This is a genomic window from Rhizobium sp. AAP116 (assembly GCF_001295785.1).
GTDB lineage: Bacteria > Pseudomonadota > Alphaproteobacteria > Rhizobiales > Rhizobiaceae > Allorhizobium.
This window is the reverse complement of record NZ_LJIB01000007.1, coordinates 1-57,671: the sequence shown is the minus strand read 5'-3', so window position 1 is coordinate 57,671 and position 57,671 is coordinate 1. Positions and strand designations below refer to the sequence as shown.

Sequence of the window (57,671 nt, the reverse complement as noted above, 5' to 3'; positions counted from 1 at the left end):
TCACCAAACCTGCTCAAACTGGCTAACGCGAGGACTTCGACTGGTGCCACAAAGTCCGCGTTTAGCCAGAAGAGCCCGACATCATTTCAGAGGCCTTGGCCCCAGATCTACAACGCAACGGTCAACGTCGGCGTAGTTGTCCGCAATTCGTCATCCGGACCCCTAGGCTCTAAAGATTGTTGAGGTGAAGCTGCAATAGTTCATCGTAGCAGGACTGGTTTGCGGCAAGAACCGGATGTCCGTTCAGGAACTCGGCACCGCTTCCAGGAAAGGCAAGGTTCCTGCCGCCGGCTTCGCGCACGAGGCAGAAACCGGCCATGCAATCCCACGCTCGCATATGCGGTTCGTAATACCCAACCAAGCGGCCGGCTGCGACATAGGCCAGCATCAGCGCCCCTGAACCATTGCGGATGAAATTTCCGCCCTTCGCCATGAGGCCGGCGATGATCGCACCGACTCGTTCGGGGGTGACGTAGTTGTTGCAGCCTATCCCCGTCATCGCATTCTGCAGATTGCGGCTGGGATCGAGGCGCAGGGACTTGTCATTCAGCGTCGCGCCGAAACCGAGCGCCGAGGCATAAAGCTCATCCGAGCATGGCACATGGATCACGCCAACAACTGGCTCCCCATCCCTTACGATCGCGACGGAAACACACCAGGTCGGCATGCCGTTTACAAAGGGGGCGGTGCCGTCGATCGGATCAACGACCCAGGTAAAGCCGGAGGTGCCCTCGTCATGGCCGAACTCCTCGCCTAAGAACCCGTCATTCGCATAGATTTCGGCAACCCGCTCCTTGAGGAAGGTCTCGACGTTGCGGTCGGCGATGGAAACCACGTCCTGTAGGTCGCGCTTCGTTTCGATCACCAGCGTGTCTCGACGATTGAAGTAGTCGAGCGCCATGGCTCCCGCTTCCACCGCCAGCGTCTTGGCCAGGGCGAAACGCGCTGCGAGTGCCGTATCATTTACTGTCATTCTGATCTTTCCTTGATCTTCTTGAAAATTCATCAGCCGTTGATGACGGCAATGCCACGGTTCTTGAACGCCAATGTGACGTCGCTCGTGGCGGCATGGGCATGATCAACGTCGTGATCGATGACGAAGAGCGTGCCAACATCGGTCTCGACCTCATATTCGACATGACCGCCGAGATAGGCAGAGTGCAGGACGCGGCCCCTCAGGCCCTCTGCGCCGGCAGAGCCGATCCGGATGGCACCGGGCCGCACGGCGAGTTTTGCAGGGCCTCGGCCCACCTTGGACTGCAGGCGATGCTCGAGATTGCTGACGCGCACCAGGACTTCGCGGCCATCGGATTGCACGACCTCGCAGGGCAGCACATTCGCCTCCCCCATGAAGTCGGCAATGAAGGGCGAGGCCGGCGCTTCGTAGAGTTCACGCGGCGCGCCCGACTGAGCGATCTCGCCGTCTTTCATCACGATGATCCGGTCGGAGACCGCAAGTGCCTCGTCCTGATCATGAGTGACATAGACTGCGGTAAAACCCAGGCGTTGCTGGAGATCGCGGATTTCGGTGCGGACGCGGCGGCGCAGACGTGCATCGAGATTGGAGAGCGGCTCGTCAAGAAGCAGCACCTGCGGCTCCAACACCAGGGCTCGCGCCACAGCGACGCGCTGCTGCTGGCCGCCCGACAATTCTGCCGGAAGGCGATGCCCCATGCCGGCGAGGCCGACGAGCTTGAGGCCTTCCTCGGCCTTCTCACGCGCCTCCTTCTTGGCCAAGCCGGACGACTGCAGTCCGTAGGCGACGTTTTCGAGCGATGTCATATGCGGAAAGAGCGCATAGGACTGAAAAACCATGGAAACGTCGCGTTCGTTCGCAGGCAGCATGGTCACATCCTTGCCACCGATCAGGATCTTTCCAGAAGTCGGATGCTCCAGACCCGCCAGCATGCGCAGCGTCGTCGTCTTGCCGCAGCCGGAGGGACCAAGCAGGGTCACCAGCGTTCCGGGTTCGATGGTGAGTGAAAGATCATGGATGGCGGTAAAGGCGCCGAAGGTCTTGCGAACATTTTGGAAGGTGACGGATCCGGCGTTGACGGTGATCATGCGGTTTTCTCCTGACCGAGAGGAACGGGACTGTTGTTGCCGAGGCCGGCGACACGATTTTCGCGGCGGAGCCTGCGTTCGCCGACAAGGAGCTGGAAGCCGGCGATGATCGTGATCATCACGACGATCAGCATCGAGGAATAGGCAATCGCCACGCCGTATTCGCCATTCTCGACAAGGCCGACGATGTAGGAGGTCGCCATGTTGTGCTCGGCGCTGACGAGGAAGATCACGGCGCTGATCGAGGTGATGGCGCGCACGAAGGAGTAGACGAGGGCGGCTGTGATCGCCGGTCGCAGGAGCGGCAGGATGATCTTGCGGACCGTGCGGAAACTGTTCGCCCGAAGCGTCAGCGAGGCTTCGTCCAGGCTCTTGTCGAGCTGGCTCATCGCCGCGATCCCGCCGCGCACGCCGACCGGCATGTTGCGGAAGACGAAGCAGGCGATCAGGATCAGCGCCGAGCCCGTCATTTCGAGCGGCGGCAGATTGAAGGCCATGATGTAGCTGACGCCGATAACCGTGCCGGGGATGGCAAAGCTCATCATCAGGGCGAACTCGAAGAGGTTCCGGCCGGCGAATTTCTGCCGGACAATGATGTAGGCGGTCAGAAGTCCGACGGCTGCGGTCAACGGCGCGGAGATCAGCGAGATCTCCATGGTCGTCCAGAAGGAGTTCCAGGCAACGCCCGTCCAGGCGATCGAGCCGTTCTGGATGCTGACGGAAAAGGCTCGGGCGTAATGTTCGAGGGTCAGCGTATTGTCGAGGCCCCAGGTGGTCACGAAGCCTCCGACGAGGATCATGCCGTAAACGACGACGGTGAAGATCATCCACGGAATGACAATGGCATGCACGCCGACCGAGATGCCACGCGGCAGGGCAATATGGGCGCCACTGTCTCCCTTGCCGGTGACGGTCGCGAAGTTCTTGCCGGACAGCCAGAGGCGCTGGGCGAGAAAGGCTGACAGCGTGAAGAAGAGGAGGACCAGCGCCAGGACAGCGGCACGCGACGGATCGTTCTGGGAACCGACCACGGCGAAGAAGATTTCGGTCGAGAGTACGCCATTGCTGCCGCCAAGCACCAGCGGATTGCCGAAGTCGGCCATGCTTTCAATGAAGCCGATCAGGAAGGCATTGGCGAGGCCGGGCTTCATAAGTGGCAAGGACACCCGCCAGAAGGTCCGCCAGCGGTCAGCCCGCAACGTTTGCGACGCCTCTTCCATCGAGGGGCTGACGCCCTCGACGACACCGATCAGGACGAGGAACGAGATGGGCGTGAACGACAACACCTGCGCAATCCAGATGCCAGTCAGGCCATAGAGCCAGCGGCCAGGCTCGATACCGAACAGGCTCGACAGCGTCTCGGTCACCACTCCGGCACGACCAAAAAGCAGCACCAGTGCGAGGCCGATGACGAAGGGCGGCGTGATGATCGGCAGGACCGTCAGCAGCCGCAATCCCTTCTTGAACGGGAAGCGGGTGCGCGTGGCGACGAGCGCGAAAGCGAGCCCCAGCAGGGTGGAGGCCGACGCCGTCATAATGGCGAGCGTGAAGGTGCGCCAGGCGACGCCGCAGCGGCCATCACCGACCAAGCAGCTCAGGCTCCAGATGCCCGGATCCTGCAGGTTGCGGATGAAGTCGTCGGGCTTGAAGGAGCCATCGAAATCCTGGACGGCGGCCACCAGCATGCTGCCGATCGGATAGAAGACGAAGACGAAGACGAGAAAGACTAGCAGTGAAATAGATCCGACGACAAAGGCGTCGCCCTTCATCACTCCGCGCTCGACGAGACCGAAGGCGAACATGAGGACGAAGACGATGGCCATGGTGACGGCACCGGCACCCATGGAGGGTTGCCCGTCGGACAGCGGTCCGAAAAGGGCTTCGCTGATCCCCCAGGTCCAGCCGGAGAAACCGACCGCAAGTCCTTGGAGGCACAGGTAGACTAGGCCTGCTGCACCTGCCGCCGCAAAGAACGCACCACGGCGCATCGGATCGACAATAAAACGTGCCGCGAAACCGAGACCGAAGAAGAGGACGACACCGAGAAGCCAAAGGCGACCATGGCCTAACAACTGCAGGACGCCTGGCGCAGCGCTCTCCGTGAAAGGAAAGTCGCCGAGCCAATCAAGGCCGAAGAAGCCGGATTCCAGCCTGTACCAGGGAAGCAAAATGAAGGACGCGGCTCCGAACGCCAGCAACAGGTCCAGTCTGCGGTTGCCATGTCTCATGGTCGACCTCATTCAAAGAAATTAAGAAGAGAGCAGAAGGGGGTCGGCAGCCTAAAGGCTGCCGACAGTACGACGCAAAGATCAGTTTGCGACAGCGCCGATCTCACGATCCCAGCGCTCGAGCAGTGCCTTACGGCGTTCAGGATCGCCATAGGTCTTGAAGTCGTAGTCGATGAGCTTGATGTCCTCGAAGCGTGGGGCTTCCTTGGGGATCTCGGCGCTCTTGTTCGATGGAAGCTGGAAGGATTTGGCGTCCTTCATGCGCGACTGCACGTCAGGCTTCAGCGACCAATCGTACCAGACCTTGGCATTCTCCATGTTGCGGGCGCCCTTGACGATCGACATGGAGCCAATCTCGTAACCGGTGCCTTCGCAAGGTGCGATCGACTTGACGGGGAAGCCCTCGGAAGTCTGGGCCACCGCATCATGCATGAAGACGATACCGAGGCCGGTCTCGCCACGGGCAGCCGCCTTGACCGGCGCGGAGCCGGATTTGGTGTATTGCGAGATGTTGGCGTTCAGCGCCTTCAGGTATTCGAAGGCCTTGTCTTCACCCATGATCTGCACGAGCGAGGCAAGCGCTGTGTAAGCCGTTCCAGACGAATTGGGATTGGCCACCTGGATCTCGCCCTTCAGCTCGGGAGCAAGGAGGTCGGCCCAGCAAGTCGGTTCCTTGTAGCCTTTCTGCTTGAAGATCTCGGTGTTGTAACCCCAGCCGAGCGCGCCGGCGTAGACGCCGACGGTCTTGAAGCCCGAGCTTTCGGCCTGGCTCTTAGCCCAGTCCTGCAACTGGTCCAACATCGGCGACTTGTACTCTTCCGTCAGCCCTTCGGAAGCGGCCTGGAGATGAGGGTCGCCGGTGCCGGCCCACCAGAGGTCGGTCTTGGGGTTGCGGGCTTCGGCTCGGATCTTGGCATAGGCCTCGCCAGAGGACATGCGCACCATGTTGACCTTGATGTCATGGGCCTTTTGGAAATCGCCCTGCATCTGTTCGCAGATGACCACGTCGGCAGCGCAAATGAGGTTGAGTTCACCGGCAGCCAGAGCCGAACCCGCACTCAAGCTGGTGCCGGCGAAGAGTAGAGTGGAGAGTATTGTCAGTCGCATGGGTATCCTCCTGTTGCTTGCGTCTGATGGAAGTCGAGAAAAATGGACAAGCCTTCGGCGGTGATGCCGAGACGGCACCTTTTCAGCGGCGGTCCAGTTGTAGAAAAATCAGTTGGTCGGATTGATCTCGCTATCGAAGCGGCTCAGCAGTCGACTTCGCTGTTCGGGTGATCCGAAGGTGGCAAAATCATAGTCCACCATCTTGATCATCGAGATATCGGGAGCGGCGGGCGGCAGCACGGCCCTGGCATTGGATGGCACCTGGTTCTGGCCCGCGGCAGCGCCGGTCGCCTGCCCTTCCGGGCTCAGCGCAAAATCAACGAAGCGCCGCGCCTCCTCCAGATGGCGGCTGCCCTTGACGATGCTGACCGCTCCGATTTCGTAGCCGGTGCCCTCGCAGGGCGCGACGATGACGAGTGGAGCACCCGCTTCCTTTTGCGTGACGGCATCGTGCATGAAGGAGATGCCGATCGTGATCTCTCCCCTGCCCGCAGCCTTGACCGGCTCTGCTCCGGCCTTTGTGTATTCGGTGATATTACGTCCGAGTTCGCGCATATAGCCAAACGCCTCGTCTTCGCCGAGCAACTGCACGAGCGTCACAAGCGTTGTGAAGGCGGTGCCTGACGAATGCGGGTTTCCTGACAGGATATGGCCGCGATAGATCGGCTTGGCGAGATCCTTCCAGCAATTGGGTGCTGGCAGACCGGCAGACGCAAGAAGCTCCGCGTTGTAGGCGAAGCCGAGCGCGCCAGCATAGAGGCCGACGGATGTGCCGCCGGACAGAGAGAAGAAATTTCGTGCCCAGGGCAGAAGGTCTGCCTCCTGTTGGGGACGATGAGGTTCAAGGAGGCCTTCATAGGCGGCCTGAAGGTGCGTGACCCCAGTTCCGCCCCACCACACATCGACCGTCGGCGCATCCTGCTCGGCCCTGACGTAATCGAGTATCTCCCCGGTGCTCATCCGCGGCATGTTAATGGCCAGGCCGCTCCTCGCCTCGTAGGTCTTTTCCATGACGGCGCACCAGACCTCGTCGACACCGCAGAGAATGTTCAGCGTGTCTCCTGCCTGGGAACCAGTCGCCGTGGCCAAGGTCACAAGTACACCGGCGCCTATGGCGGTCAATAACTTCACGTCGTCCTCCCTTGGAACCTCCCCGTTCCAATGACCGAAGCATGTCCATATCGGCCCGGGCTGGCAACCCGGAGAATGGTTACCGATCTTTCACCGCGACGTCGTCACCCGTTGCAGAGATTGCAAATATTACAATTGTGACGTTTGCCGATAACCACCAAGTCTTTGGCGTTTTCGCCAGGCCCGGTTATGATACCCTCGGGAGGACTGCAACGTGTTGAACCAGAAGGTGAAAATTCTGATCGTCGAGGACGATCCGGATATGGCGGAGCTCATCTGTGATCTGGTGGAGGCAGAAGGCTGGATACCATTGACGGCCCCCTCTGCCGAGGCGGCACAGGAGCGATTGCAGCATGAAACAGTTCAGCTGGTTCTGGTCGACCACAATCTGCCGGGCCTTTCGGGCCGAGCCTTCGCGCAGCGTTTGAGGGCACAGACCGATGTCGGTATCGTCATGGTGACAGCAGCGGGAAGTGCGACCGATCGGGTGCTGGGACTGGAAATGGCGGCGGATGACTATGTCGTCAAACCGTTCGAACCGAACGAACTCACCGCCCGCATAAAGGCCGTTCTCCGTCGTACCCATCCCCAATTGCGCCACGACAGGGAGCTTGAGCGCGAACAGCCGTCAACGGCGCTCAGGCTTGGCGAATGGGCCGTCGATCTCGGTCAACGCCGTGCCGTTTGCCTCGCCGATCCGACGAAGACGCTAACGGCAGCAGAGTTTGCCCTGCTTGAGATCCTCGCCGAGACGCCGAACACGCCCGTGAGCCGCGCGCACATTCTTGACCGGATGGGGGCAGACTCCGATCGTTTCGTTGATCGCAACGTCGATGTTCTGGTGCTGCGTCTCAGGCGTAAGATAGAGCAGAACCCGGACTTGCCATGCCATATCCAAACGCGACGCGGAAAGGGCTATGTTTTGCACACCGACGATGCTGGATCCCAGCCTTGATCAACCGCGCCTTCCTCTCGTCCATCGCCTTTCGATTGCCCTTCGCAATCGCCTTCATCTGCGTCTCGGTTCTCCTCCTGTCGACCGTCGCCATCTATGGTCTGCAGAGGGCGCGCAGTGAAATGTCGGCTTACAGCGTGCAGGCCTTCTCAAGTCTCGCTAAGGCCTCGCTCGTCTCAAGGCAGGTTTCCGACCTCGTTTCGAGCGCGCCTTTCCTGATGAATGCAACGTCCCCTTACCGTGTCTCGAGTGAAAGCCGCGCCGTGGTTGCCCAGGTAGGCACACTTCTTCAGACCATGGCACCGGATAGGCCGGGCGCTGGCATGCCAGGCACCGGCGCGCACCGGATCATCGAACTGCTTGAGAGCATCGAGGCCAAGACACTGGCGCTTGCGGCAAATGCAGATGCCGCACAGGTACACAAGGCCGAAGCGGCCGTCGCACTCGGAGAGATCGCGACGGCTCGCGCCATTCAGGATCAGGAGCTACGGCAACGTCTGAACGACATCGCACAATCAGCCTCCACGTCGGACAGTCTCTTCCAGCTTGGCGAACTTCAACGACGCTTCGTGGCCGAGACAACCGTCCGAATGGTGGTGCCAGGCCCTAATCTAAGGGTCTCGCCTGAGCAACTGGAACCCTATCGACGGATTTTTGAGGCACAGACCCGTTACCTCCTCGAGATGTTCACCATCCGCGCATCGGTCTCACGCCTGCACACCGTCTCGCGCGACCTCTCGCATGCGACCGAAACCCAGAGTGCGTTCGTCGCCAGCGCGCTGAACCAGAATCTCGAAGCCACATCAAGCGCATTGCGCCAACTGCTTGTCATGATCGTGCTTGCATCCTTCGCGGTCGTCATCCTTGCCATTCTGTCCATCCGCTCGGTAATGCGCGTTTCACACGGAATAGGTGACCTCTCGCGCGGCATGAACGCGCTGGCTCGCGGAGAGGAAAATGTCGGGCCGCCCGTTTATTCCGGGACTGAGACGGAACTGATCCGCTTGCTTGACGCCTTTCGCGCTTTCAAGGAGAGCGTCGATCGCGTGTCCCGTCTGAGACGCACGGCAGAAGCGGCTGCTCGGACTATCCGATCCACTTTCCGGACGATGAATGAAGGCATAGCCCTCTTCGATCCGACGGGACGACCGATCACCATGAACCGTCGCATCATCGAACTGATGCGCCAAACGGGATCCTCGCGAAAGATGTCGCTGCGCCGGTTCGTTGGAACGGTGCCTGAGATCGATCCCCTTCTTATGCCCACCGAAAACGAGAGCGGCTCGCTCGTTGAGCGTCAGATGCTGCGGCACCGGTTCATCGACGACCAGGTGGTGGAGATTTCTGCATCAAGGCAACCTGACGGCGGCGTGGTCCTGCTCGCCCGCGACGTGACGGCCATGGATCGCCAGGAGATCGAGGCGGCCCGCGCACAGCGCCTGGATGTGGTCATGCGCATGACTCATCAGGTAAGCCACGAGGTTGGCAACATGATCGGCATCATCACCGGAAGCCTTGGCCTACTGGAGCGCGAACCGGGCTTCACCGAACGGCAGAAGCGCCACCTCGGGCGCATACGAAAGGCCGCTGAACGAGGGCGCGCACTCGCCTCCAGCATGTTATCCGTCGGCAGCCAGCAGCAGATACGTCCTGCCTCGATAGACATCGCCACGATCCTTCAAGGGATGGCTGATGTTCTGGAAATGGCAATTGGCGCCCGCAATCGTCTGGAGCTGGAGCTCGCAGCAAATCTGCCAACCGTTAGCCTTGATCCTGCGCTGCTCGAGCAATCCATTCTGAATCTTTGCCTCAACGCGTCGGCCGCCATGCCGGATGGCGGAACAGTCCGTATTGAAGCGCGGGGCGAGGTAAACACGGTCACCATCGCAGTCATCGACGAAGGTGTCGGTATGTCGCCCGAAGTCCTCGACCAAGCGTTGGAACCCTACTTCACCACGAGGTCGAAAACCGGAGGGTCCGGCCTCGGGCTCGCCATGGTCTACGGGTTCGTCCGCCAGTCTGGTGGTGAAGTCAGGATCACCTCTCGTTTGGGGGAAGGCGCACGCGTGGAGCTTTGTTTCCTTCCGTCGAAGTCCGATGCAACGCCGTGGCAGGCTTAACACGAGCGGGTCCAAGCTACCCAATGAGGGCCCTTGGCCCTGACCATTCAACCGAGCATCACAGAAACCTGGATAACCAAAAGCGGAAATAATTGCCGCTCTTCCGGCATGTTGGCGTCGGCCCAAGCCAGAGCACAAAGATGGCTTCCACGGTCGCTCTTGGCGAAAAAGCGACGCGTTCTCAACTTGCGCAATCCTGGCTACTGTTCTTCAGGCCACTCCTCGTGCTTAAAACGGGTCTCGCAAAATCGGCTGGAGACCCTCTAGAACGCTAGCTCTGGCGCGCCCAAAACGGCAACAGCGCTAGTACTTCAAAAAGGCGTTCGCTCACGTTGGTCAAATGGGCCCGAACCTCTGTTCCTGAGAAAGGGATTCGTGGTTGAGAACCGTAGCTTCGGCTCGCCGGCTGAACACTGCGCCGACACCGATCAGAACAGGTTCGTCGACGCCGATTGTCCGCATGGCATCTGCTAGGCGTCCAAGAGAGCCTGCCCAGCGACGTTCTTGCGGGCGGCTGACTGAGGAGACAATGACGACAGGCGTTTCAGACGTCATGCCGTTGTCCCTCAGGCGTTGCTATATCTGGTCAGCCATGCGTCCCCCCATATAGAAGATCGAAGTCTGGTTCGGCCTGGCGAGTGAGCCCCAGTCGATAGTTCCAGGCAGTTCGTTGTGCCGGGAATGGCCGGTGACGAAACGGACCTGCTGGGCGTAATCACGGTGGGTGAGCGACGTCTTGAGCGACGCCGCCATGGCCGAGGCTGCGGTGATGCCCGGCACGACATCCACGGCAATTCCCTCGCTCTCCAGCCGTGCGATCTCTTCTCCTGCGCGACCGAAGATCATCGGATCACCCGATTTCAGCCGAACCACCCGTTTGCCTGATTTCGCGAAGCGCACCATCATGTCGTTGATGTCATCCTGACGGCAGCTCTCTCGACCGCCCCTCTTGCCGACGAGGAAACGTTTCGCCTCGCGTCTGGCCAGTTCCAGAACCTCCGGCGAGACGAGATCGTCGAACAGGATGACATCGGCTGCCTGCAGCGCCCGCATGGCTTTCAGCGTCAGAAGCTCAGGATCTCCTGGACCAGCGCCGACCAAGGTCACAAAACCGGCGCGCGGCTCAGTTGCGATCTGCTCCGCCGTGGCGAGCAGATCGTCGGCGATCCCTTCCCTTGGCGGTTCGTTGGTCGAAAGGCTCCGGGCAACGAAGCGTTCCCAGAAAAGACGCCTTGGCCCGCCCGGTGCCAGACGGCGATTGATTGCTTCTCTCAACGACTGAGCAAGGCTTGCCCATTGCTTCAAAGATGGAGGGAGCAGTGTCTCGATCCGCTGGCGGATGGCCTGGGCGAGGATGGGGGCAGCGCCATCGGTGGAGATCGAGACGATCACCGGCGAGCGATTTACGATCGAGCCGAACTGGAACTGGCAGAAGGCTGGCTTGTCGATCACGTTGACGGGCACGCCCGCCGCACGCGCCGCACAGAAGAAGGCACGCGCCTCGTCCTCGGTTTCGCAGTCGGCGAGCGCCAGCGAGGCCCCGGTGAAGATGCCGCAATGCCAGGGATGGGCATGGTGGATCAGGGATGTCCGCTCGATCAGCGCTGTCATCGTCTCGCCGAGATCATCGGTTTCGCAGTAGAGCTCGACGGCAGCGCCGCAGGCCTGCAATAGCTCTGCCTTCCAGGCAGCGCCATCCGATCCTCCCGCAATGACCGCCCGTTTGCCGGCAAGGTTCCAGAACACCGGAAGCTTGGCGAGCGCCGAAATGCGCTCCTGTCCGTCACTCGGCGGCAATGGGTTGCGTCGCATCGAGGATCCTCCTGATTTCGGGGCGGCACGAGCCGCAATTCGTTCCGGCATTCAAGGCAACGCCGATGGCTTCGACCGACCGGCAGCCGCTTCGTGCGGCCGCGTTGATCTGGTTGATGCCGACCGAAAAGCAGGAGCATACGATCGCCCCCTTGTCGGGTCGGCCGGCAGCCGGTCGACCGGCAATCAGCATGGAGCGCGCACTGCGATCCGGATGGCTTTCCGTGAGTTGATCGACCGCCCATTGCCGCGACACCGAAACAGGGTCCGAAGAGACGAACAGACCAGCCACAAGCCTCTCTCCCTCGAAGGCGAGCAGGCGGTGGTCACCGGCTCGCTGGTCTATGTAACCGGAGAACTCATGATCATCTTCAAGCTGCAGGCTGCGCCGCAGCCAGGTCTCCCAGCCCTCGGCGGGCGGGTCTCCGGCAAATTCCACGCGGTAGCCGCCTTCGGCTCTCGCGATCGCCCAGTAGGTGAATGGAAGGTCGAGTGGACGGCTCGCCGATACCAGGAAGCCATGGGCCTTCGCCGCGTGGCGGGTGACGGACGCGCGGGACATCTTCAACGCCGGTTGGCCGGAGGTCGGATCGACGCGGGAGGAGACGAGAGTGTCGACACGGGCGCTGGGTGCTGTCTCGCCCGTCCAATGCATGGGCACGAAGATCGCGCCGCGCATCTGCCGTTCGGTCAGCAGGGCTCGCAAGATGATCGATCTGCCGTTTGCGCCTTCGACACAGACGAGATCGGCATCACTGATGCCGGCGCTCGCGGCGTCCCCCGGATGGATCTCGCAGAAGGGTTCAGCAATATGCGCAGACAGCCGGGCGCTTTTCCCCGTCCGTGTCATCGTATGCCAGTGATCGCGGATCCGGCCCGTGTTGAGGGTGAAGGGATAGCGCTCATCCGCCTCTTCAAGCGCAGGCGTCGCAACAGGCACGAGGCGCGCCTTTCGGTCCGCAGTGAAGAAGCCACCATCCGCGAAAAAACGGGCAGCCTTCGATCCGTCTTGACGCATAGGCCATTGGAACGGTGCGAGGTCATCGTAGTCGAGGTCGACAATTCCGGCATGCGCACCGATGTCGAAATCCCGTTCGCCGTCGTTCTCGAAGGCGGAGAGCGCCGCATGCTCGGCATAGATATCGGCAGGACCGCGATAGTCGAAATCGGCACCGAAGCCCAAGCGTTTGCCGACCTCAGCCAACTGCCACCAGTCGGCGCGGGCCTCGCATGGAACAGACAGGAATGGCCTCTGCCGAGAGATCCGCCGTTCGGAATTCGTCACCGTACCGGATTTTTCGCCCCAGCCGCTGGCCGGAAGCAGGACATGGGCGAGACGGACCGTGTCGGTATCTTTCTGGATGTCCGAGACGACCACGAAGGGACAGGCCTCAAAGGCTGCCTTCACCGCATCGGCATCAGGCATTGAGACAACCGGATTGGTCGACATGATCCAGATCGCCTTGATCCGCCCATCGGCCACCGCCTCGAACATGTCGACAGCCTTGAGGCCGGGTCTCTCCGCGATTGCAGGCGATTTCCAGAAGCGTTGCACGCGCTCGCGGTGCTCTGGGTTCTCGATCGCCATATGGGCCGCGAGCATATTGGCGAGCCCGCCGACCTCGCGCCCGCCCATGGCATTGGGTTGGCCGGTCAGTGACAGCGGCCCCATTCCGGGTCGACCGATCCGGCCTGTCGCCAAGTGACAGTTGAGGATGGCGTTGACCTTATCGGTGCCGACGGAGGACTGGTTGACCCCCTGGCTGTAGCAGGTGACGACCTTCTCAGTCTGGGCGAAAAGGCGGAAGAATTGGCGCAGCAGCATACCGGAGACGCCGGTGGCATCGGAGAGATCCGCCATGCTTCCGCGCGAGGCGGCGAGCAGCGTTTCGCCAAACCCGGAGGTGTGCTTTCCGACATAGTTTTCGTCGATCGCGCCTGTTTCCGCCAGATAGGCGAGCAAACCGTTGAAAAGGGCGATGTCACCGTCCGCCCGGACCGCGAGATGCAGGTCGGCGATATCGCTGGTTGCGGTTCTGCGGGGATCGATCACGACCACCTTCATGGTAGGACGGGCAGCCTTGGCCGCCACCAGGCGCTGATAGAGGACGGGATGGCACCAGGCCATGTTGGAGCCGACCAGGACGACGAGGTCGGAGAGCTCCAGGTCCTCGTAACAGGCGGGCACCGTATCGGCGCCGAAGGCACGGCGATGGCCGGCAACCGAGGAGGCCATGCACAGGCGGGAATTGGTGTCGATATTGGCGGAGCCGATGAAGCCTTTCATCAGCTTGTTGGCGACGTAATAGTCTTCGGTCAGCAACTGCCCGGAGAGGTAGAAGGCGACGGAATCGGGGCCATGATCGGCGATCGTCCGCTGGAAGGTCGAGGCAACAAGATCGAGCGCTTCGTCCCAGCCGGTGGTTTGGCCATGGATTTCCGGATGAAGCGCGCGACCTTCGAGGTCGAGCGTTTCGGCGAGCGCCGCGCCCTTGGAGCAGAGACGACCGTAATTGGCGGGATGGTCCGGATCGCCCCGCACGCTGACCTTCCCCTCGTCGTCAACTGCGGCGATCACGCCGCAGCCGACACCGCAATAGGGGCAGGTCGTCTTGGTTTCACAGGACATGTCTGCGGCTCCGCGCGTTGATCTTCCCACTTACTCGGCTGCGGCCATCATGCTTTCGAGCATGATGGAGAGATGACCGTCGATATTGCGGACCGGAATGGTCTTGACCTCGCCTTCGTCGGCCCCGAGCGCCCGGCCGGTTTCCAGCGAGATGACCCAGTTGTGTAGTGGGCATGTCACTGCCTTGCCGTGGACAATGCCCTGCGTGAGCGGGCCGCCCTTGTGGGGGCAATGGTCCTCGATGGCGAAGACCTCGTTTTCGGCGGTGCGAAACACCCCGATCTTGCCTTGGGGGGTCTTCACGCAGCGTGCGCCACGCAGCGGGATGTCGTCGATCGTCCCGATTGCGATCCAGTTTCCGTTCATCGCCTCACTCCGCAGCCTGATTGTAGTTGATGGTCGCCATCGGCTTGAACTCATGCTTGTCCTTGCCGGAGACGCGCTCCGACCACGGATCGACCTGGGCGAATTTCTGGCTGAAGACGAAGCGGTCGTAGTAAGCGCGGCGCTTGTCGGCATCCTCCATGATCTGGCGGCGGATTTCGTCATGGCCGATGCGTTTTGCCCATTTGTAGATGCGCTCGAGATAGCGCCCCTGCTCGCGATACATCTGGGTGAGTGCAACGATGTGCTCCAGCGCCTCGTCCTCGGTCTTCACGAGGCCCAGAACATCGGTGCCCTTGATATCGAGGCCGGCGGCACCGGCGAAATGGATCTCGAAGCCACTGTCCACGCAGATCACGCCGATATCCTTGCAGGTCGCTTCGGCGCAATTGCGCGGACAGCCGGATACGGCGAGCTTCAGCTTGGCCGGTGTCCAGGAGCCCCACATGAATTTCTCAATGCGGATGCCAAGGCCGGTCGAATCCTGCGTGCCGAAGCGGCACCAGTCGGAGCCTACACAAGTCTTCACCGTTCTCAGACCTTTTGCGTAAGCCTGGCCTGACACAAAGCCTGCCTTGCCGAGATCTGCCCAGACAGCGGGCAGGTCTTCCTTTTCGATGCCGAGCAGGTCGATACGCTGGCCGCCAGTCACCTTGACCATGGGGATTTCGAACTTGTCGACGACATCGGCGATGGCACGAAGCTCGGCGGCATTGGTGACGCCGCCCCACATGCGCGGCACGACGGAATAGGTGCCGTCCTTCTGGATGTTGGCGTGGACACGCTCGTTGATGTAACGCGACTGATAGTCGTCGGCATATTCGTCCGGCCAATCCGAGACGAGGTAGTAATTGAGCGCCGGGCGGCACTTGGCGCAGCCGCAGGAGGTCTTCCACTCCAGCTCCTGCATGACGGCCGGAATGGTCTTCAGCCCCTTGGCCTTGATCAGACGGCGGACGTCGTCATGGCCAAGTTCGGTGCAGGAGCACATCGGCGTGACGGCGGCGGGGTTGTAGGCATCGCCCAAAGACAGAGCCATCAGCTGTTCGACGAGCCCGGTGCAGGAGCCGCAAGAGGCGGATGCCTTGGTATGGGCGCGCACGTCATCGAGCGAGGTCAGGCCCTTGGAGGAGATCGTCGTCGTGATCTTCCCCTTGCAGACGCCGTTGCAGCCGCAGATTTCTGCATCATCCGGCAAGGCTGCAACGGCCGCCATAGGGTCCAGCGGGGTGTCCGCCTGGTAGGACTGGCCGAAGATCAGGGTGTCGCGCATCTCAGAGATATCGGTTCCGCGCTTCATCAGGTCGAAGAACCAGGAGCCATCTCCCGTTTCGCCATAGAGCACGGCGCCAATGATCTTGTTGTCCTTCAGCACGAGGCGCTTGTAGATGCCGGCAGACGCATCGCGCAGAACGATCTCCTCTCGATCAGGCGCTTCTGCGAAGTCGCCGGCGGAGAAGAGATTGATGCCGGTGACCTTGAGCTTCGTGTTGACGACGGAGCCGTGATATTCGCTGGTCCCGCCGGTCAGCCGATCGGCGAGAACCCGGGCGGCCTCGTAGAGTGGCGCGACCAGGCCGTAGCAGGTGCCGCGGTGTTCGGCGCATTCGCCAAGTGCAAACACGTTCGGGTCCGAGGTCATCATGCCGTCGTCGACGACGATGCCCCGGTTGACGGCGATCCCGGCGTCCTTGGCAAGGCTCGATGCAGGGCGGATGCCAACGGCCATCACCACCATGTCGCCGGAAATGACGCGGCCATCTTCCAGCTCGATGCCCTCGACCTTTTCGGTGCCCAGGATCTGCTTGGTGTTGGCCTTGGTGATGATCTCGATGCCGCGTTCGGTGAGCGCCTTTTCCAAGAGATAGGCGGCGGCCGGGTCGAGCTGGCGCTCCATGATGGTCGGCATCAGGTGGATGACCGTGACATCCATGCCCTGACGCTTCAGGCCATAGGCTGCCTCGAGGCCAAGCAGGCCGGCGCCGATGACGATGGCCCTCCCCTTGCCTTGCGCGATCCTCAGCATGTTGTCGACATCGTCGAGATCACGATACGGCAACACGCCGGGCAGTTGATGACCTGATACCGGGATGATGAAGGGCAGCGAGCCTGTCGCAATGACCAGCTTGTCGTAGGGTACCGTGATGCCGTTGGCCGCGGTGACCGTCTTCGCATGGCGGTCGATCTCTGTGACCCTGGCGCCTTTGTGCAGCGTCACGCGATGGCCGGCGTACCAGTCGTCATTATGGATGACGATGTCTTCATAGGCCTTCTCGCCTGACAGTACCGGCGAGAGCATGATGCGGTCGTAGTTCACGCGCGGCTCGGCGTTGAAGATCGTGACGTCGAAATGGCCGGGTGCCCTCTCGAACAGTTCTTCCAGCATGCGGCCGGGGGCCATGCCATTGCCGATGATGACGAGTTTCTCAGCCATTGATGTTACTCCGCGGCTTCGACGAAGCGATGGCGTTCGTAGAGGAACTTCAACACGGCTTCGCGGGATTTGAGATAGGTGCGGTCGGCTGCGAGCGCGATGCGGTCGCGCACCCGCGGAATGGGGACTTCAAGCACTTCGCCGATCCGGGCCGCCGGGCCGTTGGTCATCATGACGATGCGGTCGGAGAGTAGCACCGCCTCGTCGACATCATGGGTGATCATGATCATCGTATTGCCGAGGCGGGAATGGATCTCCATCACCGCATCCTGGAGATGGGCGCGGGTCAGAGCATCGAGCGCGCCAAAGGGTTCGTCGAGCAGCAGGATCTTCGGCTCCATGGCCAGCGCCCGGGCAATGCCGACGCGCTGTTTCATGCCGCCGGAGATCTCAGCCGGACGCTTGTCCTTGGCATGCGCCATCTGCACGAGATCGAGATTGCGCATGACCCATTCATGCTTCTCCGCCCTTGTCTTCTTGCCTGCAAAGACCTTGGAAACGGCCAGATTGACGTTCTCATAGACGGTCAGCCAGGGCAGCAGCGAGTGGTTCTGGAAGACGACGGCGCGTTCAGGACCGGGTTCGTTGACCTCGACATTTTCGAGGAGGACAGCGCCTGCAGACACCCGCGTCAGCCCGGCGATCAGGTTCAGCAGCGTGGACTTGCCACAGCCGGAATGGCCGATGATCGAGACGAACTCACCCTTATCGATGGTGAGTGTGACGTCTTTCAGCACCTCCGTTCGGGTGCCCGAACGTTCGAAGCTTTTGTCGATATGGTCGATCTTGAGATAGGCGTTCATGGTCGCTCTCCTCAGTTCTTCGCGGTGCCGCGGGTGATGACGTTGCCGAGGAATGCGACGAGCTTGTCGAGGACAAAGCCGGTCACGCCGATATAGGCGAGTGCCACGATGATGTCGGAGAGACGCGAGGAATTCCACGCATCCCAAATGAAGAAGCCGATGCCGACACCGCCGGTCAGCATTTCCGCGGCAACAATCGCGAGCCAGGAGAGGCCGATGCCAATGCGAAGACCGGTGAAGATGTAAGGGGCGGCGGCCGGCACCATGATGCGGATGAAGAATTCCAGCGGGTTGAGGCGCAGCACGCGGGCAATGTTGCGATAGTCGTCGGGGATGTTGCGCACACCGACAGCGGTGTTGATGATGATGGGCCAGATCGAGGTGATGAAGATGACGAAGATCGCCGACGGATTTGAATTCTGGAAGGCCGCAAGCGAGAGCGGCAGCCAGGCAAGCGGCGGTACCGTGCGCAGGATCTGGAAAATCGGGTCGAGACCACGCATCGCCCAGACCGACTGACCGACAACGGCACCGAGAAAGACGCCGACGACAGCCGCGAGGCCAAAGCCGATCGCGACACGCTCGAGCGAGACGAGAACGCGCCAGGCAAGGCCGATATCCTGCGGCCCATAATCAAAGAACGGGGCGGCGATCAGATCATAGCTGTCGATCCACACCTGTGATGGTGGCGGCAGCGTGGCGCCCGGATTTGAGCAGGCGATCTGCCAGATGCCGAGTAGCGCGATCAGCACCACAAGCGGCGGCAGGACATTGCGACAGATGGCGGCGATTGCCTTCTGGAGGTCGATCTTGCGGGTCGGGCGTTGTGCGATCATGACGACCGTGCCTGTCCTGGTCGCTGAAATGGCCGTCGCCTCGGTGTCAATCTTGCGGGCGGTTGCGGTCATGGTGTGGTCCTCTTTCGAGTGGTTTTCGTTGTCATGAACCTGCCCCTCACCCTCTCCCCGCAGGCGGGGAGAGGGGACGGAACGGCTGCGGCTGAGTCCTTCTCTCCATTTAAGGGGAGAAGGTGCCGGCAGGCGGATGAGGGGCCGTGATCGGAACTAGGTCCTTACGCCCCAGCCTTGATCGTCAGGCTGTCGAGATAGGCCTTCGGATTTTCCGGATCGAAGACCTTGCCGTCGAAGAAGGTTTCCGGACCGCGCGAGGTCGATGCCGGGATGTCGGCGGCAGCAATGCCGAGATCAGCGGCCGCCGCACGCCAGATGTCTTCGCGGTTGACCTTATCGACCAGCGCCTTGATGTCGGTGTCGGGTGCGAACTTGCCCCAGCGGATGTTCTCCGTGAGGAACCAGGCGTCATGGCTCTTGAAGGGATAGGAAGCGTGGTCCTTCCAGAACTTCATCTCGAGCCCGGTGTTTTCGGCGAGACGGCCATTGCCGTAGTTGATGGTGCCCTTGAGGCGACCGGCGACATCCTTCGGAGGCACATTGAACCACTGGCGCTTGCCGAGGATCGCCGACATCTCTTCCTTGTTGTCCATGCTGTCGGCCCAGATCTGGGCTTCCATGACGGCCATCATCAGCGCCTTTGCGGCGTTTGGATTCTTTTCGATCCAGTCGGTGCGCAGGCCGAGCGCCTTTTCCGGATGCCCCTTCCAAAGCTCGCCGGTGGTGCAGGCGGTAAAGCCGATGCCCTGATTGACGAGCTGCTCGTTCCACGGCTCCCCGACACAGAAGGCGTCCATGTTGCCGACCTTCATGTTGGCCACCATCTGCGGCGGCGGAACAACGATGGTGGAGACGTCCTTGTCCGGGTCGATGCCTCCGGCTGCCAGCCAGTAGCGGAGCCAGAGGTCATGCGTGCCACCGGGGAAGGTCATCGCGACCTTGATCTCGTTGCCGGCTGCCTTCTTGGCGGCGAAGGCTTCCTTCAGCTTGGAAGCGTCGAGCTGCACGCCGGTCTCGGCATATTCCGTGGCGACCGAAATGCCCTGGCTGTCGAGATTGAGCCGGGCAATGATCGACATCGGCACCGGCACGTTGTTCTGTGTCACCTTGCCGGTCGATATCAGGTAGGGCATCGGGGTCAGGATATGCGCGCCGTCGATGCCGTTCGCTTCGCCGCCAAGCACGAGATTGTCGCGGGTGGCACCCCAGGAAGCCTGTTTGAGGACTTCCACTTCGGTGAGACCATATTTCGCAAACAGCCCCTTTTCCTGCGCGATGATCAGCGGTGCGGCATCAGTGAGCGCGATATAGCCGAGCTTCACACCGGTCACTTCAGGCCCGGCGGTTGCGGCGAAAGCGCCCGACGGAAATGCCAGGCGAGCCGCGCTTGCAAGTGCTGCCGCAGAACCGATCTTGAGAATCTGACGCCGGCTGATGCTCGTTGCTGTGGTCTTGGTCATAGCTGTTTGCCCCTCTTTGTCTGTTGACGGAGATCCGGAAAAACGAAAAAAACGCCGCGTGCTACCTTGCGAGGTCCTGGCGGGAGGAGCCGGACAGCAAGAAGCCTGCGACGTCATTGTCTGATGGTTATCTGCGCCGATAAGGCGCTCATCCGTCCCGCGATCGCCGTTGACCGTGGACATCAAGAGCGAAGCAAGGGCCGTGCCAGTTTCACCTGGCGACGGTTAAGCGTCGGAAAAACAAGCGCTGTTTCAAGGGCAGACACGACCGCCTCTCGACGGTCGCAAGATCAGCCTGCTCGTTCCAGAACCTGACTTTTCGTGCAAATGCCTCAGGTTTGTGCACCGCAGCGCATCAGCCATCGACCGTCCCCACGCCTGACGACGAGGCTGATCGGACCGGAAATCCCTCGACGTAAGCCTGCACCGCATCCGGATCAAAACGCTTGCCATCCATGAAACCCTCATAGCCGCCAGCGCCCTTCTCGCTCGCCTCGTCCGGCATGGCAGCATCCTGTCCCAGCGCTGTCAGATAGAGGTCCGGCCGAAAAGCGCTCCGCGCATGTGCCATGCCTTCATCGCTGAAGTCTGTCTGGCCCCAGCGAAGCATCTGGCTGTAGATCCACGATGCCTGATCTGGCCGCGGATGGTTGGCGGCCCCGCGATGGAAAAGGAAATAATCCGGGACGACCCGTTTCGTCCCCTGCGCATCAAGACTGAACTCGCCATTCAATACGCGGCGAATGATGCCAGTGGGCGCTGCGATGTATTCCGGCGCGCTCAGGATCCCGGCAAGCTCGTTGTGGTGACCTGGGTCATCGCACCAGCGCGCCGCCCGATCGAGCGCGACGATCAGACGGGAGACGGTATCGACATTTGCATCGGCCCAGTCGGGGCGCATGCCGAGCACCTTCTCAGGTGCCAGAGGCCAGATATCCTGCTTGGCAGCCACGATGCGCCCCGTGCCTCGTTCCGACGCAATCATGTTCCAGGGCGCCCCGACGCAGAAGCCATCGATTGCGCCGGCCGCGAGCGCATCCGACGTCAGCGGTGGCGGAACTACCACCAGCTTCACGTCCCGGTCCGGATCGATGCCGCCCGCCGCCAGCCAATAGCGGAACTCATAATTATGCGACGAAAAGGGATAGGTCATCCCGAGTGTTGGCACCGGTTCGCCCCGCGCGCGCATGTCGGCGAGCAAGGCCGCCAGTGCCTTTGCATTGGCCAGAGCATCCGCATCGTCTGCCAGCCCCGTCAAAGACTTCATCCGTTCGAAGATTCGGGCGGACAACGTGATGGCATTGCCACCGCGACCGAGGGAAAAGGGCGCGATGGTCGGCGAGGGATTGGATCCAAGCCCGAGCATGGATGCGACGGGCATCGGCGAGAGCATGTGGGCAATGTCGAACTGGCGGAAGGCAAGCCGATCGCGAACATTGGCCCAGGTGACGTCCCGGACCAGCTCGAGGTGCAGTCCTTCCCTTTCGGCAAAACCAAGCTCTGCCGCGGCGATCAGGATCGAGGCATCCATCAGCGGGATGTAGCCTGCCCTGAGCGTCCTCTGCTCCTTGCCACGCACAGTCACGGGGGCATGGATGGCCGTATCGCCGGATTGGGTTGAAACCATATCGCTCACCAGCATTCTCCGATCCACGCCGCGCTCACAGTAGCAGTCCTGCAGCCGTCACGACGCTCTGGGCGATGTCGGCCAGCTTCTTCTTTTCGTTCATGGCGGTCTGTCGAAGCAGAGCGAAAGCCTGCTCCTCGCTCAAGCCCCGCATTTTCATCAGGATGCCCTTGGCGCGCTCGATGACCTTGCGCTCCTCGAGCGCATTGCGCGCCTCGACCAGTTCGCGTTGAAGGCGGCTGAAGGCATTGAAGCGGCTCACCGCCATGTCGAGGATCGGCTTGATACGCTCTTTCTTCAGCCCATCAACCACATAGGCCGATACGCCGGCATCGACGGCGGCCTCAATGGCGGCAGTATCCGAGCGATCGACAAACATAGCAATCGGCCGCGAAATCATCCGGGTGAGCTGGAATATATGCTCCATCATGTCACGATTGGGGTTCTCGATGTCGATGATGATGACGTCAGGATCCATCGTCTCGATCAGCCGCGCCACGCCCTGCATCTCATGGATCACTCGGACATTCAGATGCCCAGCTTCGTTCAGCCCCTCTTCGATGATCGAGGCCCGAATGGCATTTTCGTCAATGACAAGGATCGTCAGGTCGGAGGAGGTCTTCGCCATAGTCAGACCACGGTTGCCAGAAGCAGCCACGAGATCCTCGTGATACTTAGACATCTCCCCGGATCCACTGCTTCGCCCAAAACGCACCGTGGCTTCCTTGCAAGTGCATGGCGTATTGTGTGTACGGACAATGAGATCTCCCGGTCATATCTTCCGGTAGCGATGCAATTCTCACGCCAGATTTCTCGCTCGATATGTGAAGATGAGATCGTAAACGCCGCGCTGTTCGGACGGTGAAGCAGTATTCCACATTGCTGTGCAATTCCTGAGCTCACCGATGGGATGAGGCGAGAAACACCATCCTGGCAATGCACTCGTATTTCCAGCTGACGCCTGAAGATATCGCTCCGATTTTCTCAAGCCCAGTCTACTCAAGGTCAGGCATTTGAGTCCGTTGCGCGCTCTGCAACGACAGAAACGGCCGACGTCTTGGCTTCGGGCTTTGTAGTGACGATCATTCCGTCGACGATTTCGATGATGCGGTCCGTCCGGCGCGCGAGCTCAAGATTGTGTGTCACGATCAGGAAGGTCGTCCGCTCCTGGCGGTTGACGTCCCGCATCATCGCAAACACCTCGTCGGCGGACTGGCTGTCGAGATTGCCGGTCGGCTCGTCAGCCAGAACCAGAGCCGGGTTCATGGCCAGCGCCCGGGCGATGGCGACCAGCTGTTGCTGCCCGCCGGACATGCGGTTGGCGGGACTGTTCTTGAACGGGGCTAGCCCCACCTTGTCGAGCAAGGTTCCCGCCTGCTCCCGCATTGCCTGACTGGGCCAGCCCTTGTCGAGCAGCATCGGCATCATCACGTTCTCGACCGCAGTAAAAGCCGAAATCAGATGGTGATACTGGAAGACGAAGCCGATGCTGTGTCCCCTGAGGCTCGTCTGTGCCGCATCGCTGAGGCCTGCCGTATCCTCGCCTTCGATCTGCATCCGACCGGTGGTCGGACGATCGAGCAGGCCGATGATGTTGAGAAGCGTGCTCTTGCCGGATCCGGAGGGACCGATCAGGGCGCAGAACTCCCCCTCCTGGAGGACGAGGTCTATGCCATGCAGCACCTCCGTCTCGATCTCCGTCCCGACGCCGAAAGACTTGGTGACCCCCTCGAGGCGCAGCACGGTCCTGTCCGTCGGTGCGGGCCTATCCACGGATCGCATCCACTGGATCGAGACGGGCGGCACTGAGCGCCGGAAGGACGGCGGTCACCAGACCGGTAAGGGTCGCAACCACAGCGGTGGCGACGAAGAGCGACGGCTGAAGCGCAATCGGAAAGAACTCGGTGCCGTCGGGGTTCCTGGCAAAAGTACGCCAGACGAGAACGAAGCCGGCTCCGAGCGCAGACCCGGCCAGCGATCCCAGCATGCCGATCACGGCGCCCTGGACGAGAAAGACCCGCATCACCTGCGCGCGCGACGCCCCCATGGCCCTGAGGATGCCGATTTCGCGGGATCGCTGAACAACCGACACCACCAGCACGCTGGATATGCCGAGCGCCACCGCGATCGCCACAAAGAACTGGATGACGTAATTGGCGATCGACTGGGTCTTGAGTGCGGTGAACAACTCCTCGAAGGTCTTGATCCAGCTCTCGGCATTGACGCCGAGAGCCGAGCGCAGATCAGTGGCCACCACTTCCGCCTGATAGGCGTCGATCAGATTGACACTGAGGCTGGTCACGCCCCCTGCCAGCCCAAGCAAGGATTGCGCCGATCGCAGGGACACGAAGACGCTGCGCTGATTGACCTCCTTGTTGCCGAGATCGAAGGTCCCGCCGATGATGAAAGTCTGATCGGAGCCGCTTGTGGTCTTTGTGCTGGTGGTGCGGATGCGCAGTTTCTCGCCGACCCCGATACCGAGATCACTTGCAAGTTCAATGCCGATGAGCACGCCATTGGGCGACAGTGTCGCCGAGCCGGAGATCATCTTTTCGGGCAGCGCGATGATCCGGTAAAAGGCGTCCGGCTCCATCCCGGTCACCGAGACCGCATCGGCGACCTCGCCACGCACGGCAAAGGCGGCACCGACGACCGCCGGTGACACGGTGACGATGTCAGGACGTGCCGTCAGCTGGGCGGCAATCGCCTGCCATTGGTCAATCGAGCGCAGCCTTTGCGCCGGTTTCTGCACGATCGCGAATGTCTCAAGAGCTGTCACAGTGCGCTGGGGCCGGGCCACCTCCTCGCTCGGCGAAATCACGATATGGGCCTGCGTGGAAAGGACCCGGCTGAAGATATTGGCCTGAACACCCGCGAGCAACGAAGACATGAAGACGATGACGGAAACACCCACCGCCGCCCCGACAATGGTCAGACGGGTCTGCATCCGCCCCTCGAGCAGGAAGCGGAAAGCGGCGATCAGTTCGAACGGCAACCAGGTTTTCATGGGGACACAGCAACGTCAGCGACGCGGACGCGCGCACCCGCCACGACGGTCGTGACCGTCGAGGGAATGACGAGGTCGCCGACAACAAGTCCATCGAGGATCTCCATGCTGGCGATACCCCGCAGGCCCAGAGTGACGGGCCGCTCGACGGCATGCCCGTCGAGGATCAGCAACACCTTGGGCGCAGCACTCGCGGCGTCGCGAACAGCCGCATTGGCGACCACCAGCGCATTCTCATGGCGGGCGACCTCGATGTCGACCGACACGGTCATGTCCTCCTTGAGGTAGCTGGGTGGCGCGTCGATGGAGAGCTTGACCTCGACGGAGCCCTTGTCGGCATCGACAGTCGGACTGATCGTTGCGACGGCGGCGCGAAAACTCTCCTCCGGATAGGCATCGGCCGAGGCAAGGGCCGGCTGGGCGATGCGGATCACGTCGAGATTGCGCTCGTCGATCTGCACGACAAGCTGCTTGGACCTGTCTGGCGCGAGCACAAGAAGCGGCGTCCCCGCCTGAACGATGGCGCCTTCTTCGACGGCTCTCTGGATGACGACGCCCGTGACGGGGGCGGTGATCAGTGTCAGGCCCAAGCCGGCCTGCGCGGCCCTGAGCACCGCCTCGGCCCGGACGACGGCACCCTTTGCCGCCGCATGGCCACTGCCGCCGACGGATAGGCTCTTCACCTGCAACTCGGCTGATCGGACCTCGGTCTTGGCAATATCGAAGGCGCGCTGAAGATCCTCAACGGTCTCGCCGGTCGCAATCGAACGCTCGGCCAGTTGCAAGGCACGGGCCAGTTGGGATTCGGCATTGCGCAGGGTCGCCTTGGTCTGGATCAAGGTCTGCTCGGCCAGTGGCAGCGTCAGTTCCTCCACCTGTCGGAGGCTCGTTCGCGCCTCTGACAAGGATGCCGCTGCCTGGTCGACGGCAGCCCTCGCCTGACGGTCATCGAGGGTGATGAGTGCATCGCCTTTGCGAACAGCGGCACCCTGCCTCACATGGACGTTGAGCACGGTTCCGATGATCTGGCTGCCGATATTGACACCCGATGGTGTCTCGACGCGGCCACTGGCAACGACCGTCTGGACGATCGTGCTGCGGGCAACAGAGATTGCCGCGACCTTCTCACCCAGAACAAAGGGAATGCCAAAGTAGACGCCGACTGTGGCGATGACCGTGGCGCAGATCGTCCCGGCGACAAGTTTAGGCCCAATCTTCATGACGCTCTCCGCCAAGAGCGACCGGACAGGACCCGACTGCGTGAACGTTTCATGCGGGCGGATGCGGAGGCGCACCTCGCATGGGTCACGTCTCTGGGGCCGCGAGGACACATGTGCTTCATGGTCGTTCACATATGCCCTGCGCGCTTGCGGCAACAGGATCGGAAGATACTCATGTTGCCGAGACGGACACGATGCGTTGGAGGCCAGAGCAGCAAGGCAATCTTGCTCACGGTCATCATGTGCTTCCGGCTCGCCATCCTGCCGACTTTTGCGACAATGGCATCCCTTGTCCGCGAGGGTCTGGCCGGAGAAAGACGTTGCGCCATTCCTGACCGCTGAGTGGCGACTGTTAACGGCGTTAGTCGACAGGGCTTCCGATACGGAGATACTCAGCACTGATGTCCTTAGTCAGCCCTGTGACATCGGTGACAATCCCATCACGTGTCATATCGATAATGTATTCAAGACCTTGTAGCCCTCTTGAGATCGTCGTGCTGGAGGTCGTGCCTTTCATTCCGCGCCAGGCGGTCAGAAACAATGCCGCATCCGCGTCATCGTAACGCGTCTTCTGTTCATAGCCGTCGTCCTCGGGCGTGAAGTAGAGCGAGATGACGTCCCAGTTGTAGTCAGCCTGGTCTGAGCGCTTCAATAGGTCCTCTGCCCGCGCGGCAATCGCCTTCATCACCGAAATGCGCACGCGCAGCTTTCCCTTGTCCGCAATCGTGTTGATCATTTCATTGAGCGACATGTCGTGTTCCTGATTTCGGGGCGGGCGCGACACCAGACGGAGAGAGACGTTGATCCGAAGATCAATCGTTCCCGAATGTCAGTTCGGGCGATGCGTAGAGGGGCTGACTGACGGTCGTCTCGCCTGCGCTCGGAAAGTAGAATTTCAGGAGCAGTATGCCCAGAACACCGCCAATCGCGAGGGTGAGAAGTGCCAGCATGACGAGGCGCAATTTGTTACAGATCCCGGATGGATGGAGGAGTATTGCCGGTGGTTGGCAACGGAAAGCGACCTTGATCGCTGCCAGTGCAGCATCACGGCTGCTGCCGGCCGGGGCCAGGGACGGATTCTACCTAGTTTGGCCGACCATAGGTATATTCCGGCCCTCACCGTTATGGCCCATTCCTCTTTATTCTGAGCACGGTCAATTCGTGGCGGGTCTTGTGGAGGAAAGCATGACCTTAATCCCAGACAAACTGATTGACGCAGCGTCCGATGCAAACCTTCTGGCAGCCTTCACCAAGACCTGTGAGCAGCACGGGTTTTCGTCAGATGGCGAAGATGGTTCCGATCTTGCGACAGTGCTCAGCCATGCGTTTGAACGGGGCATCACCAGTGAAGAGGCACTGATCGCATTGGTGGAGAACCTGATCAACGGGTGAAGGACGATAGTGTGCAGAGCCCTGCCCTGTCGGCTTTTACAATGCCGGAGACCGGATCAAGGTCTGGGGTTCCCAAGGCGCATTCTGGGGCGGATTGTGGGGATTGTTCTTTGGCGGGCTCATCCTGACCGTCCCCCTCTTCGGATATGTGTTCATATTGGGTTCGCTCGCAGCAACAGTGGCTTCAGCACTCGAAGGCGCGCTCGCGGTCGGCGGACTGATACCCGCGCTGAAGGCCGACAGTTTTCTCGTGATGGCCCATGGATCCGAAACAGAGCTTTCGCAAGCGAGGCATGTCCTCGACGCCGTCAAGCCGACGAAGCTCGACACGCATTCAGGTGCAGCCGAAACGGATCTGAAAGCCATCGCATAGCAGGTCAACGGAAAACGCGAACTTCGCGAGAACAGCCTGGGATGTTTCGATCAGGTGGCTCTCGCGAAGGTGTTTTCAAAATGGCCTGCCTGCTGCCTGCATGGCGGCATGGATCGCCTGATCGACATCCGCATCAAGGAAAGGCTTCTGCAATATGATGGCATTGGCCGGGACCTCTTCTCTGACCAGCCTATCGCCAGTCATGAAGATGTAGGACACCGGTCCTTCTTTCAGGATCCTGGCGACGGCAACGATGCCACTGCCCTGCTTCAGATGCCTGTCCACAATCAGAAGGTCTGGCTTTAGCCGCGTCGCCGCTTCGACAGCCGCGTCCTCCGTCACTTCGATGGCACAGACCTCGTATCCCATTTCCACGAGGAGTTCTGCGAAGAAGATGGAAATGAGAGGCTCGTCTTCCGCAAGCAGTATCCGAAGTTTCTCCATCTTTTCAAACAATCGCTTTTACCGGACACGCGTCCGACCCGGCGTTTATCAGGGACGGAAATGACAGGGGCGTGAGAAACCGCTCGAACAGCCAGAGTTGCCTTTCGGTGTCGCCCGTGATGCCTGCAAACAGACCAGCCGTCACCGGGTCGCCTATCGCGTTCAGGAAGGCGATCGCCTTCTGCATCGAATGGGCATAAGCGGCGATGCTCCTGGAGACCGCAAATGCATGCTCCTGCTCCCCCGCGATCAGGACGGGATAATCAGGCAGGAATGAGCGCGCGGCCACGAGCTTGACGGTGCCGAAAGCGATGTCACCAAGCGCCGCGCTTCGGTCGGCAAGTGCATCGCACTGTCCAGCCACCAGCACAGCGGTTGAACGCAAGATCACCCGCATTCCCTCGTAATTCGGGCCCTGCACGTTCCATTCCGCCTGCTTTATGTGGGAATGAAGATCGAGCGCTGCCGCAAGATGATTATTGATGGTGAACGTGGACTGGGCGCGAACATTCTCCGGCAAGCTGTTCTGGGTGGGGCGCATGGCATGAGTTCCTGGCATCATCGGTTGCGGTGCCGCAGGACGCAGCATCGGCAAATCAATCAGCGGGATCACAGCTCCCGGCTTTCTGACTGTTTTCGGAACCATAATTCATGCCAGCCTTTTAACAGAGGCTCGGAAAACACTCATTCAGGCAAGTCGGCCGGCGCCGCATTGACCCACCGGAGCAAAGGTGACCATGTCTTTGACATCGATCAGGTTGGAATGCTCCCCATAGGGGTATTATTGGTCTTTGCAACGGCTTCTTTCCAGGAGCACGAAGGGATCGATACCATGAAGGCTGCCGATACAGTCAGCGGCAACGGACCGCCGGCGCCCGCTCTTCCGGATGAGATGCAAACCGTGAGCGCTTCTCCAAAGCGGTTTCCTGTCGTCGCCATCGGTGCGTCCGCAGGCGGCCTGGACGCATTTCGCAAGCTTCTGGATGGTATTGCTGTACCAAGTGGGGCGGCTTTCATTTTCGTGCAGCATCTCGATCCGCACCACGAAAGTCTCCTCGTTGATCTCGTGACAGACAACACGCCCATGACCGTGGTGGAAGCGCACAACGAGATCGCCCTTGAGCGTGACCATGTCTATGTCATCGCGCCCGGCACCGTGCTGACGGTAAAGAACGGCATCTTGCAGGTGGCAACAATAAATCCGCCGCATGGCGCGCGGTTGCCGTTCGATACGCTGTTGATTTCACTTGCAGAGGACGCAGGTGCATCCGCGCTCTCGATCATTCTTTCAGGCTCCGGCACAGACGGGAGCATCGGGCTTGCCGCGATCAAACAACAAGGCGGCATGGTCTTCGTCCAGGAGCCCGAGGAAGCCGGCTATGACGGCATGCCCCGCAGTGCCGTGGCGACCAATCTCGCCGACAAGATCCTGACCCTGGAGAAAATGCCGGACGCGATCGCGGCATTCGGCCGAAATCTCGCAGAAGCACCAGTTCCCGCAATGGAGGCTCAGTCTCCGACAACATCAGCGACACTGCTCGACATCATCAAGGTTCTTCGCTCAAAAACGGCGCACGACTTCACGTCCTATAAACCTGGCACCCTGCAGCGCCGGGTCGAGCGACGAATGGGAATGAAGGGATTATCCCTTAACGACATGGATCAGTATCTTGCGCTGATTGAAGAGGATAAGGGCGAGCGTGACGATCTGGCCAAGGATCTGCTGATCAATGTCACCAGCTTCTTCCGTGATCGCGCGGTCTTTGAAACTCTCGAAAATGCCGTCATTCCCGACCTCGTGAAGGCGCATCCCTCCGATCAGCCCATGCGAATCTGGATCGCTGGCTGCAGCAGCGGCGAAGAAGCCTATTCGATCGCCATCCTCTTCCGCGAAGCAATGTCCGCCGGCAACTCTCCCCTCAAACTGCAGATCTTTGCCTCTGACGTCGATGAGGATGCAGTGGCCACCGCCAGAGAGGGGATTTACCCTGAAACGGTCAAGGCTGACATCGACGCCGAGAGGCTTTCACAGTTCTTCCTCAAGGAGGACAATGGCTACCGCGTGAACCCGGATATCCGGTCGATGATCGTTTTCACCGTTCAGGACGTGCTATCCGATCCGCCGTTTTCCCGCATCGATCTGGTCTCCTGCCGCAATCTCCTGATCTATCTGGACCCCAAAGGTCAGGCAAAGGCGATCTCTCACTTTCACTTTGCGCTGCGCGAGGGCGGCATCCTGCTTCTCGGTGCTACGGAAACAGCGGGCAGTGCTGAAGGTCGCTTCACACCGATCTCCAAGTCTGACCGGGTCTATCGCCATGTTGGCCGAAGCCGTCCGGGCGACATGATCTTTTCGCTCAATGGGTCTGCGGGCGTTCATGTGCCTCAGAGGTCAACTCCAAAGGCAAACAACGCCACCTCCCCGTCTCTCGCGGACATCTGCAACCGTAAGATACTCGAGATCTATGCGCCGGCCGTTGCCGTGGTCAACAGGAAGAACGAATGCCTTTTCACGATGGGGCGCATCGGAAACTATCTTGAAATCGCGCCCGGCTATCCCTCGACCGATCTGTTCGCCATGACACCAAAGACGCTGCACACCAAGCTGCGCTCGGCGATCCAGCGCTGTCAGCAACAGAAAACCGCGATCGTCGCGCGCGGGGGGGAGATAAATGACGGGAAAGGCAGCCCCAGGCGCGTCAGCGTTCGGGTGGAACCGATCGAGCATGAGGGTCAGAGCCTGTTTCTGCTCTGTTTTGTCGATGAACCCGAAGTCCAAACGAAAACCCAATCCGGCATTCCCGAGACGGCCGACCTTGGACGGGTGCGTGAACTTGAGGCTGAACTCGTCGCCACACGCATCGAACTGAATGGAGCGATCAGCAATCTCGAACTGTCGGGCCTGGAACAGAAGGCAATCAACGAGGAAGCCCTGTCGTTCAATGAGGAATTCCAGTCAACGAACGAGGAGCTGCTGACCTCGAAGGAGGAGCTGCAGTCTCTGAACGAAGAGCTGACAGCCTTGAACAGCCAGTTGCAGGAGACACTGGAAAAGCAGCGAACGACCTCGAATGACCTGCAGAACATTCTCTACAGCACCGCTGTCGCAACCCTCTTCCTGGACGTAGACCTGAACATCCGCTTCTTCACGCCCGCCACCAAGGTCGTGTTTCATGTCATCCCCGGTGACATTGGTCGCCCTCTGGCCGACCTGCGGTCGCTCGCCGTCGATACGATGCTGATTGCCGATGCCAAGTCCGTGCTTGGCGATCAGGAACCGCTTGAGCGCAAGATCGAAGCATCCGGCGGTCTCTGGTATCTGCGGCGCATCATGCCCTATCTCAATGAAGACAAGGCCGTTGAAGGCGTGGTCATCACCTTTGTCGACGTCACGGACCAGCGCAACACCTCCGAGGCGTTGAGACTGGCCAAGCGGCAAGCCGATATCGCCAATGTTGCGAAATCCCGGTTTCTCGCGGCGGCCAGCCACGATCTGCGCCAGCCCTTGCAAACCTTGAGCCTGCTGCAGGGCCTCCTGGTTCGTCGAAACAAGGATGAACGCTCGGGTGAATTGCTAGGCAGGTTCGAAAGCACACTTGGCTCCATGTCGGGCATGTTGAACGACCTTCTTGATATCAACCAGATCGAAACCGGTGTGGTGAAGGCGGCCCTTGTGGATTTCGGCGTGCAGGCGCTGTTCACCTCGCTGCGGAACGAGTTGACCCTGGTTGCCCAGTCCCAAGGCCTGGATTTCCGCGTGGTGGACAGCAGTATGTTTGTCCGCACGGACCCGCTTCTGCTGGAACAGATCCTGCGCAATCTGATCGCCAATGCCTTCAAATACACGCAGACGGGAAAAGTGCTGCTGGGATGCAGACGGCGCGGCACGATAGCCAGCATCGAGATATGGGATACCGGGATCGGCATCCCCGAAGCGGAACTGCAAGCGATCTTCGACGAATACCACCAGATCGACAATGATGCGCGCGAGCGCAGCAAGGGGCTCGGCCTCGGACTCTCGATCGTGCAACGGCTGAGCGATCTCCTCGGCCATCGGATCAGCGTGAAGTCACGGCCATCGAAGGGATCGGTCTTTGCAATCGCACTCGAACGCCTGGCCGGCCATCACAGCGCACCCATGGCAAACGCGCCGGTTGAGACACCCTCAATTGTCAGCAAGCCCCTGAAAACCGGCCGAATTCTTGTTGTCGAGGACGATGCCGAGATTCGAATGCTGCTTGAGCAACTGCTGAGCGATGAAGGCTATACTGTCACTTCAACGCCCGATGGCCCTTCAGCCTTGAACCAGCTGACGTCCGGCATCGCGACGCCGGACGTGATCCTCACGGACTACAATCTGCCGGGGGGCATGAACGGCATTGACGTCGTTGCCGAGATCAGGAAGAGCCGCAAGGCCAATGTCCCGGCCATTGTGCTGACGGGCGACATCTCAACGAAGACCCTGGCTCATATCTCGAGCGCCAATGTCATTCACCTCAACAAGCCGATCACGCTGCAGGCAGTGACCAGCTTGATCCGGCGACTGCTCGAATCGAGGCCGGCACCCGAACAGCCAGGCGTACACGCGACTGAAGATGTCATCGCGCGGGCAAGTGTGATCGACGAACCGCTTGTCTATATCGTTGATGACGACGAGGATCTGCGGAAATCCTTGTGCCAGATGATCGAGGCGCATGGCTTGGCCGCCGCAGCCTATGACAGCAGTGAAGCCTTCCTCGCGCATTCTCATCCCGAACAGCCGGGCTGTCTTCTTGTCGATGCCTATCTGCCCGGCATGACGGGCGTCGAGCTTCTGCAGACCATCAAGCGGTCCGGGCGAAAGCTGGGGGCAATCATGATCACCGGCAACAGCGACGTTCAGATGGCTGTCGATGCCATGAAGGCCGGCGCCTCGGAGTTTATCGAGAAGCCCATCATGCCAACGGCGCTGCTGGAGATTATCGACACCACGATCGCCCAGTCACGGGATCAAACGGAAACGCTTGCGCGGACCGCGTTGGCGGTCCAGCAGATCAACTCGCTGACGGCACGCCAGCGCCAGATCATGGAAATGGTGCTGGCTGGACATCCGAGCAAGAACATTGCGGCTGATCTCAACATCAGCCAGAGAACGGTCGAAAATCATCGCGCCTCGATCATGTCGAAGACAAAGTCAAAGTCATTGCCGGCCCTTGCGCGCCTGGCGCTGACAGCAGCCGAAGCTGGCCCGTGAACATCGTAGGGAAGCTGCGGGCAATACACATGCCCTGCCTGCATAGGCGACGCTAACGTCTGTCGAGCAGGAACGCCTCCCCTGTCGCTTCCGCGAGATATTCGCCATGGCCGACAAGCTTCAACCTTCGACCATCGGACAATTCCATGGTCCGAATGCCTCTGTTGTCGTTCGCGCTCGGCTCCAAGGCAATCGTCAGCTCTGCGAGGTCTTCCATCTCGTAGAGTGTGACGGGTTCACCCGCTGATGTCTTTGCTTCATGCATGCCAACAATCTTTTTCATCATTCTCTCCGGTCAAGCGCGGCCTAATCGTGTGATCAAAAATTCTAGCCGCCATCCAGACGCGCGAAAGCATCGGAAACTACCTAGGGAGTGCATGGTAGTTTCACATTTAACCCGGATCCTGCTTTTGAGGCGATACAGACCGCCACCCCCCCCTCAAGCCTGGGTAGTTTCCGACCCTAGTCGCGACCCAAAGACGCCGCGATATTGCGACGCAATCAGGCTCTGCCTGCAAAGGCCAGACGCACCGGTTCGCCAGAGCAATCGTAAGGAGATCGATCATGGACAGCACCGCTGGTAGGATCAAAGACATCGGTCCGAAGCCGCAATCCTTCGACATCGAGCGCGCATCGAAAGACAACAGCGATTATCGTTCGGTTGCCTGGAGTGGCCGCTATCTCCAGGTAACGCTGATGTCGATCCCCGTCGGCGGCGACATCGGTCTTGAAGCACATCCACAGACCGATCAGTTCATCCGCCTCGACGGAGGCAACGGTCGCGTGCAGATGGGAGATGCGAAAGACAAGCTCACGTTCGAAAAGGACGTCTCGGATGGCTGGTGTGTCCTCGTTCCCGCAGGGACCTGGCACAACATCACCAATACAGGGGCGACGCCGATGCAGGTCTATACGATCTACGCGCCGGCCCACCACAAGCCCGACAAGGTGCAGGCAACGGCGGCGACAGCAGAAGCAGACAAAGACGATGAACCGGCGCTATGGTCGGTGCAGCCAGATCACCGACCGGATCAACAGGGGTGATCTGATCGAAGCGGCACGCTGAGGCGGCCTTCCCTGACCAGCGTTCCATTGCGCAATTGCTGTTGGAAACATCAGGGAAGGCTGTCTTCGGCCGTCTCGCCGCCCTCGGTCTCCCATGACGATATTCCGGCACTTTGTTTCCTGCTGAATTTGAGGCGGATCCCAGCACCAGCTCCGCGTGCTTCTGGTATGAACGTAATGCCCAGCCTTCCCAGCGTGTCTTTCAGCGCATCCGGGAACCCAACAGGAAGATCAGCGGTCTTTCGTCGTCCTGTCGCGATGACGTGATCGCCCGGGCGTGAAGGAGGCGAACAATTGCAATCCCAATGCCCGATGATGCGCCAGTTGCGAATTAGGACATGGGTCACAGGACAATCGATGTGCGGTCAAATGCCACTCCTGCATGAACGGATCTGCTTGAAGATGATGGGGATCAGCGCGATCTCGGCCACCGTAAAGAAAGCAAGCGTGATTTCCCGGGTGATCAGATTGGATATGTGTGCCTCGCGTCCGGCTTCTTGTGCAGCGACCAGCACGCTGTCTACGCCCTGGCCGAGATGGGCATAACCGTTAGACATCGTTGAGTGACCAATCATAGACAAAGGAGCCGACAGAGGCTGTATCGATCCGTTGCGCAAGATCGGCACTGGCAAGGGATTTCCAGTGTGCCTTGAGCGCGCCCTTGCCGCCGAAGTCGTCGGCATACCAGGAATAGATTTTCGATGCAGTGATCTCGTCATCCGAGACTGTGACACCACGCGGATGGTTGACATAGTCGCGGGCGTTTTCAGCGAGTAAAGCGTCTACATTGCCACCAGTGTAAGCCCTCGCCGCCAGGTTCGGGCATGAGTATGACGCGCAGTTCAGGCCGTAATGGCTCATCGGGTCCTTGAACAGAGCCCGAACGATTTCGTGTTCGACATCATCCAGCGAAAGCTCGACCCCGCCGACGACCATGATCTTCCTCGACCAGGGACCTGTTTTGAACAGGCCACCCCCGCCGAGCTTGATGTCTCTTATCGAGGCGACGGGATAATGGTCGATAATCACCTCGAGGGTCTTGGCGTTGTAGAGATTGATCCAGAACGCATGGCCCTCGTTGCGTGATAGTCCCGCAGGGTTGATGCTGGACAGTTCCGAAATGTAGGATTTGAGAACCGCCGCCCCATCTCTCCCAAGCGACTTGTAGTCGACTCGGTTGTAGCGGCTCTTGTCGGGTTTGACATAGCGCTGAAGCAATTGATCGAAGGCAGTGTGGTCGAGGCTCGCTGCTCCGGCTGGAGCGAAGGCTGCGAGGCCTGAGGCGCTGGCAGGCCGTGCCCCCATAGCGATTACGCCGGCACCCGCCAGACCAAGCATGGCGCGACGAGATAGTCGGCTGTGTATCGGTTTCATGCTCTTGTCCTTCTCGTTGTGAATCTGATTTTGCTCAAGAAGCCCCCGAATTCAGAGTCACGATGACTTGAAGCTCGCGAATCTTGCTGGACTTTCAGAACGATTGTTCTGTTAATGCCTCGCCAACATCGACTGGAGGGGCTGTGGAAGATAACGAGTGTGATGACGCGATCTTGCTTCCGCGGCTGGTCGTAGGCGATCGGATGGCTTTTCAGCGACTGTTTCGGCTGCACAATGCCCCGATGATCCGTTTTGCGACTGGCATCGTCAGAAGCCGTCATGTGGCCGAAGAAGTCGTCCAGGATACCTGGGTCTCGGTCCTCGGACGGATCGATCTCTTCGAAGGACGAAGCTCTCTGGCAAGCTGGATCTACGCCATTCTCGTCAATAAAGCCCGAACCGTTGCGAAGCGTGAGGGCCGCATCGTCTTCTTCGACGATGCCGGTGATGGCAACGGCCTTGCAGATGCCTTTGACGGGCGCGGTCGCTGGCGCGACATTCCCGAGCTCTGGGATGAGTTGACGCCGGACAGACATGTTGAGGGCCGCAGCGTCCTTCAGCACGTCGAAGCGGCCATCGAGGCGCTCCCGCCGGCGCAGCGCGCGGTCCTGATCCTCCGCAGCCAGCAGGAACTCGAGGCCAAGGAGGTCTGCACTCTTCTCGGCATGAGCGAGGGCAACATGCGCGTGCTTCTCCACCGGGCTCGTGTGCACGTGCGAAACGTCCTCGATCGGCTCAACAAGGATCTCTGACATGGCGCTTGGCGTAGCGCACTCCAGTATCGGCGCAATGCAGGCCGAGACTAGGTCGGCATATCCTGCCCCAATGGCAATCCGATTGCGGTTCAACCGTTTTGGTCGCGACCAAAGACGATTGGACCGGGCGGAGTTTTGATCGGTCGATGCCACCCGGGCTCCTTGCGAAACTTCGGCCCACCAGGCCTGCTGCACGAAGGACTATCGAGCATTCAATCTGTTACACAGGAGGAAGCAAAAACGTCGCCAGAGGTTTCTCGCAGGCGTGTTCAGGTCGCCAAACAAGTTCGCCAGTTCCTTATGGAGCGGCGCTTAGGCTCGTCACAGCGGTGACCGCCGCTTGGGCGACAGGTTTGAGCTCATCGGCTGTCTGGCCAGAGCGCGCCTTGAGCGTCATCCCGCGGGCCACGGACGCAATCATTCCTGCTACAGCCCCAGGCGAGATCTTCGCGTTAGCGGGCCACGGGGCCAATTGAAGGCGTGCCTCTATTTGCTTTTCCATCGTCACGAAACGACGGTCGAGCTCTACCGTGAAGACCGGGTTGGTTCCCGCTGCTTCCGCCAGGACGCAGGAGATCAGGCAACCTGGTGTCTCACGATCCGATGAGGCAAGATAAATGACCTCATCGAAGAAGGCAGACAAATCCTCAGCAAGCGTGCCCTTCGGTCCCAGCGCAGCAATAACATGCGACACGCGCGTCTCGCCGTAGCGGCCGAGCGCAGACAGAAACAGGCCCTGTTTGTCCCCAAAGAGCTGATAGAGGCTGGCGCGAGGCATGTTCATCGCCCGACACAGCCTGTCGATCGAAGCCGCTTCGTATCCTTCTGCCCAGAAAGACCTCATCGCTGCTTCCAACGCAGTCTCCCGATCAAAGCCGCTGGGACGGCCCCGCTGACGGGTTGTTGGGGTGGTGGCTGCCATTGATCACCTAATTCTGGACTGATCGTTCTAAAATAACTGTTCATTCCTCGAAATTCAATTTAAAGAATGACTGTTCTGAAATTAAGGAGGCTTTATGACCCGCACCCCTCTTCTCAATATGCACCCCGAAACACTAGAAGCATCCACGGGCGAGGCGCATGCCTTGTTGGCGACGGCAAAGTCAAAACTCGGCTTCGTGCCCAATATGTATGGCTACATGGCGAAATTGCCGCCGGTCCTCGCCAACTACATGTCGAGCTATGACGCCTTTCGCAACCAGTCCGGCTTTACACCTGCTGAACAGGAAACTGTGTTTCTCACCATCAGCCGCGTTAATGGCTGCACCTACTGCATGGCCGCACACTCAATGATTGCCGACAAGAAGTCGGGCGTACCTGCAGCATCTCTTGCGGCGCTCAGATCCGGAAAAGAATTGCCGGATGCCGGACTTCAGGCTGTCGCAGCTTTCACCGAAGTCATGGTCATCTCGCGTGGCAATCCTGGAAAAGCGGCGGTCGATGCATTTATCCAGGCTGGCTACACCGAACAGCACATCCTGGGCATCGTATTGGCGATCGCTGCAAAAACGTTTTCCAACTACGTCAACCACCTGGCAGGAACTACGGTCGATCCGGTATTTGCGCCTTATTCGGTGGATTGATACGGCATGGCAAAGAACAATTGAGGTGCGCCCCGAATAGGGGCGCCCTCTAGAGACAGCCATTGAAAACGGGCGTTCGAGATCGGCACTGGATGAGATATTGTCTAGCCTGAAGCGAAGGCTTTCCCGCCATGTTGACGTCAGCCCAAAGCCAGAGCACAAAGATGGCATCCACGGTCGTTCTCGGCGGAAAAACAGAGGGAAATCAAAGGTAATTTTCCAAGCCTTTGAAATGAGGCGAGAATTTAGGTTCTTCAGGCAGGCCATTGTAGGTCGGTTTTCCGCTGAAAATCAGCGTCCGTTTATCACAGAAGAAAGGGACGCCTTCTCAAGAACTTAAGCAATTCTGGCTGCTGTTCTTCGGGCCAGCCGTCATGCTTAAAACGGATCTCGCAAAATCGGCTGGGGACCTTAGTCGGCGCCCGAATTGTAATAGACCTCACTGACTTGGTTCCCCCCCATCCGGTCCTGCCGGATAAGGTCGGCCGCTTTATCGGCGATCATCACCACCGGTGAGGCGGTATTGCCCGAGACGATGCTGGGCATGATGGAGGCATCGACGACGCGCAGGCCCCGAATGCCGGTCACTCTTAGCGAGGGGTCGACCACGGCATCAGGATCCGGACCCATTCTACAGGTTCCGACGGGGTGAAAAATGGTGGTGGCGATGTCGCCGGCCTTTTGCAGCAGGGCTTCGTCGTCCTGGAATTCACGACCGGGCAAGATCTCCTCGGGCTGGAAGGGGCGAAGGGCTGCAGCCGACATCACCTGTCTTGCCTGCCGGATGGCGGCGATCGCGACGGAACGGTCCTGGTCGGTCGAGAGGTAGTTCGGACGGATCTCCGGCTGCAGGGCCGGATCGGGCGAGGTGATGTGGCAGGTACCGGCGCTGGTCGGGCGCAACTGGCAGACCGAGACGGTGATCGCCGGAAACGGGTGCAGCGGATCGCCGAGCTTGTCGGTGGAGAGCGGCTGGATGTGATACTCGATGTCGGGCCGATCCTCTTCCGGGCTGGACCGGGTGAACATGCCGAACTGGCTGGGTGCCATCGACATGGGACCCGAGCGGTAAAGGGCATATTCGGCAGCGATCTTCATCTTGCCGCGCCAGGAATTGGCAAGCTGGTTCAGCGTCACCGTGTTCTTCACCTTGAAGACCGTGCGGATCTGCAGATGATCCTGCAGGTTCGCGCCGACGGCAGGTTTCGCCATGATCACATCGATGCCAAGCGACCAGAGGCGGGCGGGATCGCCGATGCCGGAGAGTTCAAGCAGCTTCGGCGAGTTGATCGCGCCGGCAGCGAGGATCACTTCGCCTGACGCCTTTGCGGAGAACGCGCCTCCCGGCGTGCGATACTGGACGCCGGTCACGCGTTTGCCCTCGAAGGTCAGGCGTTCGACCAGGGCATGCTGGACCAGACGCAGGTTGGGTCGCTTCAGGGCCGGTCTCAGAAAGCCTCGGGCCGTGTTCCAGCGGACACCCTTGTGCTGGTTGACATCGAAGAAGCCGGACCCTTCGTTGTCACCATCGTTGAAGTCGGCGCGCGGTTCGATGCCGAATTCACGAGCCCCTTCCTGGACGGCCTCGAGGATATCCCATTTCAGGCGCTGGCGGCTGACCTTCCAGGCGCCACCCTTTGCATGCATGTCTCCTGACGGCCCGTGATAGTCCTCGGACTTCAGGAAATAGGGCAGCACATCCGACCAGCCCCAGCCGGGATTCCCGAGGTCACGCCAGCCGTCGTAATCGGCCGCCTGGCCGCGCATATAGATCATGCCATTGACCGAAGTGCAGCCGCCGAGCACCTTGCCGCGCGGATAGGCAAGGCTGCGGCCGTTGAGACCGGGTTCGGATGCCGTGCGCATCATCCAGTCGGTGCGCGGATTGCCGATGCAGTAGAGATAGCCGACGGGGATCCGTACCCAGTGATAGCGGTCAGAGCCTCCGGCCTCCAGGAGCAGCACGCGGGTCTTCGGATCCTCCGTCAGGCGGGCGGCGAGCACGCAGCCCGCTGTCCCTGCCCCGACGATGACATAGTCATAGTCGCCATCGAGCCGTATCGTGTCCGGCATGGTCTGTCCTTTCGTTGGCGATCAGGATCGCCTCTGTTCGTCTGTGGTCTTTAGCCGGCCTAGGGCTTCAGGCGGAGTGCGCTCCAGAAGTCCCGCATCTGGTCGGTCAGGGCCGTGTAGAGCCCGTATCGCCTGCGAAAATGCTCCGTCCGTTCCGTATTCGGCTGGAAGTCTCTGGCAGAGCGGGTCATGGCGGCAACGGCCTCTTCGTAGGAGGCATAAAGGCCGATCGCGACCGTGGCACCGATTGCAGCCCCGAGAGCACCCGTCTCCTGGGCCTCTGCCACGGTGAGCGGGATCTCCAGGACATCGGCCATCATCTGCGGCCAATGGGGGCTGCGCGAGCCGCCGCCGGACATGACTGCGCGGTCGACGGCCAGACCGGCATTGCGCAGCACTTCGATATGCCGTCGATGTTCGAAGCAGACGCCTTCGAAGAGCGCCCGGATCATGTGGCCTTCACCATGCCACCCGGCCAGCCCATGGAAGCCGCCGCGAAACTCGGCGCCGAGGCGCGAGCCGAAGATGAAGGGATGGAAGAAGGGGTCGTCGGCGCGGGCCACGACCTTGCCGACCTCTTCGTTGCAGCGATCGAAGGCCTCGCCGCCATGGTCGCCGCGCATGCGATGCACATACCATTCGAGATTGGCGGCCGATGTCGCGCTGGATTCAATGTTGACGTATCGCCCCTGCCCGAAGGTCGTGACCATGAAGACGTCGGGGCTGATGACGGGCTCATCGGCAAAGACCTGGTTGATGCTCCAGGTCCCCGCGATGACGGAGGCTTCACCGGCATGGATGACGCCTGAACCCATGGCGCTTGAGACGACGTCGAAATAGCCACCGATCACAGGCGTGCCTTCCGCCAGACCCGTTGCCTTGGCGGCCGCTGCGGTGACCCGACCGACAATATCTGCGGACTGCACGCGTTCGGGGAAGAACGGCAGGGCATCCTCGAGATGGTAGAGGCCAAGCAAATCAGCGTCGAGTTCGCCCTCCGGCATGGCAAGGAGCCCCGCACCGCTGAGGTCGGAGATATCGTTGGCCAGGCGTTCTGTCAGGCGGAAGTTGATGTAGTCCTTGCAGAACAGGACAGCGCCGATCCTGGCATATGTCTCCGGCGCGTGGCGCTTGATCCAGGCGAGCAGGCTCGGGGTCTGCGATGGCCAGGGGCGCTGCAGACAGCGCGCCTGGAGTGCGTCTCCGTTCTCACGGTCGAGTTCTGCGGCGATATCGGCTGCCCGGCTGTCCAGCGACTGTATGCCTTTCAGCGGCTGATAGGACCGATCGAGCAGATAGAGGCCGTTGCCATGGCCGGCACATCCAAGGCCAAGGATCCGCGTGGGATCGACACCGGATGTGGAAATCACTTCGCGGATCGCCGCGCAGCCGTTTTCCCAGAGTTCTGAGAGATCACGCTCGACATGGCCGGGTTCGGGAAAGCTCGACTGGCCGTCGATGGCGCAGTGTGCGATCTGGTGGCCCTCCGTGTCGAAAAGCACGGCCTTGATGACCGTGTTTCCGACATCGACACCCAAAATGTAGTTCTTCTCAGCCACGGTTATAAATGTCCCATGCTTCTTCGCCGCTGGCGCGCTGATGGATGATCGCCATCAGTGCCTTCACGACCGCCTTCGGATTGTCATGCTGATAGATGTTGCGTCCATAGACCATCCCGTTTGCGCCTTGAGCAATCAGGGCCGCTGATTTGGCGAGCACGACGCGCAGATCTTCGCGACCGCCGCCACGGACCAGAACCGGGCAGCGCGCCGCTTCGATGACCTTGTGGAAGTCCTCGGGATCGCTGGTCGGATCGGCCTTGATGATGTCGGCGCCCATCTCGGAGGCCAGACGGACCAGCGTGACGATCTTCTCGGCGTCGCCGTCCACCTGATAGCCGCCCCTGATATCATTGGGCAGCATCACCAAGGGCTCGATCATCAGCGGCATGCCATAACGATGGCAATCGGCGCGGACGCGGGAGATGTTTTCGACGCATTGGCGAAAGAGTTCCGGCTCGTCCGGCAGCATGAACAGATTGACGACGACGCAGGCCGCATCCATTTCCAGCGCGCCGATGATCGGTTCGTCATGGTTCTGCAGTTGCGACCACATGCTGCGATGGCGGGTGGAATTGTAGGGATTGCCCATGTCGATGCGCATCACCAGAGCCGGCTTGTCACGTTCGGGTCTTGCCTGCAGCAGATCGGCCTGGCCATAGGCCATCTGGATGGCATCGGGACCTGCTTCGACGAGCTTGTCCACCACGCCTGCCATGTCCTCCAGGCCGATCAGAAAGCTCGGCTCGTTGCAGACACCGTGATCGATGGCGACGTCGAGGCAGCCGCCCTGACGGAACAGCCTGTTCATTCGTGCCTTCTTGGATATTCGCATCATGACGCCTTGTCCTTTTCCTTGCATCTGTCCTGAAGCATTGCGACCGAGACCCCGTAATAGGTCCCGAGTTCGTCGATGAGCTGCCGCCGCTCCGCCAACATCTGCTCACCCGACCAGGCAAGCTCGCGGGCCATGACGGTCAGCAGGGTGTCGAGAATTTCGAGATCGATCTGGCCGGTGATCGCAAGGCTCGTGCGGCGGAGCACGATGTCGGCCAGGTGGAGGACGTCTTCTCCCCGGATGAGCCAGAGGATTTCGGCCAGCGTCATAGCAGTTGTGGAGGACAAGGGAACGTCATCCGTGTGCCCGTCGCAGAAGGCCATGAGATCGAAGGCGCGCGATCCATAGGTGGATGCCAAGTGATCGGCGCGGGCCTTGCCGATCGGAAACTCGCGGGAGAGCAGAGCCGACAACCGCTCGCCATCCGCCGGGTAGTTCCGGCCGCCACCGATCGAGCGGTCGGCGGTCGTCGCGATGCGGGGACGGCCGAGGAAGGCGAGCACCTCGTCGGTCACCTGTTCACCAAAGGCGCGGAAGGTCGTCCACTTGCCGCCGACCATGCAGAGCTGTGGCGGGTCGCTCTCGACACGATGAATGACATGGCTGCGCGAGATCTTGCCCGTGAATTCCGCATCGCTGCGCGGCAGCGGACGGATGCCGCTGAAGCTGAAGACGATATCGGATGGAGAGATGGCGAGATCCGGAAAGACGGTGCGGATCGCAGCGAGAATATAGTCGCGTTCCTCAGGCTCGCAGCGCGTCCGGCCCGGCTTGTCGACCTTGATATCCGTCGATCCGGCCAGCACGCGGCCCATATAGGGAAAGAGGATGCAGACCCTGTTGTCGGTGTTCTCGAAAAAGATCATGTGGCCGTTCAGGGCCTGGTAGAGCGCGTCGTTCGCGAGGATGAGATGTGAGCCCTTGGTGCCGGTCACCGTTTTCTCGGCTGGTGTTGCACCGTCACTGAGCGCCGTAATCGTCTGGTCGATCCAAGCGCCTGTGGCGTTGACGATCATGCGGGGACGCACGACGATGAGTTCGTTCGAACCTTCTGCCGAGAGCTGGTAGCTGTCGCCGATCCGCAAGAGTTTCGCGTAGTTCAGCGCGATTGCCTGGGGCGCATCGCTTCGCGTGTCGAGGACGAGTTCGAGCGCCAGGCGTTCCGGCTGGCTGATCCAGGCGTCGTAATAGGTCGCGGAATAGCGAACCTGAGGCGTCAAGGCCGGCCAGAGGGCCCGGGTACTGCGGGCATTGCGGAACTGGTGACGCGGGAGAAGCCGGTTCTTGCGGGTGACAAAATCATAGAGCGAGAGGCCCGCCTTGATCGCGAGCGCGCCGCGGCTCGACGGTTTGCCGGCCGAGCCGAAGAAGGTCGCAGCCGCGTTGAAGAAGCCACTGAAGATCGAGTGGATCGGGATCGTCGTCGGCAGGGGGTGGACCATGTGGGGTGCGAGCCTGAGCAGTGCATCGCGCTCGGCCAAGGATTCCCGGACGAGATTGAATTCACCATTTTCGAGATAGCGCAGGCCGCCATGGATCATGCGCGAGGGGGCGGCACTACAGCCGGATGCGAAATCGTCCCGCTCGACCAGAAGCACGCGCAATCCCTGCAGCGCCAGATCGCGAAAGGCGGCGATGCCATTGATGCCGCCGCCGACCACGACGGCATCAAAATCGCCGTCCTGTCGAATTCGCCTGAGCGCGTCCTCGCGGAATGTGGACATGGAGGTACCGTTCGCTGGTTTTGACGCCAACGTCCCAATTCTCTGTTGTGGTCTGTGATGGTTACCGGTCGAGTTCGACCAGATGGTCTCTTATGCCGGCCGTGATGGTCGACACTTCATGTTCTGCCAGGCGCAAACGTGCGGCACCGGCATTCTCGATCGCCTGGGTGGGGTCGCGCGCACCGCACAGCGAGAAGGTGATGCCCGGCTGGGCGACCGTCCAGGCGATGACCACCTGGGCAACCGATGCCTCGTGCTGGTCAGCGATCGAGCGGATCACATGCATCAGTCGAGCGACCTTCTCCCGATTGCCGAGGCTGAAGCGCGGATTGCCATGCCGCTGGTCATCGTCGGCAAAGATGCGCTCGGGACCGATCTTGCCCGAGAGCAGGCCGAGCGCCAGCGACGAATAGCTGAGAATGGAAACCCCGTTGTCGAGACAGGTCGGAACGAAGCTCGTCTCGATATCGCGTTTCACCATGGAGTATTCCTCCTGGATCGCGTCGAGCGCACCGGTTGCGAGATAGGCGGCCAGATCTGCCTCTGAGACATTGCTCGCGCCGATCGAGCGGATCTTGCCCTCGTCCTTGAGACGAAGCAGTTCCCCGACCGTCTCGGCAATCGGCGTCGTTCCATCCTGCCAGTGGGTGACATAGTGGTCGATATAATCGGTGCCCAGGCGGCGCAGGCTTTGTTCGACTTCGTAGCGGATGGAGGACGGCCCCAGGTAGCGATGAACTGGCTTGCCAGCCTGCTCGAAGAAGTAGGTTCCCTCGCCGACATGCCAGACGAGACCGCATTTGGAAACGAGCACGACCTTGTCGCGCTGGCCTGCAATCGCCTTGCCGACGATCGTTTCAGCCAGTCCCATGCCATAGGCGGGTGCGGTATCAATGAGCGAGACGCCGGCATCCACAGAGGCCCTGATGGCGTCAATCGATTGTTTCTCGTCCGTGCCGCCCCACATCCAGCCGCCGATCGCCCAGGTGCCGAGCCCGACGGCTGATGCCTTGATGCCGCTTCGGCCGATGGGCCGGGTTACAATGCCTTTGTCCGTCACCGGATCATCCTTCCCCATGTGTATCGAGTGCCCGGGCGATTTCTTCGTCCACCACGAGCGAGGTCAAAAACCGCCCGGCAAGGGTCGCTGCCACCGGGCCCGCCTTTAGGCTGCCAGCCGCCACGCCAATGATGGTCGGGCAGTTGGCAAGGTCTGCGGGGTCGAGTGCCACGACCCGCGAATTGAGATCGATCTCGGCAAGCGAACCGTCGGCCTTGATCAGATGCGCCAGAAATTCTCCGGCAATGCCCGCGTCAACAAGCGCCTGGCCGCCACGTGCCGGATCCGGCAACAGGTCGTAATAGCCGGAGCCCGGCGCCTGGACCGAGCCGATGCCGACGAGGGCCACGGTTGCCTTGCGCGCGAGATCGAAGACCTCCCGGATCGAGGCGACATTCATCAGGAGGTCGCGCTGCTGCTCGTCCTCGGCAAACAGGGGGGCGTGGACGAGTTGCGCCGTGCCACCGAGCTTGTCGGCCAGTTGCGTCGCCAGATGATTGACGTCGGTATAATGCTTGCCCTGCACGCCGCCGGTGAGTGGCACGACCCTGATATCGAAACGGCGCTCGGCCTCGAGGTTTTCAACCACGGCACTCACCGCCTTGCCGCCGGTGATAGCAATGACGTCGCCATCGCGAAGCGTTTCGAGGAGATGGTTGGCCGCGACCCTTCCGACCATCTGCAGCGTCGTCTCGGGATTATCCGATACGGTGGGCGTGACCACCGACTGCTTCAGGCCGAAGCGCTGGGTGACGTCGTTTTCCATATCGACCAGCCGCTGATAGGGGCTGGAGATGCTGATCTTGACCATGCCTGCCTTGCGGCCAGCGGCAATCATACGGTTCACCTTCGTATGCGAGAGGTTGAGCTTCTCGGCGATCTCCGACTGCTTCACACCCTCGATGAAATGCAGGACGAGGACCGAATACATCTGGCGCTGCTGATCGAATTCATCCCTGTTGTCCACCATGACGCGTCGTCTCCTCGTTGCTTCCCGGCTGCTCAGCGGCGGCGCTTGACCAGGTAGTGGTCGAACAGCACGGCGGTGAGCAGAATGCTTCCCTTGATGATGTCCTGCCAGTAAACCGACACGTTGAGCAAGGAGAGCGAGCTGGAAACCACCGAAAGCAGGACCGCGCCAAGGATCGCACCGAAGATGGTGCCGGCACCGCCCGAGAGGCTGGCGCCACCGATGACGGCAGCGGCGATCACGTTCAGTTCCATGCCGACGCCGAAGCTGGGCTGGGCGGAGCCGAAGCGGGCCATGTAGATGACGCCGGCCACACCGCAGAGCGCAGAGCAGAGCGTGGTGGTGGCGAAGACGACGCGACCGACGCGGATACCCGAATAGGCGGCCGCCTTGGGATTGCTGCCGGTGTAGAAGACCTTGCGGAAGGCCGTTGTCCGGCGCAGCAGGAAGTCGAAGGACACCACGACGACCACGAAGATGATGATGACGAGCGGGATGCCGTAGACAGCACCCTGGCCGATGAACTTGAACTCCGGCGGCAGAGTAAAGAGCCCGAGCGGTCGACCACCCGTCGCCAGCAGGCAGATGCCGCGGGCAATCACCATGACGCCGAGCGAGACGATGAAATGGTGCAGGCCGACCACGGTGGTCAGAAAGCCCATGAACATGCCGATGCAGGTGGTGACAGCGATGGCAAAGGCGGCAGCGGCCCAGGGATCGATCCCGTTCAGGAAGAGCCAGCCGGCGACCACCATGGCCAGCGCCGTAACCGAGCCGACCGACAGGTCGATGCCGCCCGAGATCAAGAGGATCGTCATACCGACCACCACGATGCTCTCGACCGCGAAGGCCATGGACATGGCCCGGAGATTATCCACCGTCAGGAAGTAGGGTGAGATGAAGGACATCACCGTGAACAGCGTCAGGATGATGACGATCAGGCCTGTCTCGCGCGCCTTGATCGCAGGTGTCCACCACTGTGCGCGGCGCTCGGCGGCCGAGCCTGCGTGATGCTGTGTTTCGATCGTTACCATTTGTCCCACTCCCTCATGCTTTGCCCTGGGACGCGGTAACGTCCACGGGCGAAGTATCGCCCTGGGTCAACTGACTGCTGATCGATGCAAGCTGCATGATCCGTTCTTCGGTCATCTCGGCACCGGTGACCTCTCCGGTAATGCGCCCCTCGCGGACCACCAGCACACGGTCGCTCACCCCGATGAGCTCGGGGAGTTCCGAGGATATGACGACGACACCAACGCCCTCATTGGCGAGGTCCCTGATCTGGCGATGGATTTCCGCCTTGGCGCCGACATCGACACCACGGGTCGGTTCGTCGAGGAACACGACCTCAGGCTCGACCGACAGCATTCTGGCAAGCGCGACCTTCTGCTGGTTGCCGCCGCTCAGCGTGTTGACGGCGTCGCCCACCCCGTTGGAGCGCAGCTTCAGCCGCGTCCCGTAGTGCTCGGCGCGTGTCGTTTCCTGCCGGCGACTGATCAGGCCGAAGGGATTGGCCACACGCTTGAGATCAAGCGCCGAGACATTGCTGGCGATGGACATGTTGAGAAACAGGCCGTCGCCCTTGCGGTCCTCGGAGACATAGACCAGCCCCTCGCGAATGCTGTCGCGATAGTCGCGGAGAGAAAGTTTCCGGCCCTTCAGCACCACCTCGCCCTCGGCCTTGCCTTCCAGCCGGCAGATGGCGCGCACAATCTCGCTGCGCCCCGCCCCGATCAGGCCGGCCAGGCCGAGGATCTCGCCCTTGCGTAAGTCGAAGCTGACATTGGAGACCCTTCGCCCTTCGGTCAGATTGCGCACCGAGAGGATGACGTCGTCCGACTTCGCCTCCGGCGCCTGCTTGGGCGGATAGAGCTTGTCGAGCACGCGCCCGACCATGCTGTTGACGACATCCTCCGGCGTGATCGCCGCGATGTCCGCCGTCTTGATGTGGCAGCCGTCGCGCATGATGGTGATCCGGTCACAATGCTGGAAGATCTCCGCCATGCGGTGGGAAATGTAGATGATCGCGATACCGCGATCGGCGAGGCGACGCATGATCTTGAACAGCGTCTGCGCTTCGGTTTCGGTGAGGGCCGCCGTCGGTTCATCGAGGATCAGGATGCGGCAGTCGAGCGTCAGCGCCTTGGCGATCTCGACGATCTGCTGCTGCGAGATCGAGAGATCGCCCGCACGGCGTCTCGGATCGATATCGCCGATTTCCTTGAGGATCTCGCCGGCGCGGACGACCAGTGCGCGGTAATCCATCAAAAGGGTCCGGCTGCTGCCCGTTTCGGCCATGAACATGTTTTCGGCGACCGAGATCTCCGGGCAGAGCGCGATTTCCTGGTGGACGAAGCCGATGCCGAGCCGATTGGCGGCATTCGGCGAAGCGATGCGAACAGGAGCGCCGTCAAGACGGATCTCGCCGCGGTCGGGCTGCAGGATGCCGTCGATGATATGCATCAGCGTCGACTTTCCCGCACCGTTTTCGCCGGCCAGCGCATGGATTTCGCCCCGACGCAGTTCCAGTTCGGCGCCACGCAGGGCCTGGACCGGTCCGAACGACTTGTGCACATCCGTCATGCTGAGGACGACCTCCGCCATGACACCCCTCCCCTTCCATCACTTCGACTTCCCCGGCGCCGCGCGACGCGCCGCCGGGGTCATGCAGGTCGGCGCTCAGCGCCCCTTCATGTATTCGTTGAGGTCGAAGGATGCGGCGTTCGCCTTGGTGATGACGGCAAAGCCGTTGTCCATCGACGGAACCTGCATCGGGTTGAAGCCCGACACTTTGTAGTCGTTGAACGGGTCGATCAGTTCCGGATGGGCACCGAGGAAGGTGTTCATGAAGCCCATGAAGCCCTGGATGCCCTGGTTCGGATTGATCGACATGTGGATGTTGCCCTGCTTGATGTGCTCAAGCGTGGTGGGCGTGATGTCGGCGTGAAGGATCAGGACCTTCTTCTTGGCTTCGAGCACGGAGGCAACCGCGCCTTCTGCCGAACCGGCTTCGGGGATCCAGAGAGCGCCCAGGTTCGGATTGGCCTGGAGCATGGCGGAGACCGCCTGATAGGCCGCGTTGGAATCCTGGTTCGTCGCCTGGCGACCGACCAGCTTCATGTCCGGATGGGTCCGCTCCATGTAGTCGATGAGTGCGGTCACCCGAAGGTCGTGGTTGCTCTGGCCCGGATTTTCGAGAACAGCGTATTCGCCCTTGCCGCCGAGCGCCTTGACGATTTCTTCGGCTGCAAACTTCGCCTCGGCGACATTGTCGGAGGTGATGTAGGCGGTGCGCTTGGACTTCGGCGAGTCTGCCGCAAAGGTCGTGACCGAGATGCCGGAGTCGATGGCCCGGTTGATCGGCTCGATGAAGGGATCCGACTGCATCGGATGCAGCAGGATGCCCTTCGGCTTCTTCACCACTTCCTGCTCGAAAGAGGCGATCTGCTTGGTGATGTCGTATTCCGGCGTGCCGGTAAAGGCAGCTTCGCAGCCCAGCGCCTTGGCCGCCTGCTTGAAGCCTTCGAAGACCGGGACCCAATAGGGATGGCCGGAGACCATGACGTTCATGACATAGGTTTCGCCCGGCTCGCAGGCAAACTTTCCTTCGGCGTTGGCCGGCGCGACGGCCCCGGCAATGGCGGCGGCGGCAATCAGGCCGATGGCGGTGGCGGCCTTCAGAGACTTCAGCATTTTTCCCCTCCCAGAGATGGTGATCAACTGCAATAAAATTCGCCTTAAGCAATTTATTGCATGACGTGATCAATATCGCGGCGAAGGGCTTGCGTCAATCACGTCTGCATAATATTTTTGTTTCTGAAATTTATTTCACGCAGGGGGATCACATGAACCAACAGCGACGGTCGATTGGCGTGCATCTGCGGATGACCTGTGCACCTCTGGAGGCAGATAGCCTGCTGAGTGCCCTTCAGGATCTGCAGCGCTTGAGCCGCGAAGAACCCGGAAACCGAATGTTCGACATTCTGCAGTGCTGCGAGCATGCCGGTGGTTTTCTGGTCCTCGAAGAATTTGAAAACGAAGCGGCGCTTGCGACCCACAGGGCATCGGACCAATTCCGGCGATTCAAGGAGGCCACGGCATCGCTGACGCTGACGATCGAGCGTTATGCCCCGGTCTGATGCGGCACGTCACCGGGTGACTGCAGCATTAGCCTTCGAAAGCGTGAGAGTTTCAGGTCTTGAAACGACAATAGAATCACGGAAGCGCATGATGGGTCAGACGCGGATATAATTGCCGCTCTCCCGTCATGTTGACGTCAACCCAAAGCCGAGGCGCAAAGATGGCATCCACGGTCGCTCGCGGCAGGAAAACCATAGGAAAATCAAAGGCAATTTTTCCAAGCTTCAGAAATCATGGGAGAATCGAGGATCCCCAGCCAATTCCCCCCAAAAGCCCTGATTCCTAAGTTTTTCCGTCATCCCGGATCCCGTTTTGGCGTCGTCGGCGACCTGATGCCCAAAACTGATGCCCAAGCCGAAATCGGCACGCGCGACCTTTCGCTTAACCCTCCATGCCGGACCTGACCGAAGCCGATGCCGGTTTCTGTTGTTGTAGCGTGAACAGTGACCATGCCGAAATGAACAGCGCCGCAATGAGTGGCCCGATAACGAAACCGCTCAGGCCAAAGAGCGAGATTCCACCGACGGTCGAAATGAGGACGACATAGTCCGGCAGTCTCGCGCCCTGCCCGACCAAGGGAGGACGCAGAAGGTTGTCGATCAGACCGATAACGAGAGCGCCGACCGCGACCATGACGATCCCCTTGATCCAGGCACCAATGAGGAAAAGCCAGATAGCGGCCGGCAACCAGACGATCGCGGCGCCAATGGCCGGGAGCATCGAGAGAAACGTCATCACAACGCCCCAAAGGAGGGCCGCCTCTATGCCCAGGGCCCAGAAGGTTAGTCCGCCGATGACACCTTGGACTATCGCGATGATTCCATTGCCACGGACCGTGGCACGGACAACCGCCGCGAATTTGTCGACGAACTGCCGGGTGTAGTCGTCGCTGAGCGGAATCGAGTGGCGCAAGGTCTTTGCAAGGGATGCGCCATCCCGAAACAGGAAGAACAAAAGGTAGAGCATCAGCCCCATGCCTATGAAGAACTGCAGCGTGTTCTGACCAAAGCTCAGTACTCCGCCTGCAATTGACTGGCCTGCCTCCATCAGGCCGGACGAGAGCTGTGCCCACAACTCGGCAAAGCCATCAAGCTTCAGCGAAGTCAGCCAGGTGCCCACAAACTCCGGAAGCACCGCCTGCAAACGCAGAAGATGGGCGTTCAGGTCAATTTCATTGCTGCTGATGCGCTGGTAAAGGCTCGTCCCTTCTTGAATGAGGGATGCCAGGATGCCGAGAGCCGGCAGGATGACGAGGCAGATGCAAAGAAGCAGCGTCAGCAATGCCGCCACGGTTGCGCGACCACCCAGCCACCGCTCCAGCCGCTTATGGACCGGGAAGAAAAGGATCGCCAGGATGACGGCCCACAACACCGCTGTGTAATAGGGAATGAGAAGCCACACGAAGGCAATCGTTATGATGAAAAGCAGCACATAGAAGCTTGCTCGCTGAATGGTCATTTGGGCACCTTCCTTTGTCGGCCCGGTCTCGCGCCCATGGCGATGGTTCGAGGTCTTCGTCCATCGCGCCAGGTGCCTGATGGTCGTCAGTCGACTTCTTCCGTGACGACTTCGAAATGCGTCAGCGTTGCTGGCCCGAAGGCTGTCGAGAGCGCGACATCCGTGGCATCACGCCCCCTCGCCATCAGGATGCGCCCGATACGCGGGACATTGTGGCGCGCATCGACGGTCCACCAGCGACCGCCGAGATAGACTTCGCACCAGGCACTGAAATCCATGGGATGCGGATCCTTCGGCACGCCGATATCACCGAGATAACCGGTGCAATAGCGGGCTGGGATGTTGAGGCATCGGCAGAGCGTGATGGTGAGATGCGCGAAATCGCGGCAGACGCCTGTCCGGTCCATGAAACCGCCATGAGCAGTGCGGGTCGGGTCGGCCCTGTCATAATCGAAGACAAGATGGCCATGGACGAAGTCCAAGATGGCCTTCACCCGCGGCCAGCCCAAAGGCGTTTCGGAAAACTGCTTCCAGGCAAAATCGGCCAGACGGTCCGTGTCGCAGTAACGGCTCCCCAGCAGGAAAACCAGGACATCGTCGGGCAAGTCCTGAATTGGAAGCTGAACGGCCTGTTCGGGCAGGGCTTCCAACAGGCCGCTGTCGCTCACATCGAATTGGGCCGAGATCATCGTTCGGCCAGCAGGCGCCACGATCCGGCTGCAGGCATTGCCGTAAGCATCGAGATAATCGCGCTGGGAAATCGGGCGGCTGAAGGAGAGGTTTTGTTCGCTGCACAGATCCCGTTCCCGCGACGGGTGAATTTTGAGGACGAGCAGCATCGGAGTCTCGTTCTGACACGCGTATTCGATGTTAAACCCTGCACGGATCTTCATGCCATCGTCTTTCTGCAATCTCGCCAAGCCAGTCTACTCATGGCAACGGTTGACGCGCGGCGGCGTTCCGCTCCATCCCCGGATCCCGAAATGGAGACGCTTGTCAGCGTCACCCCGCCGCCATCCAGCAGAAAAAGCCTCAGGCTGCGGTGCTCGTGTTCGAGTGGAACGTTGCATGGGCAACGGTGACACTCATGCCCTTGTCGCTGGATGCAATCTCGACCCGCGCATCGAGCTGCTTGGCGAGCGCCTCGATGATCAAAGATCCGAGACCAGATCCGGGCTCAATCGGCTTTTCCGTCACGCTGCGACCGACATGACGCGCTGGCGGGCGTCTTCGAGATGGCGACGGCTTTCTTCGGACGTCACGGCGCAGGCCTTGAGCATCAGAATGCTGGCGATGATCTGCAGACTGTTGGCCACCCTGTGCTGCATTTCCTGAAAGAGAACGTGCTGTTGGACGAGCAATTCTTCCGTGCGCTCCAGCAGTGCCTGCTTCTCAGCTTCCGCCCGCCTTGCCTCAGTGATGTCGCGAAACGCGAGCAGCATGTTCGGGGCGGATGATCCGCCATAATCGACGGTTCGCGCCGACATCAGGAGCGTGCGGCGTCCGATCTTGGCGACATCCCTGTCGAACTCGAAGGCCTCCAAGAAGGTAGCGTTCGCTGCAACCAGCCGCATGTGACTATCGAGCACAACGAGGGGTTCCGGTATGCTTTCAACGATAGCCATCGCGAGCCTTTTCGCGTCACTCGGATCCCCGAATTGCTGCATCGGCTATCCCCTCCATGGCAAGGCTGACTATCGCAATTGACTTCTGGCCCGGCCACCAAGAAATACTACGCCTCGTTGTTCCCTTTGGCCATAACAATCGACATGTATTGTTTGTCATGGGCTTGACGACCTTCGCACAGAAGTTCGCCGCCGATTTCAGCCGTCTTGATGCCGATCAACTCCCGCCTGTGGCCTGATGATATGGTGCATCTCATGATCCTGTCGGAGGATCCCGTGAGCAGGACGTGCGATGCTTGCATACAGGATCTCGGCACGACGGATTGATCACAGGGAGAGCGTGGCGCTTACCTCCGCCGCAGAGGTCAGGTGAACCGGCAAACGCTCGTATAGTCGATCAATCGCCCTGCCGATGTCAGCTTCAGCGCACTGGCAAAGGTTCCGGCTGCATGGGTGGCACCGAGACCAACATCGGTCAGATTGAACGCTGCGCGGAAACAGGAGCCGGAAACAGAGACGAAGTAGGTCTGGCCAAAGCTTGAAAGCGCCATCAACAGCGCACCGAACAGCAGCTGCTGCCAGTTGGCGCTGGCAAAATCGCAATAGCTGCGAACCATCGGCACTTTCGAAACCGATATGCGCTCAAGGCAAGACCTGGACGTTGACGAAACGTGATCGAAACGGATGAGCGGTGCTTGTGTAGCGCAGCATTTTCTGACGCGCTACCGGCAATCGAGGTTTGGTGGCGACGGTTGAGATTCTGGGCCATGGCTGCTGTTGCATGGCGTCCATGCGAGATAATCGTCCCACGCTCTGCTGATCCAGCTAGACCGGAGCCCGATACGCGCGGCTTTCGTCAACCAGCCGAACCATCTCAATCAGCTCGTGTTCGAGACGGCACTTGAACGCCTCGACGATATCGAGATCCTCGATCGTTTTCATGGTTTTCTTCCGGGCAAGAGGGCGGGCAGTTTGCCCGCCCGTCCTGATCTCAGCGGAAGATGACGACCGGCACCTTGCAGGAGCGGATCATCTCCGTCGTCGTCGAGCCGATGAAGAGGGAGCGCAACCGAGAATGGCTGTAGGCCCCCATGGCAAGGAGGTTGAAGCCTTCCTTTTCCACCATCTCCGAGATCACCTTGTCGGGCGCGCCCTGCACGAGTGCGACTTCCGGGGCGTAGCCCGCGGCCTTCAGGATCACAGCAGCATCATCGAGCTTCTTGCGGTTCTCGCTCGTGTCCGCACCAGCCATCACCACCGTGCAGCCGAGACCGTCAAGGATCGGGCTGCGGGACACCTGATCGACCGTCTTCATCGCCATCGTGCCGCCGTCATGGGCGATCAGCAGCTTGGCGACCGGCTTGAAGGCGCGCGAGGCGATGACGATCGCCTTTTGTGTCGAGCGCACGACACGTTCCAGGTTGGATCCGAGGTGGCCCTTGGCAAAGTCGGCACCCTCCCCACGCTTGCCGATAACGATGATGTCGGCATTGGCCTCGAATTCCAGCACGGTCTCGACCAGATCACCGTTGCGCAGCTTCGTCTCGACATTGGCAACGCCAGCATCGTTGAGCCGGGCCTTTGCCTCGTCGAGCAACAGACGTCCACGTTTGTGGGCAACCTTGGCCTGCTGCGCATCAAGTTCTGCCAGTTCTTCAAGAAGCGCCGTGCGGGCACCCAGCCCGATATTGCCGCTGAGGTTGACTGGCTCGGAGGCGAGATCCCGCCTGCCGATGACGTGGAGGAGTTCGACGGTCACGTCGGTTTTGCCTGCGATCCAGGCAATGTGGTCGCATACGCTCTGGGCATAGGGCGAGCCGTCGATCAATCCGAGTATTCTTGTCATTTTTGATCCTCCCTCAATGGCCCATCAGACGTTCCATGGCGCCGGGCTTGTCATGGATGGCGAGCTTGTCGACGATGGTCTCGCTTGCCTGATTGAGGCCAATGATTTCGACATCCGCGCCTTCACGACGGAACTTGAGCACGATCATGTCGAGGGCCGCGACGCTGGAGATATCCCAGATATGGGCATGGCTGACGTCGATGGTGACCTTGTCGAGGGCTTCCTTGAAGTCGAAGGCCTTATTGAAGTCCTCGACGGAGGCAAAGAACACCTGCCCTTCGACCGTATAGGTGCGATGCATGCCGTCAGCCGACACAGCCGAAGTAACGCGGAAAATCTGCGAGATCTTCCAGGCGAAGAAGACGGCCGAAAGCAGCACACCGATCAACACGCCGATGGCGAGGTTGTGGGTGTAGACGACGCCGATGACGGTCGCGATCATCACGATCGACGACGACCGCGGGTGATCCCTCAAATTCTTGATCGAGGACCAGGAGAAGGTGCCGATCGAGACCATGATCATGATGGCGACGAGTGCTGCCATCGGGATCTGGCTCACGAGATCACCCAGCACAAGAAGCAGGAAAAGCAGGAAGACGCCGGCGCAGAAGGTCGATAGACGTCCGCGACCGCCGGACTTCACGTTGATGATCGACTGGCCGATCATCGCGCAACCGGCCATGCCGCCGATGAAGCCTGTTGCCGTGTTGGCGATGCCCTGGCCGATGCATTCGCGGTTCTTGTCGCTCGGCGTGTCGGTCAGATCATCGACGATCTGAGCCGTCATCAGCGATTCCAGAAGCCCCACGGCTGCCACAGCGATGGAATATGGCAGGATGATCATCAGCGTTTCGAGATTGAAGGGGATCTGCGGGATCAGGAAGATCGGCAGGGTCGACGGCAGCTCGCCCATATCGCCAACGGTGCGGATGTCGAAGCCGAACCAGAGCGAGAGCGCTGTGAGAACCACGATGCAGACGAGCGGCGACGGCACAGCCTTGGTGACATAGGGGAAGAGATAGATGATCCCGAGACCGGCGGCGACCATGATATAGGTGAGCATCGGCACGTCGATCAGTTCCGGCAGTTGCGCCATGAAGATCAAAATGGCGAGCGCGTTAACGAAGCCGGTCATGACGGACTTCGAGACGAAGCGCATGACGTAACCGAGTTTCAAAACACCCGCGACGATCTGGATCAGCCCCGCCAGGACGGTCGCCGCCAAGAGATACTGGAGGCCATGGTCGCGCACCAGCGTGACCATGAGGACTGCGGTGGCGGCAGTGGCGGCCGAGATCATGCCAGGACGACCGCCGACAAAGGCGATAAGGACAGCGATCGAGAAGGAGGCATAGAGGCCAATCTTCGGATCAACGCCAGCGATGATCGAAAAGGCGATGGCTTCGGGGATGAGGGCGAGTGCCACCACGAGCCCGGCCAGAACATCTGCCCGGATGTTGCCGAACCATTCGGCTTTGAGGGTTCCTATATAATCGCGATTCAATTGTGTGTTCTCCATGCCGGCGACGCTTGGGAGTCCGTCAGCGCGGCGGGTCAATTGTGAATGGATGCGTGACGTCGCGCGCACAGAATGTGAGCATGATGAGCACGGCGAGCGCCGTGGTGATCGACGTCGGTTCTATGGCGCAATCAGGCCGTCATGGTCATTGGGTATGTCCAATCGGGATACTCGCTGCAGCGATATCGATAGAGATATGGGCAGGAGTCAGCTGGTTGCCGGGGGATAGGCGCCCGGAGAAGCCACCCGCTTTGCGGGTCCGGTTGATGGTGGCAATATTGCGGCAAACAGGCCTAAGGGCAAGTGAAAAATCCCTCGCCCAGGCTGATGTCGCAGCGAACGGGTCGAAGGTAGGGCCTTGGCCTTAGTTTCGCTCGATGGCTACAGGGAAGCTCCAGTAGCAGTAGGTCTGCATCTAGCAGCGAGGGATCACGATTTGAATGACCGAAGGGAAGGCGCTTAGCGAAAATGAGTTCCGGAATGGGACCACCTAAAACTGAACTCGCCAATGACAAAACCAAAGGTTGACAACCTTCTGAAACACTCATAGAAGGAGTGATCGATATTTTGCTGCTGAGCTTTGGTTATCGCGCGTTTGGCACCGCGCCCTGAACGAACCCTCCCTTTAAAGCATCGCTATCACCATCCGCTGCGCAATCGCGCGGGGGTCTCTCCTATTGCTACGAAAGGGTTCATCATGACCACTGGCACAGTAAAATGGTTCAATTCCACCAAGGGCTTCGGCTTC

Annotated in this window: 47 protein-coding genes, 3 pseudogenes and 1 other annotated feature; of the genes and pseudogenes, 10 read left to right on the top strand and 40 right to left on the bottom strand. The window is 60.3% G+C overall.

Annotated features, from left to right (window positions below; translation table 11 throughout):
* Positions 1-169: 169 nt before the first annotated feature.
* From IP85_RS05650 to IP85_RS05630, 5 genes are all read right to left on the bottom strand, one after another.
* Positions 170-973: an inositol monophosphatase gene (locus IP85_RS05650; protein ID WP_054148706.1), complete on the bottom strand. Its 804-nt coding sequence runs from the start codon at positions 971-973 to the stop codon at positions 170-172.
* 32 nt (positions 974-1,005) lie between these two features.
* Positions 1,006-2,064 carry an ABC transporter ATP-binding protein gene (locus tag IP85_RS05645; protein WP_054148705.1) on the bottom strand — a complete coding sequence of 353 codons (1,059 nt, stop codon included), beginning with the start codon at positions 2,062-2,064 and terminating at the stop codon, positions 1,006-1,008.
* Positions 2,061-4,292, bottom strand: coding sequence for an iron ABC transporter permease (locus tag IP85_RS05640; RefSeq protein ID WP_054148704.1), 2,232 nt, complete (start codon positions 4,290-4,292; stop codon positions 2,061-2,063). Before IP85_RS05640 ends, IP85_RS05645 begins: the two co-directional genes overlap by 4 nt.
* 81 nt (positions 4,293-4,373) lie before the next feature.
* Positions 4,374-5,399 carry an ABC transporter substrate-binding protein gene (locus IP85_RS05635; RefSeq protein WP_054148703.1) on the bottom strand — a complete coding sequence of 342 codons (1,026 nt, stop codon included), beginning with the start codon at positions 5,397-5,399 and terminating at the stop codon, positions 4,374-4,376.
* Positions 5,400-5,507: 108 nt separating this feature from the next.
* Complete coding sequence (locus IP85_RS05630) at positions 5,508-6,494, bottom strand: ABC transporter substrate-binding protein (protein WP_197277991.1); 987 nt, start codon at positions 6,492-6,494, stop codon at positions 5,508-5,510.
* Positions 6,495-6,744: 250 nt separating this feature from the next.
* On the opposite strand from IP85_RS05630, the gene IP85_RS05625 reads away from it, so the two are divergent.
* Complete coding sequence (locus IP85_RS05625) at positions 6,745-7,485, top strand: response regulator transcription factor (RefSeq protein ID WP_054148701.1); 741 nt, start codon at positions 6,745-6,747, stop codon at positions 7,483-7,485.
* Positions 7,482-9,605, top strand: coding sequence for an ATP-binding protein (locus IP85_RS05620; protein WP_054148700.1), 2,124 nt, complete (start codon positions 7,482-7,484; stop codon positions 9,603-9,605). Before IP85_RS05625 ends, IP85_RS05620 begins: the two co-directional genes overlap by 4 nt.
* Before the next feature lie 336 nt (positions 9,606-9,941).
* Here the strand turns inward: IP85_RS05620 and cysG are convergent.
* From cysG to IP85_RS05550, 13 genes and pseudogenes are all read right to left on the bottom strand, one after another.
* A pseudogene (gene cysG / locus IP85_RS05615) lies at positions 9,942-11,417 on the bottom strand (siroheme synthase CysG).
* Positions 11,389-14,046: a nitrate reductase gene (locus tag IP85_RS05610; RefSeq protein ID WP_054148699.1), complete on the bottom strand. Its 2,658-nt coding sequence runs from the start codon at positions 14,044-14,046 to the stop codon at positions 11,389-11,391. Before IP85_RS05610 ends, cysG begins: the two are co-directional and overlap by 29 nt.
* Before the next feature lie 30 nt (positions 14,047-14,076).
* A complete protein-coding gene (gene nirD, locus IP85_RS05605) occupies positions 14,077-14,412 on the bottom strand; it encodes a nitrite reductase small subunit NirD (protein ID WP_054148698.1) in 336 nt (111 codons plus the stop codon).
* 4 nt (positions 14,413-14,416) lie between these two features.
* Positions 14,417-16,864 (bottom strand): nitrite reductase large subunit NirB, encoded by a 2,448-nt coding sequence (gene nirB / locus IP85_RS05600; RefSeq protein ID WP_054148697.1) that lies wholly within the window; start codon positions 16,862-16,864, stop codon positions 14,417-14,419.
* Positions 16,865-16,869: 5 nt separating this feature from the next.
* Positions 16,870-17,667, bottom strand: a complete 798-nt coding sequence (locus IP85_RS05595) for an ABC transporter ATP-binding protein (protein WP_054148696.1) — start codon at positions 17,665-17,667, stop codon at positions 16,870-16,872.
* A gap of 11 nt (positions 17,668-17,678) precedes the next feature.
* Positions 17,679-18,575 (bottom strand): nitrate ABC transporter permease, encoded by an 897-nt coding sequence (ntrB, locus tag IP85_RS05590; protein ID WP_054148695.1) that lies wholly within the window; start codon positions 18,573-18,575, stop codon positions 17,679-17,681.
* A 164-nt stretch (positions 18,576-18,739) separates the two neighbouring features.
* Positions 18,740-20,038, bottom strand: a complete 1,299-nt coding sequence (locus tag IP85_RS05585) for a CmpA/NrtA family ABC transporter substrate-binding protein (RefSeq protein WP_054148694.1) — start codon at positions 20,036-20,038, stop codon at positions 18,740-18,742.
* A 355-nt stretch (positions 20,039-20,393) separates the two neighbouring features.
* Positions 20,394-21,665, bottom strand: a complete 1,272-nt coding sequence (locus IP85_RS05580) for a CmpA/NrtA family ABC transporter substrate-binding protein (RefSeq protein WP_054148967.1) — start codon at positions 21,663-21,665, stop codon at positions 20,394-20,396.
* Positions 21,666-21,699: 34 nt separating this feature from the next.
* On the bottom strand, positions 21,700-22,293 hold the full coding sequence (locus tag IP85_RS05575; protein ID WP_054148693.1) for an ANTAR domain-containing response regulator: 594 nt from the start codon (positions 22,291-22,293) through the stop codon (positions 21,700-21,702).
* A gap of 452 nt (positions 22,294-22,745) precedes the next feature.
* Positions 22,746-23,438: pseudogene (locus tag IP85_RS05570) on the bottom strand (ABC transporter ATP-binding protein); the annotation flags it as partial.
* Positions 23,431-24,672, bottom strand: a complete 1,242-nt coding sequence (locus IP85_RS05565; protein WP_054148692.1) for an FtsX-like permease family protein — start codon at positions 24,670-24,672, stop codon at positions 23,431-23,433. The pseudogene IP85_RS05570 and the gene IP85_RS05565, both read right to left, overlap by 8 nt.
* Positions 24,669-25,892: an efflux RND transporter periplasmic adaptor subunit gene (locus tag IP85_RS05560; RefSeq protein WP_054148691.1), complete on the bottom strand. Its 1,224-nt coding sequence runs from the start codon at positions 25,890-25,892 to the stop codon at positions 24,669-24,671. The genes IP85_RS05565 and IP85_RS05560 overlap by 4 nt, the downstream gene beginning before the upstream one ends.
* Before the next feature lie 361 nt (positions 25,893-26,253).
* A complete protein-coding gene (locus IP85_RS05550) occupies positions 26,254-26,643 on the bottom strand; it encodes a hypothetical protein (protein ID WP_054148689.1) in 390 nt (129 codons plus the stop codon).
* 197 nt (positions 26,644-26,840) lie between these two features.
* Here IP85_RS05550 and IP85_RS05545 point away from each other — a divergent pair, with 197 nt between their 5' ends.
* On the top strand, positions 26,841-27,284 hold the full coding sequence (locus IP85_RS05545; RefSeq protein ID WP_054148688.1) for a hypothetical protein: 444 nt from the start codon (positions 26,841-26,843) through the stop codon (positions 27,282-27,284).
* Positions 27,285-27,441: 157 nt separating this feature from the next.
* On the top strand, positions 27,442-27,657 hold the full coding sequence (locus tag IP85_RS05540; protein WP_156322752.1) for a hypothetical protein: 216 nt from the start codon (positions 27,442-27,444) through the stop codon (positions 27,655-27,657).
* Between the two features lie 75 nt (positions 27,658-27,732).
* Here IP85_RS05540 and IP85_RS05535 read toward each other — a convergent pair whose 3' ends face one another.
* The gene (locus IP85_RS05535) at positions 27,733-28,101 is read right to left on the bottom strand and encodes a response regulator (protein ID WP_054148686.1); all 369 of its coding nucleotides are present in this window, start codon (positions 28,099-28,101) and stop codon (positions 27,733-27,735) included.
* Between the two features lie 4 nt (positions 28,102-28,105).
* Positions 28,106-28,714: a ferritin-like domain-containing protein gene (locus IP85_RS05530; protein ID WP_197277989.1), complete on the bottom strand. Its 609-nt coding sequence runs from the start codon at positions 28,712-28,714 to the stop codon at positions 28,106-28,108.
* 288 nt (positions 28,715-29,002) lie between these two features.
* Between IP85_RS05530 and IP85_RS05525 the strand changes: the two genes are divergently transcribed.
* Positions 29,003-33,334, top strand: coding sequence for a CheR family methyltransferase (locus IP85_RS05525; protein ID WP_245280805.1), 4,332 nt, complete (start codon positions 29,003-29,005; stop codon positions 33,332-33,334).
* A 52-nt stretch (positions 33,335-33,386) separates the two neighbouring features.
* Here IP85_RS05525 and IP85_RS05520 read toward each other — a convergent pair whose 3' ends face one another.
* Positions 33,387-33,617 (bottom strand): hypothetical protein, encoded by a 231-nt coding sequence (locus IP85_RS05520; protein WP_054148684.1) that lies wholly within the window; start codon positions 33,615-33,617, stop codon positions 33,387-33,389.
* A 281-nt stretch (positions 33,618-33,898) separates the two neighbouring features.
* Here IP85_RS05520 and IP85_RS05515 point away from each other — a divergent pair, with 281 nt between their 5' ends.
* Complete coding sequence (locus IP85_RS05515) at positions 33,899-34,378, top strand: cupin domain-containing protein (RefSeq protein WP_054148683.1); 480 nt, start codon at positions 33,899-33,901, stop codon at positions 34,376-34,378.
* A gap of 386 nt (positions 34,379-34,764) precedes the next feature.
* Here the strand turns inward: IP85_RS05515 and IP85_RS05510 are convergent, their stop codons facing one another.
* Both IP85_RS05510 and IP85_RS05505 read right to left on the bottom strand, forming a co-directional pair.
* A complete protein-coding gene (locus IP85_RS05510) occupies positions 34,765-34,956 on the bottom strand; it encodes a hypothetical protein (protein ID WP_054148682.1) in 192 nt (63 codons plus the stop codon).
* The gene (locus tag IP85_RS05505) at positions 34,949-35,773 is read right to left on the bottom strand and encodes a DUF547 domain-containing protein (protein WP_082347597.1); all 825 of its coding nucleotides are present in this window, start codon (positions 35,771-35,773) and stop codon (positions 34,949-34,951) included. Before IP85_RS05505 ends, IP85_RS05510 begins: the two co-directional genes overlap by 8 nt.
* Positions 35,774-35,976: 203 nt before the next feature.
* Between IP85_RS05505 and IP85_RS05500 the strand changes: the two genes are divergently transcribed.
* On the top strand, positions 35,977-36,525 hold the full coding sequence (locus IP85_RS05500; protein WP_082347611.1) for an RNA polymerase sigma factor: 549 nt from the start codon (positions 35,977-35,979) through the stop codon (positions 36,523-36,525).
* Positions 36,526-36,826: 301 nt separating this feature from the next.
* Here IP85_RS05500 and IP85_RS05495 read toward each other — a convergent pair whose 3' ends face one another.
* Complete coding sequence (locus tag IP85_RS05495) at positions 36,827-37,384, bottom strand: TetR/AcrR family transcriptional regulator (RefSeq protein ID WP_197277988.1); 558 nt, start codon at positions 37,382-37,384, stop codon at positions 36,827-36,829.
* Positions 37,385-37,544: 160 nt separating this feature from the next.
* Between IP85_RS05495 and IP85_RS05490 the strand changes: the two genes are divergently transcribed.
* On the top strand, positions 37,545-38,111 hold the full coding sequence (locus IP85_RS05490) for a carboxymuconolactone decarboxylase family protein (RefSeq protein ID WP_054148678.1): 567 nt from the start codon (positions 37,545-37,547) through the stop codon (positions 38,109-38,111).
* Positions 38,112-38,522: 411 nt separating this feature from the next.
* Here IP85_RS05490 and IP85_RS05485 read toward each other — a convergent pair whose 3' ends face one another.
* From IP85_RS05485 to IP85_RS05445, 9 genes are all read right to left on the bottom strand, one after another.
* A complete protein-coding gene (locus tag IP85_RS05485; RefSeq protein WP_054148677.1) occupies positions 38,523-40,184 on the bottom strand; it encodes a GMC family oxidoreductase N-terminal domain-containing protein in 1,662 nt (553 codons plus the stop codon).
* A gap of 59 nt (positions 40,185-40,243) precedes the next feature.
* On the bottom strand, positions 40,244-41,743 hold the full coding sequence (locus tag IP85_RS05480; protein ID WP_054148676.1) for an FGGY-family carbohydrate kinase: 1,500 nt from the start codon (positions 41,741-41,743) through the stop codon (positions 40,244-40,246).
* On the bottom strand, positions 41,736-42,578 hold the full coding sequence (locus IP85_RS05475) for a class I fructose-bisphosphate aldolase (protein ID WP_054148965.1): 843 nt from the start codon (positions 42,576-42,578) through the stop codon (positions 41,736-41,738). The genes IP85_RS05480 and IP85_RS05475 overlap by 8 nt, the downstream gene beginning before the upstream one ends.
* Complete coding sequence (locus IP85_RS05470; RefSeq protein WP_054148675.1) at positions 42,578-44,305, bottom strand: glycerol-3-phosphate dehydrogenase/oxidase; 1,728 nt, start codon at positions 44,303-44,305, stop codon at positions 42,578-42,580. The genes IP85_RS05475 and IP85_RS05470 overlap by 1 nt, the downstream gene beginning before the upstream one ends.
* Before the next feature lie 61 nt (positions 44,306-44,366).
* Positions 44,367-45,365 (bottom strand): aldo/keto reductase, encoded by a 999-nt coding sequence (locus IP85_RS05465; RefSeq protein WP_054148964.1) that lies wholly within the window; start codon positions 45,363-45,365, stop codon positions 44,367-44,369.
* Positions 45,366-45,369: 4 nt separating this feature from the next.
* Entirely contained in the window at positions 45,370-46,335 is a 966-nt protein-coding gene (locus IP85_RS05460; RefSeq protein WP_054148674.1) for a sugar-binding transcriptional regulator, read from the bottom strand.
* Between the two features lie 32 nt (positions 46,336-46,367).
* Positions 46,368-47,369 (bottom strand): ABC transporter permease, encoded by a 1,002-nt coding sequence (locus IP85_RS05455; RefSeq protein WP_054148673.1) that lies wholly within the window; start codon positions 47,367-47,369, stop codon positions 46,368-46,370.
* Between the two features lie 13 nt (positions 47,370-47,382).
* A complete protein-coding gene (locus IP85_RS05450; RefSeq protein WP_054148672.1) occupies positions 47,383-48,939 on the bottom strand; it encodes a sugar ABC transporter ATP-binding protein in 1,557 nt (518 codons plus the stop codon).
* 75 nt (positions 48,940-49,014) lie between these two features.
* On the bottom strand, positions 49,015-50,028 hold the full coding sequence (locus IP85_RS05445; protein ID WP_054148671.1) for a substrate-binding domain-containing protein: 1,014 nt from the start codon (positions 50,026-50,028) through the stop codon (positions 49,015-49,017).
* A gap of 65 nt (positions 50,029-50,093) precedes the next feature.
* Here IP85_RS05445 and IP85_RS05440 point away from each other — a divergent pair, with 65 nt between their 5' ends.
* Positions 50,094-50,474 (top strand): antibiotic biosynthesis monooxygenase, encoded by a 381-nt coding sequence (locus IP85_RS05440; protein ID WP_156322750.1) that lies wholly within the window; start codon positions 50,094-50,096, stop codon positions 50,472-50,474.
* Between the two features lie 382 nt (positions 50,475-50,856).
* Here IP85_RS05440 and IP85_RS05435 read toward each other — a convergent pair whose 3' ends face one another.
* The 7 genes from IP85_RS05435 to IP85_RS05405 all read right to left on the bottom strand — a co-directional run bounded on the left by IP85_RS05435 (position 50,857) and on the right by IP85_RS05405 (position 56,923).
* Positions 50,857-51,933 (bottom strand): AI-2E family transporter, encoded by a 1,077-nt coding sequence (locus tag IP85_RS05435; protein WP_054148669.1) that lies wholly within the window; start codon positions 51,931-51,933, stop codon positions 50,857-50,859.
* A gap of 86 nt (positions 51,934-52,019) precedes the next feature.
* Positions 52,020-52,826, bottom strand: coding sequence for a transglutaminase family protein (locus tag IP85_RS05430; protein ID WP_054148668.1), 807 nt, complete (start codon positions 52,824-52,826; stop codon positions 52,020-52,022).
* A 139-nt stretch (positions 52,827-52,965) separates the two neighbouring features.
* Positions 52,966-53,130 carry a hypothetical protein gene (locus IP85_RS22510; RefSeq protein WP_245280804.1) on the bottom strand — a complete coding sequence of 55 codons (165 nt, stop codon included), beginning with the start codon at positions 53,128-53,130 and terminating at the stop codon, positions 52,966-52,968.
* Positions 53,127-53,558, bottom strand: a complete 432-nt coding sequence (locus tag IP85_RS05425; protein WP_245280803.1) for a histidine kinase dimerization/phosphoacceptor domain -containing protein — start codon at positions 53,556-53,558, stop codon at positions 53,127-53,129. Before IP85_RS05425 ends, IP85_RS22510 begins: the two co-directional genes overlap by 4 nt.
* Positions 53,559-53,923: 365 nt before the next feature.
* Positions 53,924-54,175 carry a hypothetical protein gene (locus IP85_RS05415; RefSeq protein WP_054148665.1) on the bottom strand — a complete coding sequence of 84 codons (252 nt, stop codon included), beginning with the start codon at positions 54,173-54,175 and terminating at the stop codon, positions 53,924-53,926.
* Positions 54,176-54,549: 374 nt separating this feature from the next.
* Positions 54,550-55,404 (bottom strand): universal stress protein, encoded by an 855-nt coding sequence (locus tag IP85_RS05410; protein ID WP_054148664.1) that lies wholly within the window; start codon positions 55,402-55,404, stop codon positions 54,550-54,552.
* A gap of 13 nt (positions 55,405-55,417) precedes the next feature.
* Positions 55,418-56,923 (bottom strand): SulP family inorganic anion transporter, encoded by a 1,506-nt coding sequence (locus tag IP85_RS05405; protein WP_054148663.1) that lies wholly within the window; start codon positions 56,921-56,923, stop codon positions 55,418-55,420.
* Positions 56,924-57,135: 212 nt separating this feature from the next.
* Positions 57,136-57,187, bottom strand: a sequence feature (sul1 is cis-regulatory element that is thought to sense ions involved in sulfur or methionine metabolism; They are found in Alphaproteobacteria).
* Positions 57,188-57,599: 412 nt separating this feature from the next.
* Between IP85_RS05405 and IP85_RS22505 the strand changes: the two are divergent.
* Positions 57,600-57,671, top strand: a pseudogene (locus IP85_RS22505) (cold shock domain-containing protein); the annotation flags it as partial.

Bases quoted from the DNA above. Each gene is read 5' to 3' on its own strand.
- IP85_RS05650 (WP_054148706.1), bottom strand. From the start codon at position 973: ATGACAGTAAATGATACGGCACTCGCAGCGCGTTTCGCCCTGGCCAAG.
- IP85_RS05645 (WP_054148705.1), bottom strand. From the start codon at position 2,064: ATGATCACCGTCAACGCCGGATCCGTCACCTTCCAAAATGTTCGCAAG.
- IP85_RS05640 (WP_054148704.1), bottom strand. From the start codon at position 4,292: ATGAGACATGGCAACCGCAGACTGGACCTGTTGCTGGCGTTCGGAGCC.
- IP85_RS05635 (WP_054148703.1), bottom strand. From the start codon at position 5,399: ATGCGACTGACAATACTCTCCACTCTACTCTTCGCCGGCACCAGCTTG.
- IP85_RS05610 (WP_054148699.1), bottom strand. From the start codon at position 14,046: ATGTCCTGTGAAACCAAGACGACCTGCCCCTATTGCGGTGTCGGCTGC.
- nirD (WP_054148698.1), bottom strand. From the start codon at position 14,412: ATGAACGGAAACTGGATCGCAATCGGGACGATCGACGACATCCCGCTG.
- nirB (WP_054148697.1), bottom strand. From the start codon at position 16,864: ATGGCTGAGAAACTCGTCATCATCGGCAATGGCATGGCCCCCGGCCGC.
- IP85_RS05595 (WP_054148696.1), bottom strand. From the start codon at position 17,667: ATGAACGCCTATCTCAAGATCGACCATATCGACAAAAGCTTCGAACGT.
- ntrB (WP_054148695.1), bottom strand. From the start codon at position 18,575: ATGACCGCAACCGCCCGCAAGATTGACACCGAGGCGACGGCCATTTCA.
- IP85_RS05585 (WP_054148694.1), bottom strand. From the start codon at position 20,038: ATGACCAAGACCACAGCAACGAGCATCAGCCGGCGTCAGATTCTCAAG.
- IP85_RS05580 (WP_054148967.1), bottom strand. From the start codon at position 21,665: ATGGTTTCAACCCAATCCGGCGATACGGCCATCCATGCCCCCGTGACT.
- IP85_RS05575 (WP_054148693.1), bottom strand. From the start codon at position 22,293: ATGGCGAAGACCTCCTCCGACCTGACGATCCTTGTCATTGACGAAAAT.
- IP85_RS05565 (WP_054148692.1), bottom strand. From the start codon at position 24,672: ATGAAAACCTGGTTGCCGTTCGAACTGATCGCCGCTTTCCGCTTCCTG.
- IP85_RS05560 (WP_054148691.1), bottom strand. From the start codon at position 25,892: ATGAAGATTGGGCCTAAACTTGTCGCCGGGACGATCTGCGCCACGGTC.
- IP85_RS05550 (WP_054148689.1), bottom strand. From the start codon at position 26,643: ATGTCGCTCAATGAAATGATCAACACGATTGCGGACAAGGGAAAGCTG.
- IP85_RS05545 (WP_054148688.1), top strand. From the start codon at position 26,841: ATGACGAGGCGCAATTTGTTACAGATCCCGGATGGATGGAGGAGTATT.
- IP85_RS05535 (WP_054148686.1), bottom strand. From the start codon at position 28,101: ATGGAGAAACTTCGGATACTGCTTGCGGAAGACGAGCCTCTCATTTCC.
- IP85_RS05520 (WP_054148684.1), bottom strand. From the start codon at position 33,617: ATGAAAAAGATTGTTGGCATGCATGAAGCAAAGACATCAGCGGGTGAA.
- IP85_RS05515 (WP_054148683.1), top strand. From the start codon at position 33,899: ATGGACAGCACCGCTGGTAGGATCAAAGACATCGGTCCGAAGCCGCAA.
- IP85_RS05510 (WP_054148682.1), bottom strand. From the start codon at position 34,956: ATGTCTAACGGTTATGCCCATCTCGGCCAGGGCGTAGACAGCGTGCTG.
- IP85_RS05505 (WP_082347597.1), bottom strand. From the start codon at position 35,773: ATGAAACCGATACACAGCCGACTATCTCGTCGCGCCATGCTTGGTCTG.
- IP85_RS05500 (WP_082347611.1), top strand. From the start codon at position 35,977: ATGGCTTTTCAGCGACTGTTTCGGCTGCACAATGCCCCGATGATCCGT.
- IP85_RS05490 (WP_054148678.1), top strand. From the start codon at position 37,545: ATGACCCGCACCCCTCTTCTCAATATGCACCCCGAAACACTAGAAGCA.
- IP85_RS05485 (WP_054148677.1), bottom strand. From the start codon at position 40,184: ATGCCGGACACGATACGGCTCGATGGCGACTATGACTATGTCATCGTC.
- IP85_RS05475 (WP_054148965.1), bottom strand. From the start codon at position 42,578: ATGCGAATATCCAAGAAGGCACGAATGAACAGGCTGTTCCGTCAGGGC.
- IP85_RS05470 (WP_054148675.1), bottom strand. From the start codon at position 44,305: ATGTCCACATTCCGCGAGGACGCGCTCAGGCGAATTCGACAGGACGGC.
- IP85_RS05460 (WP_054148674.1), bottom strand. From the start codon at position 46,335: ATGGTGGACAACAGGGATGAATTCGATCAGCAGCGCCAGATGTATTCG.
- IP85_RS05455 (WP_054148673.1), bottom strand. From the start codon at position 47,369: ATGGTAACGATCGAAACACAGCATCACGCAGGCTCGGCCGCCGAGCGC.
- IP85_RS05450 (WP_054148672.1), bottom strand. From the start codon at position 48,939: ATGGCGGAGGTCGTCCTCAGCATGACGGATGTGCACAAGTCGTTCGGA.
- IP85_RS05445 (WP_054148671.1), bottom strand. From the start codon at position 50,028: ATGCTGAAGTCTCTGAAGGCCGCCACCGCCATCGGCCTGATTGCCGCC.
- IP85_RS05435 (WP_054148669.1), bottom strand. From the start codon at position 51,933: ATGACCATTCAGCGAGCAAGCTTCTATGTGCTGCTTTTCATCATAACG.
- IP85_RS05430 (WP_054148668.1), bottom strand. From the start codon at position 52,826: ATGAAGATCCGTGCAGGGTTTAACATCGAATACGCGTGTCAGAACGAG.
- IP85_RS05425 (WP_245280803.1), bottom strand. From the start codon at position 53,558: ATGGCTATCGTTGAAAGCATACCGGAACCCCTCGTTGTGCTCGATAGT.
- IP85_RS05415 (WP_054148665.1), bottom strand. From the start codon at position 54,175: ATGGTTCGCAGCTATTGCGATTTTGCCAGCGCCAACTGGCAGCAGCTG.
- IP85_RS05410 (WP_054148664.1), bottom strand. From the start codon at position 55,404: ATGACAAGAATACTCGGATTGATCGACGGCTCGCCCTATGCCCAGAGC.
- IP85_RS05405 (WP_054148663.1), bottom strand. From the start codon at position 56,923: ATGGAGAACACACAATTGAATCGCGATTATATAGGAACCCTCAAAGCC.